This is a genomic window from Xanthomonas hortorum (genome assembly GCF_011305375.1).
Taxonomy (GTDB): Bacteria; Pseudomonadota; Gammaproteobacteria; order Xanthomonadales; family Xanthomonadaceae; genus Xanthomonas; species Xanthomonas hortorum_E.
This window is the reverse complement of the sequence record NZ_VCME01000009.1, coordinates 1-56,037: the sequence shown is the minus strand read 5'-3', so window position 1 is coordinate 56,037 and position 56,037 is coordinate 1. Positions and strand designations below refer to the sequence as shown.

The 56,037-nt window shown below is 64.8% G+C and carries 50 protein-coding genes, 1 rRNA gene and 4 pseudogenes (1 of these 55 only partly in view); 29 read left to right on the top strand and 26 right to left on the bottom strand.

Annotation, left to right across the window (positions count from 1 at the left end; all coding sequences use genetic code 11):
• From recD to FFY45_RS10250, 3 genes are all read left to right on the top strand, one after another.
• Positions 1–1,374 carry the 3' portion of an exodeoxyribonuclease V subunit alpha gene (recD, locus tag FFY45_RS10260; RefSeq protein WP_176340356.1) on the top strand. 840 nt of this gene lie to the left of the window's left edge, so only the last 1,374 of its 2,214 coding nucleotides appear in the window; its start codon lies off the left edge, out of view; the stop codon is at positions 1,372–1,374.
• Between the two features lie 138 nt (positions 1,375–1,512).
• Complete coding sequence (locus FFY45_RS10255) at positions 1,513–2,568, top strand: virulence RhuM family protein (protein WP_176340355.1); 1,056 nt, start codon at positions 1,513–1,515, stop codon at positions 2,566–2,568.
• Positions 2,569–2,919: 351 nt separating this feature from the next.
• A complete protein-coding gene (locus FFY45_RS10250) occupies positions 2,920–3,294 on the top strand; it encodes a hypothetical protein (protein ID WP_233368420.1) in 375 nt (124 codons plus the stop codon).
• On the opposite strand, the gene FFY45_RS22450 is transcribed toward FFY45_RS10250, so the two are convergent.
• Together FFY45_RS22450 and FFY45_RS10240 are read right to left on the bottom strand one after the other, a co-directional pair.
• Entirely contained in the window at positions 3,232–3,402 is a 171-nt protein-coding gene (locus tag FFY45_RS22450) for a type II toxin-antitoxin system RelE/ParE family toxin (protein WP_012439707.1), read from the bottom strand. The genes FFY45_RS10250 and FFY45_RS22450 overlap by 63 nt on opposite strands.
• Positions 3,402–3,656: a type II TA system antitoxin, ParD family gene (locus FFY45_RS10240; protein ID WP_176340353.1), complete on the bottom strand. Its 255-nt coding sequence runs from the start codon at positions 3,654–3,656 to the stop codon at positions 3,402–3,404. Before FFY45_RS10240 ends, FFY45_RS22450 begins: the two co-directional genes overlap by 1 nt.
• Positions 3,657–3,872: 216 nt before the next feature.
• Between FFY45_RS10240 and FFY45_RS10235 the strand changes: the two genes are divergently transcribed.
• Complete coding sequence (locus FFY45_RS10235; RefSeq protein ID WP_176340352.1) at positions 3,873–4,154, top strand: type II toxin-antitoxin system RelE/ParE family toxin; 282 nt, start codon at positions 3,873–3,875, stop codon at positions 4,152–4,154.
• A 17-nt stretch (positions 4,155–4,171) separates the two neighbouring features.
• A complete protein-coding gene (locus FFY45_RS10230; protein WP_176340351.1) occupies positions 4,172–4,462 on the top strand; it encodes a HigA family addiction module antitoxin in 291 nt (96 codons plus the stop codon).
• Between the two features lie 121 nt (positions 4,463–4,583).
• Here FFY45_RS10230 and FFY45_RS10225 read toward each other — a convergent pair whose 3' ends face one another.
• Entirely contained in the window at positions 4,584–5,327 is a 744-nt protein-coding gene (locus FFY45_RS10225; protein WP_176340350.1) for an SDR family NAD(P)-dependent oxidoreductase, read from the bottom strand.
• A gap of 134 nt (positions 5,328–5,461) precedes the next feature.
• Between FFY45_RS10225 and FFY45_RS10220 the strand changes: the two genes are divergently transcribed.
• Positions 5,462–6,364: an AraC family transcriptional regulator gene (locus FFY45_RS10220; RefSeq protein WP_176340349.1), complete on the top strand. Its 903-nt coding sequence runs from the start codon at positions 5,462–5,464 to the stop codon at positions 6,362–6,364.
• Positions 6,365–6,984: 620 nt separating this feature from the next.
• Here FFY45_RS10220 and FFY45_RS10215 read toward each other — a convergent pair.
• From FFY45_RS10215 to FFY45_RS10205, 3 genes are all read right to left on the bottom strand, one after another.
• Positions 6,985–7,317, bottom strand: coding sequence for a hypothetical protein (locus FFY45_RS10215; protein WP_176340348.1), 333 nt, complete (start codon positions 7,315–7,317; stop codon positions 6,985–6,987).
• Between the two features lie 323 nt (positions 7,318–7,640).
• A complete protein-coding gene (locus tag FFY45_RS10210) occupies positions 7,641–9,404 on the bottom strand; it encodes a hypothetical protein (RefSeq protein ID WP_176340347.1) in 1,764 nt (587 codons plus the stop codon).
• Between the two features lie 73 nt (positions 9,405–9,477).
• Positions 9,478–10,299: a restriction endonuclease gene (locus FFY45_RS10205; RefSeq protein ID WP_176340346.1), complete on the bottom strand. Its 822-nt coding sequence runs from the start codon at positions 10,297–10,299 to the stop codon at positions 9,478–9,480.
• Between the two features lie 363 nt (positions 10,300–10,662).
• Here FFY45_RS10205 and FFY45_RS10200 point away from each other — a divergent pair, with 363 nt between their 5' ends.
• The 3 genes from FFY45_RS10200 to FFY45_RS10190 all read left to right on the top strand — a co-directional run bounded on the left by FFY45_RS10200 (position 10,663) and on the right by FFY45_RS10190 (position 12,797).
• A complete protein-coding gene (locus FFY45_RS10200) occupies positions 10,663–11,559 on the top strand; it encodes an RluA family pseudouridine synthase (protein ID WP_176340345.1) in 897 nt (298 codons plus the stop codon).
• 118 nt (positions 11,560–11,677) lie between these two features.
• Entirely contained in the window at positions 11,678–12,007 is a 330-nt protein-coding gene (locus FFY45_RS10195; protein WP_439333524.1) for a hypothetical protein, read from the top strand.
• Positions 12,008–12,122: 115 nt separating this feature from the next.
• Positions 12,123–12,797: a DUF2306 domain-containing protein gene (locus tag FFY45_RS10190; protein ID WP_176340419.1), complete on the top strand. Its 675-nt coding sequence runs from the start codon at positions 12,123–12,125 to the stop codon at positions 12,795–12,797.
• Positions 12,798–12,829: 32 nt separating this feature from the next.
• Here FFY45_RS10190 and FFY45_RS10185 read toward each other — a convergent pair whose 3' ends face one another.
• Together FFY45_RS10185 and FFY45_RS10180 are read right to left on the bottom strand one after the other, a co-directional pair.
• On the bottom strand, positions 12,830–13,612 hold the full coding sequence (locus tag FFY45_RS10185) for a hypothetical protein (RefSeq protein WP_176340418.1): 783 nt from the start codon (positions 13,610–13,612) through the stop codon (positions 12,830–12,832).
• Positions 13,613–13,817: 205 nt separating this feature from the next.
• Positions 13,818–14,273, bottom strand: a complete 456-nt coding sequence (locus FFY45_RS10180) for a hypothetical protein (protein WP_074056314.1) — start codon at positions 14,271–14,273, stop codon at positions 13,818–13,820.
• 306 nt (positions 14,274–14,579) lie between these two features.
• On the opposite strand from FFY45_RS10180, the gene FFY45_RS10175 reads away from it, so the two are divergent.
• On the top strand, positions 14,580–14,981 hold the full coding sequence (locus FFY45_RS10175) for an antitoxin Xre/MbcA/ParS toxin-binding domain-containing protein (protein WP_074058698.1): 402 nt from the start codon (positions 14,580–14,582) through the stop codon (positions 14,979–14,981).
• 82 nt (positions 14,982–15,063) lie between these two features.
• Here the strand turns inward: FFY45_RS10175 and FFY45_RS10170 are convergent.
• Positions 15,064–16,688, bottom strand: a pseudogene (locus FFY45_RS10170) (alpha/beta hydrolase).
• A gap of 417 nt (positions 16,689–17,105) precedes the next feature.
• On the opposite strand from FFY45_RS10170, the gene FFY45_RS10165 reads away from it, so the two are divergent.
• Complete coding sequence (locus FFY45_RS10165) at positions 17,106–17,288, top strand: helix-turn-helix domain-containing protein (RefSeq protein ID WP_006448384.1); 183 nt, start codon at positions 17,106–17,108, stop codon at positions 17,286–17,288.
• 100 nt (positions 17,289–17,388) lie between these two features.
• On the opposite strand, the pseudogene FFY45_RS22295 reads toward FFY45_RS10165, so the two are convergent.
• Positions 17,389–17,721 (bottom strand): annotated as a pseudogene (locus FFY45_RS22295) (XVIPCD domain-containing protein); the annotation flags it as partial.
• Between FFY45_RS22295 and FFY45_RS10160 the strand changes: the two are divergent.
• A pseudogene (locus FFY45_RS10160) lies at positions 17,656–17,841 on the top strand (hypothetical protein). The pseudogenes FFY45_RS22295 and FFY45_RS10160 overlap by 66 nt on opposite strands.
• A gap of 496 nt (positions 17,842–18,337) precedes the next feature.
• Here the strand turns inward: FFY45_RS10160 and FFY45_RS10150 are convergent.
• Positions 18,338–18,775 (bottom strand): DUF6393 family protein, encoded by a 438-nt coding sequence (locus tag FFY45_RS10150; protein ID WP_228996250.1) that lies wholly within the window; start codon positions 18,773–18,775, stop codon positions 18,338–18,340.
• A 110-nt stretch (positions 18,776–18,885) separates the two neighbouring features.
• The gene (locus FFY45_RS10145) at positions 18,886–19,185 is read right to left on the bottom strand and encodes a hypothetical protein (RefSeq protein WP_176340342.1); all 300 of its coding nucleotides are present in this window, start codon (positions 19,183–19,185) and stop codon (positions 18,886–18,888) included.
• Between the two features lie 205 nt (positions 19,186–19,390).
• Between FFY45_RS10145 and FFY45_RS10140 the strand changes: the two genes are divergently transcribed.
• On the top strand, positions 19,391–19,951 hold the full coding sequence (locus FFY45_RS10140; RefSeq protein WP_176340341.1) for a hypothetical protein: 561 nt from the start codon (positions 19,391–19,393) through the stop codon (positions 19,949–19,951).
• A 125-nt stretch (positions 19,952–20,076) separates the two neighbouring features.
• Here FFY45_RS10140 and FFY45_RS10135 read toward each other — a convergent pair whose 3' ends face one another.
• From FFY45_RS10135 to FFY45_RS10120, 4 genes are all read right to left on the bottom strand, one after another.
• On the bottom strand, positions 20,077–20,493 hold the full coding sequence (locus FFY45_RS10135; RefSeq protein WP_176340340.1) for a PIN domain-containing protein: 417 nt from the start codon (positions 20,491–20,493) through the stop codon (positions 20,077–20,079).
• A complete protein-coding gene (locus FFY45_RS10130; RefSeq protein ID WP_023905789.1) occupies positions 20,490–20,744 on the bottom strand; it encodes a FitA-like ribbon-helix-helix domain-containing protein in 255 nt (84 codons plus the stop codon). Before FFY45_RS10130 ends, FFY45_RS10135 begins: the two co-directional genes overlap by 4 nt.
• 139 nt (positions 20,745–20,883) lie before the next feature.
• Positions 20,884–21,996: a type II toxin-antitoxin system RelE/ParE family toxin gene (locus FFY45_RS10125; RefSeq protein ID WP_176340339.1), complete on the bottom strand. Its 1,113-nt coding sequence runs from the start codon at positions 21,994–21,996 to the stop codon at positions 20,884–20,886.
• The gene (locus tag FFY45_RS10120; RefSeq protein ID WP_115041034.1) at positions 21,983–22,189 is read right to left on the bottom strand and encodes a hypothetical protein; all 207 of its coding nucleotides are present in this window, start codon (positions 22,187–22,189) and stop codon (positions 21,983–21,985) included. The genes FFY45_RS10125 and FFY45_RS10120 overlap by 14 nt, the downstream gene beginning before the upstream one ends.
• Before the next feature lie 282 nt (positions 22,190–22,471).
• Here FFY45_RS10120 and FFY45_RS10115 point away from each other — a divergent pair, with 282 nt between their 5' ends.
• Positions 22,472–22,978 carry a CcdC protein domain-containing protein gene (locus FFY45_RS10115; protein WP_176340338.1) on the top strand — a complete coding sequence of 169 codons (507 nt, stop codon included), beginning with the start codon at positions 22,472–22,474 and terminating at the stop codon, positions 22,976–22,978.
• Positions 22,979–23,044: 66 nt separating this feature from the next.
• Here FFY45_RS10115 and FFY45_RS10110 read toward each other — a convergent pair whose 3' ends face one another.
• Both FFY45_RS10110 and FFY45_RS10105 read right to left on the bottom strand, forming a co-directional pair.
• On the bottom strand, positions 23,045–24,310 hold the full coding sequence (locus FFY45_RS10110) for a phospholipase D-like domain-containing protein (protein WP_176340337.1): 1,266 nt from the start codon (positions 24,308–24,310) through the stop codon (positions 23,045–23,047).
• A gap of 148 nt (positions 24,311–24,458) precedes the next feature.
• A complete protein-coding gene (locus FFY45_RS10105) occupies positions 24,459–25,298 on the bottom strand; it encodes an SDR family oxidoreductase (RefSeq protein WP_176340336.1) in 840 nt (279 codons plus the stop codon).
• A 100-nt stretch (positions 25,299–25,398) separates the two neighbouring features.
• Between FFY45_RS10105 and FFY45_RS10100 the strand changes: the two genes are divergently transcribed.
• Together FFY45_RS10100 and FFY45_RS10095 are read left to right on the top strand one after the other, a co-directional pair.
• Positions 25,399–26,292 carry a LysR family transcriptional regulator gene (locus FFY45_RS10100; protein WP_176340335.1) on the top strand — a complete coding sequence of 298 codons (894 nt, stop codon included), beginning with the start codon at positions 25,399–25,401 and terminating at the stop codon, positions 26,290–26,292.
• A 252-nt stretch (positions 26,293–26,544) separates the two neighbouring features.
• Positions 26,545–27,906 (top strand): MFS transporter, encoded by a 1,362-nt coding sequence (locus FFY45_RS10095; RefSeq protein WP_115041031.1) that lies wholly within the window; start codon positions 26,545–26,547, stop codon positions 27,904–27,906.
• Between the two features lie 205 nt (positions 27,907–28,111).
• Here the strand turns inward: FFY45_RS10095 and FFY45_RS10090 are convergent, their stop codons facing one another.
• The 5 genes from FFY45_RS10090 to FFY45_RS10070 form a co-directional block, all read right to left on the bottom strand.
• On the bottom strand, positions 28,112–30,424 hold the full coding sequence (locus FFY45_RS10090; RefSeq protein ID WP_176340334.1) for an FUSC family protein: 2,313 nt from the start codon (positions 30,422–30,424) through the stop codon (positions 28,112–28,114).
• Positions 30,421–31,881: an efflux transporter outer membrane subunit gene (locus FFY45_RS10085; RefSeq protein ID WP_176340333.1), complete on the bottom strand. Its 1,461-nt coding sequence runs from the start codon at positions 31,879–31,881 to the stop codon at positions 30,421–30,423. The genes FFY45_RS10090 and FFY45_RS10085 overlap by 4 nt, the downstream gene beginning before the upstream one ends.
• Entirely contained in the window at positions 31,878–32,819 is a 942-nt protein-coding gene (locus tag FFY45_RS10080; RefSeq protein ID WP_176340332.1) for an efflux RND transporter periplasmic adaptor subunit, read from the bottom strand. Before FFY45_RS10080 ends, FFY45_RS10085 begins: the two co-directional genes overlap by 4 nt.
• Positions 32,816–33,025: a DUF1656 domain-containing protein gene (locus FFY45_RS10075; protein ID WP_005996740.1), complete on the bottom strand. Its 210-nt coding sequence runs from the start codon at positions 33,023–33,025 to the stop codon at positions 32,816–32,818. The genes FFY45_RS10080 and FFY45_RS10075 overlap by 4 nt, the downstream gene beginning before the upstream one ends.
• Before the next feature lie 94 nt (positions 33,026–33,119).
• Positions 33,120–33,575 (bottom strand): MarR family winged helix-turn-helix transcriptional regulator, encoded by a 456-nt coding sequence (locus FFY45_RS10070; protein ID WP_176340331.1) that lies wholly within the window; start codon positions 33,573–33,575, stop codon positions 33,120–33,122.
• A 130-nt stretch (positions 33,576–33,705) separates the two neighbouring features.
• On the opposite strand from FFY45_RS10070, the gene folE reads away from it, so the two are divergent.
• The 5 genes and pseudogenes from folE (at position 33,706) to FFY45_RS10045 (ending at position 42,913) form a co-directional block, all read left to right on the top strand.
• Entirely contained in the window at positions 33,706–34,308 is a 603-nt protein-coding gene (gene folE, locus FFY45_RS10065; RefSeq protein ID WP_043889569.1) for a GTP cyclohydrolase I FolE, read from the top strand.
• A 19-nt stretch (positions 34,309–34,327) separates the two neighbouring features.
• Positions 34,328–35,797, top strand: coding sequence for a DUF3375 domain-containing protein (locus FFY45_RS10060; protein WP_176340330.1), 1,470 nt, complete (start codon positions 34,328–34,330; stop codon positions 35,795–35,797).
• Complete coding sequence (locus tag FFY45_RS10055) at positions 35,784–36,485, top strand: DUF4194 domain-containing protein (RefSeq protein WP_039816153.1); 702 nt, start codon at positions 35,784–35,786, stop codon at positions 36,483–36,485. Before FFY45_RS10060 ends, FFY45_RS10055 begins: the two co-directional genes overlap by 14 nt.
• A gap of 138 nt (positions 36,486–36,623) precedes the next feature.
• A pseudogene (locus FFY45_RS10050) lies at positions 36,624–40,007 on the top strand (ATP-binding protein); the annotation flags it as partial.
• An 845-nt stretch (positions 40,008–40,852) separates the two neighbouring features.
• Positions 40,853–42,913 carry a TonB-dependent siderophore receptor gene (locus FFY45_RS10045; protein ID WP_176340328.1) on the top strand — a complete coding sequence of 687 codons (2,061 nt, stop codon included), beginning with the start codon at positions 40,853–40,855 and terminating at the stop codon, positions 42,911–42,913.
• A 262-nt stretch (positions 42,914–43,175) separates the two neighbouring features.
• On the opposite strand, the gene FFY45_RS10040 is transcribed toward FFY45_RS10045, so the two are convergent.
• Complete coding sequence (locus FFY45_RS10040; RefSeq protein ID WP_183086943.1) at positions 43,176–43,949, bottom strand: sulfite exporter TauE/SafE family protein; 774 nt, start codon at positions 43,947–43,949, stop codon at positions 43,176–43,178.
• 128 nt (positions 43,950–44,077) lie between these two features.
• Between FFY45_RS10040 and FFY45_RS10035 the strand changes: the two genes are divergently transcribed.
• Positions 44,078–44,467: a YchJ family protein gene (locus FFY45_RS10035; RefSeq protein ID WP_176340327.1), complete on the top strand. Its 390-nt coding sequence runs from the start codon at positions 44,078–44,080 to the stop codon at positions 44,465–44,467.
• A gap of 171 nt (positions 44,468–44,638) precedes the next feature.
• Here FFY45_RS10035 and FFY45_RS10030 read toward each other — a convergent pair whose 3' ends face one another.
• Positions 44,639–45,397, bottom strand: a complete 759-nt coding sequence (locus tag FFY45_RS10030; RefSeq protein ID WP_176340326.1) for an SDR family NAD(P)-dependent oxidoreductase — start codon at positions 45,395–45,397, stop codon at positions 44,639–44,641.
• 96 nt (positions 45,398–45,493) lie between these two features.
• Here FFY45_RS10030 and FFY45_RS10025 point away from each other — a divergent pair, with 96 nt between their 5' ends.
• The 6 genes from FFY45_RS10025 to bphP all read left to right on the top strand — a co-directional run bounded on the left by FFY45_RS10025 (position 45,494) and on the right by bphP (position 53,726).
• A complete protein-coding gene (locus FFY45_RS10025) occupies positions 45,494–46,366 on the top strand; it encodes a LysR family transcriptional regulator (RefSeq protein ID WP_176340325.1) in 873 nt (290 codons plus the stop codon).
• A gap of 264 nt (positions 46,367–46,630) precedes the next feature.
• A complete protein-coding gene (locus FFY45_RS10020) occupies positions 46,631–46,837 on the top strand; it encodes a hypothetical protein (RefSeq protein ID WP_006449007.1) in 207 nt (68 codons plus the stop codon).
• Between the two features lie 312 nt (positions 46,838–47,149).
• Positions 47,150–49,312 (top strand): lytic murein transglycosylase, encoded by a 2,163-nt coding sequence (locus FFY45_RS10015; protein WP_176340324.1) that lies wholly within the window; start codon positions 47,150–47,152, stop codon positions 49,310–49,312.
• Between the two features lie 548 nt (positions 49,313–49,860).
• Positions 49,861–51,132, top strand: coding sequence for a TCR/Tet family MFS transporter (locus tag FFY45_RS10010; protein ID WP_176340323.1), 1,272 nt, complete (start codon positions 49,861–49,863; stop codon positions 51,130–51,132).
• A 99-nt stretch (positions 51,133–51,231) separates the two neighbouring features.
• Complete coding sequence (locus FFY45_RS10005; protein ID WP_176340322.1) at positions 51,232–51,825, top strand: biliverdin-producing heme oxygenase; 594 nt, start codon at positions 51,232–51,234, stop codon at positions 51,823–51,825.
• A complete protein-coding gene (gene bphP, locus FFY45_RS10000; protein WP_176340321.1) occupies positions 51,822–53,726 on the top strand; it encodes a bacteriophytochrome BphP in 1,905 nt (634 codons plus the stop codon). Before FFY45_RS10005 ends, bphP begins: the two co-directional genes overlap by 4 nt.
• Positions 53,727–53,865: 139 nt before the next feature.
• Here bphP and FFY45_RS09995 read toward each other — a convergent pair whose 3' ends face one another.
• Complete coding sequence (locus FFY45_RS09995; protein ID WP_176340320.1) at positions 53,866–55,041, bottom strand: benzoate/H(+) symporter BenE family transporter; 1,176 nt, start codon at positions 55,039–55,041, stop codon at positions 53,866–53,868.
• A gap of 768 nt (positions 55,042–55,809) precedes the next feature.
• On the opposite strand from FFY45_RS09995, the gene FFY45_RS21950 reads away from it, so the two are divergent.
• Positions 55,810–56,037: ribosomal RNA gene (locus tag FFY45_RS21950) — 16S ribosomal RNA — on the top strand; the annotation flags it as partial.

Genomic DNA, 56,037 nt, shown 5'->3' with positions numbered 1-56,037 from the left:
GCACGCGCCATCGCCAACGGCATCGACCCGGCCCTGGCCGACGCCCTGCCCACCGGCGCCAGCACCCTGCATCGCCTGCTCGGCGTCATCCCGGATTCCCCGCAGTTCCGCCACACCGCCGACAACCCGTTGCCATTCGACCTGATCGTCGTCGACGAAGCCTCCATGGTCGACCTGCCGCTGATGTGCAAACTGGTCGAAGCGGTGGCCGACGGCACCCAGCTGATCCTGCTCGGCGACGCCGACCAGCTGCCCTCGGTGGAAGCCGGCGACGTGCTCGCCGCCATCCTGCAGGCCGCCGGCCCCGGCGACGCCTTGCAGCCGCACGACGCACAGGCGCTGCAACCGCTGCTCGGCAGCGCGCCCACTGGCAGCACGCCTGCCAGCACCCAGACCGTCAGCCACACCAACACCGGCGGCCTAGCCGGCCATCGCGTGCACCTGCTACGCGGCTACCGCCAAGCAGACAACTTTGCACTCACCCCGTTGGCCGACGCCATCCGCACCGGCGACGCCGACACCGCCCTGGCCCTGCTGCGCAGCGGCGAGCTGGCCGGCGTGCACTTCCACGAAGACGGCGAAGACCCGCTGGCCCTGGGCCGCGACGCATTGCTCGCCCACTGGCGCGCGCTTGCCGACGCGCAAGACCCCGCCGCCGCCCTGCGCGATGCCGCGCGCCTGCGCCTGCTCACCGCCGTGCGCGCCGGCCCGCAAGGCGCGCGCGGCCTCAATGCCCGCATCGAACAACTGCTGGCCGACACCGGCTCCGGCGCCCGCCGCCTCGGCGCCTCCTCGCCCTGGTTCCAGGGCCGCCTGCTGCTGATCACCGAAAACAGCTACCGCCACGGCCTGTTCAACGGCGACGTCGGCATCTGCCTGCGCAGCGAAGCGAGTCCCTTCTCGGGGCGCAGCGACGAAACGCCGTCTTCAGCGCCAGGCCAGTCCGGCGGCACCGCCAACCGCCATGTCCCAAGCACAGACAGCCGTGCCCAAGCCCCGCTGGTCGCCTGGTTCGAAGGCGACGGCGACGGCCAGGTGCGCGGCTTCCACCCCGCCGCACTGCCCGCGCACGAAAGCGCCTTCGCCATGACCGTGCACAAGGCCCAGGGCAGCGAATTCGACACCGTCTGGCTGCAACTGCCCACCCGCGACGCCCGCGTGCTCAGCCGCGAACTGCTCTACACCGGCATCACCCGCGCCCGCCGCGCCCTGCACCTGGCCGGCAGCGAAGCGGTCATCCGCAGCGCGCTCGCCCGGCACGCCGCACGCATCTCGGGCCTGGCGTGGCGGTTGGGTGCGCAGCAGCAGGCGGCACCTGCCAAGCCAGCAACAGGACCATCCACTGCGTTGCCCGTGCAGGGGTCGTTGTTCTGATGGACGCGAGCCGGCGCGATGGCAACATCACTTACGGCAGAACGGCACGTTCGCCTATCACCATCACCGGGCATGCTCGGATAGCATCATGGACGAAGAAAAACTGGTTGTGCGGTATCGCCAGCATGGGAGGCATCAATGGCGAAAAAGCATGAAATTTCGCTCGTCCGCTCGTCGGCGGCCGAATACCTGACATTCGTGGCCGCCGCAGGCGAGGGCGGCGTGCAGGCGGCGTATGCCGACGAAAACGTCTGGCTAACGCAGAAGATGCTGGCCCAGCTCTACGATGTCGAAACCCACACCATCAACTACCACCTGAAAAAGGTGTTCGCTGACAACGAGTTACAGCCAGATGCAGTTATTCGAAATTTTCGAATAACTGCCGCCGACGGCAAGAGCTACGACACCAAGCACTACAACCTCGCGGCCATCATTGCCGTGGGCTACAAGGTCAATTCCGAGCGCGCGGTGCAGTTCCGCAAGTGGGCCACCACCATCATCGAGTCCTTCACGATCAAGGGCTTCGCGATGGACGATGAGCGCCTGAAGAATGACGGCACGGTGCTCGGCAAGCGCTACTTCGAAGAGCAGCTGCAGCGCATCCGCGAGATCCGTCTCTCCGAGCGCAAGTTCTACCAGAAGATCACCGACATCTACGCCACCGCCCTGGACTACGATGCCACCGCGCAGGCAACCCAGCGGTTCTTCGCCACAGTGCAGAACAAGCTGCACTGGGCCATCCACGGGCAAACCGCAGCAGAAGTCGTCTACCACCGCGCCGATGCCGGCAAGCAGCACATGGGCCTGACCACCTGGGCCGATGCACCGCGCGGGAAGATCCAAAAGTTCGATGTGGCGGTTGCCAAGAACTACCTGACCACCGGCGAGATGGCGCAGTTGCAACGCCTCGTATCGGCCTATCTGGACCTGGCCGAGGACATGGCGCTGCGGCAGATCCCGATGACCATGCAGGATTGGGAAACGCGTCTGAATCGTTTCATCGAAGCCACCGACCGGCAGGTGTTGCAGGACGTAGGGCGCGTCACCGCCGAGATCGCCAAAGCGCATGCGGAAAGCGAGTTCGAAAAGTACCGAATCGTGCAGGACCAGCTGTTCATGAGCGATTTCGATCGCGTGTTGCAGCAGCTTGATGCAGGAGACCGGGTGGACGGTGCCGACGAGGACTTGCGCTAGACGGTGATGTGGGAAGCGCCAAAGCGTCAGGTCCCCAACCGCGCGCGATAGTGCACGTTGGATTGAAAGATCGCTCCGAGGATGAATCGCGACTAGCGTCTGCCCAGGAGTCGCCCGCCACGGTTGTTCCGCCCGTCCAGGGCTCGTACCCCAAGCCGGAGAGATGGCATGAGAACTGACGACAAAGAAGCGCTTGCGCGTAAGAGGTGAATGATGAAGGCGATATGGGTTCTTGGGATTCTCGCGCTGTCAGCCTGCTCCAGCGCGACTGCGGCTGGGAGGCTGGAGATCAGACTCCAAAACAGACAGGCAGCGCATACAGCGACAGCTGGAGCATCCGTCTCAGTCACGATGGCCAACGCAGGTGACCAGCCCATCGAGCTACCTGCGGCGTATGTTCCAGACGTAGATAAAAGCGGGAGATTGCAGACCAATCTGTTCAAGGTCATGCAAGAGGACGGCAGCCCCGTCGACTATCGCGGCATCTATGTGCGCAACGTCCGCGGCTCCACACCATCTCTTGTTTTGATACCGGGGCAGTCAATCGTCAAAACGATCGATCTGTCATTGAGTTACCAGATCATGCCGGGGCGCAAGTACTCGGTCGCTGTACACCCGTTTGTGCGTTATCGGGAGCAGCAGGAATCAAAGAGTAAAACCACCTCAGCCGATATGACGTCGCTGAAGACTGCTACATCCAACATCATCGAGATCACGCCTCGATAGGTCTGCGATGTACCGGCGAACCTGCGCCTGGCCCCAGCGTGCCGAGGTGTAGCGGATGATCCCGCGCAGATCGGCTTCGGCTGCGTCGGTGAGAACGTAGCCGTGCATCAGCCGCGACGGCTCTCGGCCAACTCTTCATCCAGGATGGCGCTGACGCTCTTTGTGGAAACCTTGCCGGCAAGGCCTTCCTCGACGCGTCCCCCAAGCAGGTTTTTCAACTGTTGCCATGCCTGATCGGGGTTCTCGTCGTCAGGGAAGAGGCGTTCAAGCGCGTATTGCTTGATGGTCTTGCCCTGCAGAGCGGCCAGCGCCTTCAGGCTCTGGTGCTGCTGATCGTTCAGATCGATGGTCAAGCGGCTCATGACGAACTCCGAAATCCATGCAAACCCACGTTAACGCATCTGCTTCAGCTGGTTGGCTGGTTGGCTGGTTGCAGAGCTTCGGAGCGCTACTGCGAGTTACGTCGTGCGTTGTTTTGATGGGGACTAAGCCGCGTAAGGCTTCAGCAGCCCGGCGCGGGGGCGATCTCGCAGCTATGACGGCTTGCGTCACATAACGGATCACGTTATGGTCAGCACATGATCAGGAGCTTTGTCGACAAGGAAGCCGAAAAGATCTGGTTGGCTGAGCGCTCCCGCCGGTTGCCGGCTGACATCCAGTCGGTCGCGCGCCGCAAGTTGCGCATGCTCAACGCTGCCGCGCACCTCGACGATCTGCGCATTCCACCTGCCAACCGGCTGGAAGCGTTGAAGGGCGAGCGCCGCGGGCAGTACAGCATCCGGATCAACGACCAATGGCGCATCTGCTTCCGATGGATGGAGGGCGATGTCACCGAGGTCGAAATCGTCGATTACCACTGAGCAAGAGGCATCTGTCCATGACAGTCCTACCCAACATCCACCCCGGCGAAATCCTGCTCGAAGAGTTTCTAGAGCCGATGGGCATCAGCCAGAACGCACTGGCGCGGGCCACCGCCGTGCCGCCGCGCCGCATCAACGAGATCGTGCTGGGCAAGCGCGGCATCACCGCCGACACCGCCTTGCGCCTGGCCGCAGCGCTGGGCACGACCGAGCGCTTCTGGCTGGGCCTGCAGGCCGATTACGAGCTGGAACAGGCGCACCGCGCGCTGGGCGATCTGCCGTCACGGATCAAGCGGCTGGCGGCTTGATCCGTACCGTAGCCTGCGGGCACTCGCCGTGCTTCTGCCACGCAACGCTTCCTGCCGCGATCTTGAGAAAGTTGGATGTCGTGCGTGCTATCGGCAAAAGAGCACTGTGATCGGGTAGGGCTTACACGTGATACCCACCCGCAACCTCAATGGACTGGGCGTTGATCCAGGCCGCGTCGTCGGACAGCAGCATGGCGATGACGTTGGCAACCTCTTCGGGTTCTCCAACGCGACCCAGCGCTGTCTGCGCCGCCAGCATGGCTTCGAAGTCCGGCGTCAGCCCGCCGCCGAGTTCGGTGCGAATGGGCCCCGGCGAGACCGCATTGACGCGGATGCCGCGCTCGCCGAACTCCTTGGCCATGTAGCGGCTGAGCACCTCCAACCCGCCCTTGAACGCGGCATACGGCGCAACCCCGGCAAACGCCACGCGCGTGGTGGCACTGGTGAGGTTGACGATCGCCGCGCCGCGGCCCAGCAGCGGCAACAACGCCTGGGTGAGGAAGAAGGGCCCCTTGAGATGCACGTTGAACAGACCGTCGAACTGCGCCTCATCGACGGTTTCGATCGGGTTGAACACCCCGTAGCCGGCGTTGTTCACCAGCCCGGCCAGGGTGTCCTGCTGCCAGACCGTGTGCAGCGTCTCCTGCACGGCCGAAGCGAACCCGGCGAAGCTGCGTGTGTCGCCTACATCCAGCGGTAACGCGATGGCCTTGCCGCCATCGGCCGCAATGTGCGCCACCACCGATTCGGCCGCAAGCGGGTTCTGGTGATAGGTCAGGATGACGCCCATGCCACGGCGGGCACTGGCCAGGGCGGTGGCGGCACCGATACCGCGGCTACCGCCGGTGATGACTGCAATATTCATGGCGTTGCGCTCTTGTCTGAAGGTGTCCTCAGGCTAGAGGGCAGGGCGCCGGGGTGCCTGCCTGAAGCCGGCACGGGCCTGCCTGATCCTGCTTTTGCGGTTGCCGGGCGGGCCGTAACGTAGTCTGATAAAAAATGAACTCAGCACTTATCGAGCTCAAGCGGCTCACCCGGCATGCCCAAAACCGCCGCACCGAGACCGGCATCCCGCGCGTGGCGATGGTGAAGGGCGAGGTGCCAGAGCACGCGCTGGCAGCGGTCTACGACCCGATGATCAACCTGATCCTGCAGGGCGGTAAGTCGATGACGGTGGGAGACCGCACGCTGCATTACGACCCGGCGAGCTATTTCGTCATGACCGTCGACCTTCCCGCCATCGGCAAGGTGCACCCCGCACCGGACGGCGCCGCTTATCTTGCGGTCAGCCTCACGCTCGACCCGGAAACCATCGCCGCCCTGCTGCACGATCTACCCGCGCAAGCCGCCACCTCCGCGGCAGGCGCCGATGCGTTGTCGTTCTGCGTCGCCAGCATGACCGGTGAAATGCTGGACGCCTGGGTACGCCTGCTGGGCCTCATGGAATGCCCCGCCGATATCCCGGCACTGGCGCCTGCCTACGAGCGCGAGATTCTGTACCGCGCACTGCAGGGCCCGCAGGGCGGCGTGTTGCGGGCCGTGGCAACGCCCGATTCCACGCTGGCACGGCTGCGTAAGGCGATCCACTGGATCCGCGCGAACTACGCCCAACCCCTGCGCATCGCCACGCTTGCCGGCCAGGCGGCCATGAGCGAGTCGGCGTTTCATCGCAACTTCAAGGCGGCAACTGCGCTCAGCCCGCTGCAATACCAAAAGCAACTGCGGCTGCTGCAGGCGCGCCAATTGCTCACCGCGCATGGCAAGAGCGTCACCGCCGCCGCCCTGGACGTCGGCTACGAAAGCGCAACGCAGTTCAGCCGGGAATACGCACGCACCTTCGGCCTGCCGCCGTCCCAGGACGCAGCGCGGATCCTGGAGACGTTTCGTGGCATGGCGGTATGAAGCGTCCGAGCTGGGCCATCGCTGTAGCGGAAGCCAGTCGTCGTTGAAGCCCATCCACGCGGATCTTCGTGGCTCAAAACTGCCGGCGTGATCGTCTTGCCCTGCAAAGCAGCCAAGTGCCGCGAGGTGCTGGCGCTGTTGATCGCTCAGATCGATGGCCTAGCGGCTCATGACTAACAGGCGGAACGCGCGTGCTCAACGCCTGGTGTTAGCCCTAAAAACGCGAGGTCAGGCGATCCGCCTGACCCCGTTCGCCGTCTGGCAGGCCGGGCGGCTTACTTGGCCTTCTTTTCCTGCTTGGCCGCGCGCTTTTCCTTCAGCGTCTTGGCCGGCTCTTTCTTCTGGCTCTTTTTCTGGTCCATCCCCTTGCTCATGACACCCTCGTAGTTGCTGGATTGATCGGTCGGGCAGCGCCATGACCCTGGCGTGCCTGCGCACTGTAAGGCTTGCGCGCGCTGGATGGCAGGGGAGAGTGGGCGGTGCGACGGGCGGTGCCTCAGGCTTGGCGTTTCTTTGGGGGCAGGCGCCGGCCGATCGGCGCCGCCGGCAGGGCTACAAACGCAAAACGCCCGCGTGCGACGGTGAAGGTCGGTACGCGGGCGCTGGCGACAGCGGGGGCCTTATTTGGCCGGCACGCGCTGGTACTGCTCGCCACCGGTATTGAGGTGGCCGTTGGTCTCGTCGATGGCGAAGTTCACCGTCTCGCCATCGTTGCTGACCTGCAGCGCCCCGTCCTTGTAGACCGCCGGGTAGCTCTCGGTCTTGGGCTTGCGGCTGAAGAACTTCGGCGTGGTGCTGCGGACCATGAAGGTCTCGCCATTGCGCTCGATGTCCATCGTCTCTTCCTGCGTCTGCAGGTTGACCCAGTGGCCGACGAACTTTTCGCCCTCCACCTTGGCGCAACCGCTCACCAACAGTGCCGCGGCCAGCGCGGTGCCCATCCACTTCATCATCGTGTGTTCTCCAGTTGAGTCTGGAGCCGAGGATGGCGGGTAAGGGATGTATGGGAGGTCAAGGGTTTCTCGCACAGGCGTTCGAATGTGAGCGCCGATGATGAGGTTAGAAAACTCAACCTGACCCCGCTACTTAGACCCCGCTACTTGGGCGAAAAAAGTCAGCCACAGCGCAACCGGCACGGCGACCGCTCTCAGGGCGGTTTGCAGCCGCCTCGTACTCCCTATTAGTAGTTTTTACCGCGCTGGGTTTGAAAGAGCCACGCCGAAAGCAGGCCTAGTTGACCCCAAAGAGTTTTCTTCATCGATGCAGTGGTTCCGATTTACGGTTGACAATAAATTCTTGGGATAACTCCGGTCTCTTTGCATGCATGTGCGAAGGAAGAGACGATCCAAAAAAATTGCGTAATATTTCCTTTCACCCGCTCGTTTCTTTTGATCTTCTTTAATTCTTTAGTCATCTCAGATTTCGAGATAAATGAGCAGGCGAGAACGCAGACCCGTTCGTATCTATAGTTTCCTGCAAGCTTTTTGATGAACGAGGGGAACTGCCCGGACCTTCTGCGCACGCGGTCAATACTGGAGCCGGACATTTTCTTGCCTTGTATAGAGTTTTTATATTTTAAAATCATCTGCTCGCTGGAGCAATACATATTCCCTAAATTTTTCATTGCCTGGCCAACGACGATCTGCATAGCGCTCGCCGAGGAGGTCAGTTTTCCATGTTTGGAATGGATAAAGTAAACGCAATTTTCAGAGCTGCTAAAGGAAATATGATCAGCCCATTCATCTCCGAGATCATCGCAAAATAAAAAATCATCGTGTTTGTGGATTTGCTCGACAACCGAAAAAACAGTGTGCTGGTCAAAATCTGTCTGTGCAGGCTGGAAGCCTCCCTTTTCGGAATGCACATCCGCTGGGAAATTTTTGTCTACAAAAATTCCAAGAAGAAAGTCAATTTCAGATGTTCCTGCCACATCTAGAAAGCATCGTTTGGAAAAATACATATACTTTGGGTCGTCAAAGCATACTGAGTATGCTCCATGCTTGTGAATGAATTTGAGTAGAGTCATTGATTCGGTTCCGTTGACTAACACCTTAACTCGCTGTAGAAGTTTAGAGTGAAAGGTTAAGGTTTTCCTTCCAGGACTTCCTTTTAGCCAGGTGCTGTCTTCGTGGCCGAGGACTAATCCATCGTCATCAAACTCATATACTTGTCCAATTAGATCAAGAAAGCCCGCTCTCGCTTTCCCTCTTATCTCCAAATTCTTTCCATTTCTGGCTTCGATGAAAATCTTGACGGATTCTGATTCCAGTTTATCAATGAGAAGCGAGGTCTCAATTAGTAATGATCGAGGGATAACTGGATTTTCCCCAGACTCTAGCTCTTCTAAATTAACAGCTCGTGCAAAATTTCTTAGGAAACCATCTGCTTGTCCTTGTGCAGAGGAAATACGTTGCAGCTCCGCGCGAGCCCACAGTGCTATACCTTCGATATCTTGCCGATCAGAGATTTCGACGATTCGTCCGGCGGACAATGTGACTGAGCGTGTTCTGGATCCATCTTGCACGCGAAGGTAAGAAGGAATTGATCGTCCCGCTGCATGTAAAGACATTGCACCCTTGAGGTTGATCGCTTCATATGACCTATTTCTAATTGCATGCTCAGATACCGTCATGCTGCGAGCATTAATTTTTCTAAATTCTGCTGTCTGCGTGTCTACAGCCGCTGCCAGCGCCTCATATCCAATTTTTTCAAATTTTTCATCCAGATGGTCGTTAAGATCGTCGCAGTTTCTTTTTAGAACAATAAGGTGTCCATCAACTTCGATAATGACGATATATCCGTACAGCCGATCTTTAAGTTGGGGATCCGAATGAAAGTGCAAGTCGCGCTCAACTATGAAAACTTCCGTCGAATAAATAAAGTCTGCACCATCAACATGCATGCGAAATATCGAATATTCGTCTAGTTTTTCAACAGCACTTTCAGTCGCAGCCTTAAGTATCTCAGCGATATCATCGTCGGCGCAGTCGTTTGCTACATAAAATCTAGCGTTTCTTGAAAGGATAAAATCACCCGGCATACCTTATCTCCAAGCAGAAAGAAGTTTTTCCATGTGCTAAATACAAAAGAGTCTAGAAAGAGGTCAGCCTTAATTACGCAGTTCCTCTGCACTTCGGGAAATGGATGCAGCCGAGAAAGTGTTCGCTGGTGTGCCGGTTCCTTCTCTGTACAAGCCCGCTGCCGCAGCGCGGGCAGCTCGGTGTGGCAACGGCTGCGGAGGCATTAGAAGTAGTAGTAGGTTCGATGCGTGACGGTGTTGGCTGCGCTGTAGCTTCTTGTTGCTCCGCTCGAATCATTCCCAGTAGCTGTTCGCCGCCAATCAATTCAATCGGCTTACCGTCGGCGAAGCGCTCTGCATCTTTCGTGTAGCTACCGATGCAGACGATCTTTACCGCGTGTGCTTGGTGATGGGCGAGCAGGCCGTACATCTCTCGCACGACGCTGACGCCAACCTGCTGGCGCTTCCATTGCTTGCATTGCACCAGTGTGCGGCGGCCGTCCTTGCGCAGGATCAGGTCGATGCCGCCGTCGGCGCCGCCCAAGCCGGTTTCTTCGACGCTGTAGCCCTGGCGGCGAAATGCTTCACCCACCAGTTGTTCGAACTGGCGCCAGCCGCTGGCGGCCAGGCTCTCCAGGCTTGTGCGTGTTTCCAGAAAGCGCCGCCGGCTGCGTGTGCCCAGATAGGAGAACAGCGCGGCGAGCCAGCAGATGCCGAGCAGCATCCACGCCAATGGCGCGAACATTCCACTCGATTGCTGGGCGAAGCCTTGCGACAATATTCCGCCCTGGTGAGAGAACCACCAGCCGATGCCATAGCGCACCATCAGATACGCAGCGATTCCCGCAACGAAGCCAACCGGCCACGGCAATGCGGCTAACGCTTCGAATCCACCCTGTTTTTTTCTGCGTCCCATGCCAGAACCCCCGTTCCCGGTTTGAACATAGCCGTTGAAGCGGGTTTTGTCAGCAGAACACGTGCGCCGTTGCGATCAATGCCTCATCAACACTCGGCACGACGCGTGCGCAGGTAAAGAGGTGTGATCTTCTGGCTAAAGCTTGAGGTCGCTTGCGCGTCCTTTAGTGCAACTGCGTGCCAATCAACGCGATGAAACGGGCTAAGGTAGTGTTCGCTGTGTACGCTTCCCAGTTATGCATTCAATGCGCAGCGCTCAAAAGTCTCTTTCTCGTATTGAAAGCCGCTACATCACTGCGGAGAGAATCGACGCGACAAGGTACGATTCCAGCCCATCTGCTTGAGTACGCTTTTTGCTGTCGCCATGTCTGCTCCTCGCCCGACCCTCGATGGCACTCCTGCCAGCCAGTTCCAGCTCCCGTCCGGCCCGTGGCACACGGTGTGGGAGGCGCTGTGTGCGTGCTTTCCGGTCGTTGGTGCTGACACGTGGCGTGATCGCTTCGTGCGTGGGCGCGTACTGGATGCGCAGCAGCAGGCATTGGATATCGCTGCACCGTATCGGCTTGGTGCGGAGATCTATTACTTCCGCGAAGTAGCGGATGAGCCGATCATCACGGCAACGGAAACGGTGTTGCATGCAGACGCGCATATTGTCGTGGCCTGCAAGCCGCATTTCCTACCCGTGGTCCCAGCCGGAGCGTACGTGCACCAGACGCTGTTGGCCCGTTTGGTGCGCCGCTTCGATAATCCGGCGTTGGTACCGCTGCACCGCATTGATCGCGATACTGCGGGGCTGGTTTTGTTTTCTGCTAAAGCTGCAACACGCGGGATCTACCAAGCGCTATTCCGCGAGCGACGCATCCGCAAACACTATCTGGCGGTCGCACCGCCGCTGCCGGGGCTGACGTTTCCGTATGTGCATCGCAGCCGGCTGGAGCCGGGAGAGCCGTTCTTCCGCATGCGCGAGGGCGTGGGCGAGCCGAACAGCGAGACGGTGATCGATGTGGTCGCACGCGGCGTAGACACGTGGACGTATCGGCTGGAGCCGGTCACCGGGCGCAAGCACCAATTGCGTGTGCACATGGCCGCGCTGGGTGCGCCGATCCTGCACGATCGCTTCTATCCCGACCTCGAAGACCAACGGCCCGATGATCCGGAGCGGCCACTGCAGTTGTTCGCGCATACGCTGGCATTCGATGACCCAATTACTGGTGAGTCCCGACACTTCAGTGCGACGGTCGAACCAATGAAGCCAGCTTGAGACGCGAGCCTCTGATTCGCTAAGAACTCAGACGAAATATCTGGTTTTCAGATATCCGAAAGAGCGCGTTACGGTGGCGTTGCGGACATCTCGTCCGCTAACGTCGAGGACAGACGCCATGACTGCTTCGAAAGCCCTTTCGAGCAACGCTCGGCGACGCGCTACGCCAGCGGCCAAGCTGCAAATGCACGAAGAGCCCTTCACCTTCGGCGTCACCGTCGAGCAGATCGACCGGTTCCACACGCTGTTGCGCACGATCACCGCGCAAAGCGACATGGTGGCGGTGTGTAGCGGCAAGCCGCTGGATGCCACCAGTCTGTCGGTTCTGGGCGAGAGCATCTTCAATGCCGCCCGTGCGGTGCGCGGTGTGGTCGACGAGATTTACGAGCAGCGGCTCGGTGGTGACGGTGTTGCCCCGGTGTCGCACGCAATGCAGCGCCAGGCGTAAGTCTTCCCCCGCGCCGCGCCTACGATCTGCGCCCACGCTCCTGCTGCGTGCCCATGCTAGCGTTGCGCTGCCGAGGGCAGGCTGGCCGAAGGAGCGGGGCATGCGGGTGGATCCAATGCGCGACGGTGTTGCGATTGCTGGTGGCAGGCCGGTGGCCCGCGTGGCGTGGGCGCTGCTGTGGCTTGCGCTGGCTGCGTTGGCTGCCGAGTTTGTGCGCCACGTGTACCTGAAGTACGCCGCGCTGGAGTCGCCGGCATACGCCATGTTCCTGACCCGGCGCGGCTGGCTGTGGTGCCACCTGGGTGGCGGCGCCGCTGGCATCGCACTCGGCACGCTGCAGTTCGCTACGCAAGGCTGGCGCAGGCACGCATGGGTGCACCGCTGGGTTGGGCGTGCCTATTTCGTTGGCATGTTGGTGGCGATGCTTGGCGCCACCGGGTTGATTGCCACCTCGCCTGCGCCGATGGCGATCCGCGTGGCCTTCGCAGCGACGGAAGCGGCGTGGCTGGTGGTGGCGTCCGTGGGCCTGGTGGCCATCCGTCGCGGGCAGGTTGGCCGGCACCGACGCTGGATGGTGCGGGCGTACCTGGTGACCCTGGCGCCGGTGGTATTTCGCATCGCGCTCTATGCGGCGGTGGGGGCCGGCATGGTGCCTTCGCCGGGCTCCATTGCGGCGCTGCTGTGGGCCAGCTGGGCGGTGCCGTTGCTGATCCATATGGCGGGGAGCGCAATCGCCGATGCTGCGCACCGGGACGCGCGACTCGCCGGCCTCGGCATCGACGCCGGCTGAAAAACGGTCCCGGTGCGAAGCGCAGGCAGGGCTTAGAGTACCTTCGCGTCGATGGCTAACGCGCCAGCGTGCGCCGGCATGAAGTCTTTCAATGCACTCCGCGCGCGGTCCTGGATCTTCTTCCAGTCCTTCAATGCAACGCGCACATAGTTGATCTCCACCGCGACCTTCATCTCCGGAATGACGAACACGTGCTCGCAGGTGGGAAGTTCCCGCTCCTTGCTGCGCACAAGCTTGCCCTCGCGGAACTCCACGCCCGACGGCTCGACCTCGCGGGAGGTGCACTTGATGATGGTGTCGATGTTCCCTTTTGCGTCGCGGCTGACATACCAATCCTTGTAGTAGCTTGCCTCCATGATGGAGTTGGACGGTTTCAGCCCTTGCGCTAGATAGTGCTCGCGGTACGCAGCGACGTTGGCGTAGTAAGGCGTGAGCCCATCCTTTTCTTCGCCCTTGATGCGCGTGTTGATGTCCGCTTCGGGAGTGTCCTGCGTTGCGCCGTCCTGCGTGTACTGCCGCCGAAGAAATGCATCGGGGTCCGCGCGGTCGAGGTAGCGATAGCCGATGTTGACGGTGCGGGTGGCCACGTCCAGCTTCAGGTGGGCACGCTCGCCAGGAGCGAACGCGTTCAACTCCGGGTATTCCAGATACAGCCCGAAGCTGCCATCGAAGTTCGGCCCCATCTGGTCGTCGAAATAGTTGGCGGGAATCTGCAACTTGTACGGACCCAGGCACGCCTCCATGACCGGTGGCGGGCTGGTGCCGGGGTCTTGCGGGCCGCCACGTTGCCGGACGCACCCTTGTTCGTTGGTCATGGTGTTGGCGCCTGTTTGCGTTGCGCTGCAGCCCGGAACGGAGAAGCTCAGTGCCATGCATGCAAGCCCGGCCAAGGCCAGTGGGTGTCTCATGCATCCTCCTGCGCAGCATGCTGGAGTTGAGTATAGGCAGAGCCCGGACTGCAAGCGACGCAACTACATTGCGTGCAGCCGGGCGAATCGGTACCGCTATCGCGCGTCAGCCTCAACGCACCTTGTACAACACCGCCGCGCCTGGCCTGGGCTCGAACATCGGCACGGTCTGCTGCTTGAGCGCGGTGCCCTTGGCGTCCCACACCAGCGTCTCGACGGGGTAGTCCTCGTTGCGGGTCATGTTGCCGATCTGCTGGACGATCACCGTCTTGGCGGCGGGCACTTCCGGGTTCCAGGCGAATACGCCCAGGCGGCCGTAGAACACCGCTGGCGCGGCGGCATCCAGGCGCCGGTCGGGGCACATGACCAGGCCGCGTTCCAGCATCACCCGCAGCGCGCCCACGGGCACGGCCTTGACGGTGGGGGAGGTGCGGTCGGTGCTGTGGCCGGGGCAGACATTGGCCGAGCGGGTGAGCATGTCTTCGACCACTTGGCGGTCGGGTTGGGCCAAGGCCGGCAGGGCGGCGGTGGACAGGGCAAGCACGGTGAGAGCGGATTTCCAGGGCATCTGACAACTCCTCATGAGGTGACACTCCAAATACTGCAGCCCTGCAGGCGCGGGCTGCTGCCAGTGACGCGCCCGGATGCTAGCAATCCGGGCGTTAAACACTGCGAACAGTGGCGCCGCCCTTCGGCAGGCGCGCCCCACCAGCAACCGGCTGCCGAAGCCGTCGCCAGGTCAGCAACGGCGCCCATGCCGGCCGGTGCGGAATGTAACGGCTGCTGACGCTCACATCGGCTGTCAGGAGACTCCTGATTGAGCGGCGAGGGCGGGGCAGATAGCGTGCGCGCTATCACATCGTTGGACTGCTTTATGGAACGTGCCGACCTCATTGCATCACTGCTCACCGGCATGCGGCGTGCCGAAGATTTCCGTGCGCAGGCGTCGATCTACAGCACCGCGCACAGCCAGCAGATGGAGGTGGATCACGGCAAGGCCGCCGACGCCGAGCTGGTGCTGTCACTGTTCGCCTTCACGCCGGAGCACCTCAGGCTGCTGGGCAGCGCTGGCATCGAGGCCCTGGGCGAGATCGTCTGCCATGCCTGGGCCTTGAACGGCGGCAACAACGAGGCGCTGATCGGCTGGTTCCGCAAGCCCATGAACGCGCTGGACGGGCAGACGCCGGCCGCCCTGGTGCGCGGCGGCCGCCTGCAGGTGCTGCTGCTGGTGCTCAGGCAGCAGCTGGAGTGGGAGTTGCCCAAGCGCTCGGCCTGAGTACCGACACTGCCGGCCGCCGCGTCTTGGCGTGTGCACGGCCGGCCCGCCGATCGACGGCGCCGGCCGTGCGTGGGCGCGCTTACCGCTTCGGTCGCGCCACGGCGTACATCTCCCAGGCGATCTTCTTCATCAGGGCGCTGCTGTCGTCGCCCTCCTTGTACAGATCGAAGTGGGTGCGGCCTTCCAGGTAGCGGAAGTCGCTCTTGGCGCCCAGGCCGTCCAGCACTTCCTGGAATTTATGCGCGGCCCCATCCAGATAGAACGTGTCTGCGGTGCCGACGATCAGGTGGATCTTGCCGTCCAGATCCGGCTTGAGCGTGGGCCATTGCGCGGCCACGCGCGCAGAAATGTCGTAGTGCGTGCGCCAATAGGCCACCACGGCCGGGTCCACCTTGCCGGTGTCGCGGTCGAACATCGGCACCGGGCGGCCGTCGGGCCCGCGCGGGGAGAACACCCAGTCGAACGAGGTCATCTGGCCGCCGTAAGGGCCCAGCACGCGCTCGAGCTTGGCGAAGGTTTCCAGATCGGCCACCACCTTGCCCTGGTCGCGGATCAACGGGAACTGGCTGCCGTCCGGGCGCCGGTAGACGTTGGCATTGGGCGCGTACAGATCCGGCCCGGTGAAGTCGCGGAAGTCGCTCGAATCGGCGAGGTGGACCAGGTGCCGCCGAACAGCTTGGGGTAGCGCGTCTGCAGCCACAGCGTGGCCCAGCCGCCGGAGGAATGCCCGTTCAAGAACCGGCCGCTGGCCTTGCCGTCCATCTTGTACTGGCGTTCCAGCGCGGGGATCAGCTCTTCGGTCAATGCGGTGCCCCAGGGGCCGTTGTTGACCGAGTCGGCGAACTCGTGGGTGCCGGTGGGCGTGGCCTGGTCCAGGAACACCCAGATCATCGGCGGCATCTGCTTGGCGGCCATCGCGCTCCAGGTCGCGGCGATACTGCCGGCAAAGCGGTTGTAGTTGCCGCCGAAGCCATGGGTGACATACACGGTGGGATAGCGGGCCGCGGCCTTGGGATCGTAGCCGGGCGGGGTCAGCACGCGGGCGCGCAGCGACACCGGCCGGCCCCAGAAGGCGCTCAGCGACGGGCTCACCATCGAGGCATCCGCGCTATGCAGCCTGGCCTCCGGGACGGCGTCGCGGATTGCCTGCGGTGCACGCGGCGACACCTGCCATGGGTCGTCTGACACCGGCACCTGCTTGCTGAGCCTCAGCGTGGGCAACGGTTTGCCCTTGCCCGGGGTCACCGCGGTGACCTCGCTCAACAGATCGCCGCCATCGCGGCCGCCATAGCTGTAACTGTGGTCTGGATCCAGCACGGCCTGGAACAGATACTCGCCGGCCGGCAGCGCGGAAAACGCACTGGGGAAGGCAATGTTGTCCAGGTCGATCTCGACGCTGGCACCGGGCGCGAGCGCGGTGACCTCCTGCGCCGCCACGGCCACCGCCGTCGGGCGGAACGGGCTGACGTCCACCTCTTCCACCTTGCCGGCTTTGCCGTCCTTTCCGTCTTTGGCCGCGGCCTGGGCGTCCTTGGCCAGGGTGGCGAAGACCAGCAGGCGCCCGGACACGGGCTGATCGCTCGCCCCGTCCAGCGTGACGCGCAGCAGACGATGGGCCGCTGCCGGTGCGGCGGCGTGCGCGGCGCAGGCGCATAGCAGGCCAACGGCCAGACCCAGGCGGGGGGCAAGACGATGCAGAGACATGCAGATCCTTTGGAGCGCAGGTGGATGGAGCGGGCGCGTACGGCCCTGCGAAGACTGTAGCCAGTTCCGATTGGTCGCGTGCTGCAATCGCGAGGTCTGGTCACCGTATCCGATCTGCCTGCCGTGGGATCTCCGGCGGGCGGTGCGAGCAGCGCAAGTGATCAACGTGCAGTCGAGGCAGTTCAAGGCATCTCGCGTCGTGTGGCAATTCAACTGAGCAGGTCGCGGGCTGCTTTTCCGCCCTGCACGACAGCAAATGCTTGATAGTCGAAAACTAAAGTCAGCTTTAGTTTCGGCCTGGCGTATACCTGGGAAATAGCCAATCTAATGTCTGCTTTAGATTTGGCCATTCGCTATGCGCGTCCCAATCGACGAAGCATCCAACATCGGCGCCTATGTCCGCGTAGTCCGCAATGCTTGCGGCGGGGCGACCTGGCCACCCTGGCCGGCACCAGCCATGTGGTGCTGGGCAATGTCGAGCGCGGCAAGGACACCGTGCAACTGGGCCGGGTGTTCGAGCTGCTGCGGCAATTGGGCATCCCGGTCCAGCTAGACCTGCCGCTGGAGCTGCCTGCCCCGGTGGACAAGCGACTCAAATGACCAGCGCCGGCGCGTCAAGTAACCTGAAACTGTGGCTGGAACAGCGTCGTGTCAGGGAGCTGCGGGAGCAAGGCGATACGACTGCATTCCCAATTGCTGCTCACCGCATTCCAAGCGCACCATGACTTGGTTGGTCCACTGCGCGTGATGCCTCCTGCGTAGACGCCTGCACGGTCTGTTGATTGGCAACTTCGAGTTTCTGCAGGTTCTCGGCCAAGGGCTGCTTGACGGCCTCGGCCTTATCCACGTGCGTGCGCAACACATCCATGTCATTTCCTGGATTCTTGTACGTCGCGAAAATATTGCCGTTTGTGTGATTGGGAATAACGTCCTGGATCTCAGGCAGCGGCGGGCGATTGAGTTTGGCCTGGACCGCCAGGGCACCGGCAATGCGTTCCTTGTCTTGCTGGTTGGTGTAGACGCCTGCATCCGGGCCTAGCTTGTCTAGCCCGGCCAAGGCTTGCTTGAACAATGGGTCGTCGCGCAGCCGCGCTTCGTGATGCGGATCGAGGGGGGCTCCACCTGCACTGAAGGTACGTCCCGAGTTACCTAATCCTGGCACCGAGGGCTGGATCGATTCGTCGAGCTGTCGTCCCGATGCAGGCGCCCAGTGGCCGAAAACGCCATCGTTCTTCGGTTCTGGAAGACGCACATCCCGCAGAACGCTATCGGCCAATGTATTGGAGTTTTGCAACTGGGGATCGTAGGGATACTTGTCATCCTTGCTCTTGGCATTGGCGACCATGCGTGCCCACGTTCCTGACAAGTCCGCGCCGTGTGTAATCTCTTCGCGATATTGCTTTTGTCCAACCGCATTCGGGTTATCGCGATGATCGGGGTTGGCCCGGTTGTAGGGCAGGTTAGTCTCAACGTGCATCCGGCCATACGGCAATCCAGGTTGCTCATCGCCGGTCCAGCCGCTGATGGTGTGCTGGTTGCCCTCTTTATCTGTGTAGAGAAGGAATTTGTGATGATATTCCTTGCCCAGCGCAGCCCCAATATTGCGATATCCAACTTCAATCTTCTCGTCCATGACATTCTCCGTTGGCTTACTGATTCTTGATGTGGACGGCGTCGACATGTGTCACCTTGCCGTCGGCATCCAAAGAAAAAGTCATCACGACGGAACGTGCATCTGGATCAAGCATTGCCTGCCCCTTATTGTCCCTGACGACCACCTTGCCTGTGGTGTCTTCAACAATCTTTGACGTTGGCGATTTGCCGAACGTCTCCAGCACGGCCACCTTCGGCGTACCCAAAGGAACGTATTTAGAAACGATGCTGCTCACATCGATCTGTTCGAATCGAACAGGTTTTTTGGACGCATAGATCTCGTCAAGCATGGGGCTGGCTCCTGAAGTCATGGGGTCTTCCTGCGTCGAAGCGGTGCGCGCGGTATCTGCATTAGCACAGGACGAAAGCGGGAGCACGGCAAGCCCGGTAAGTACGAGCGTTGCAGCCCAACCGTTTAGCACGATGCGTGGCATGGCGATCTCCTGATACAACCAATCACTTGAATAGAATGTCCGCGAGGTCTTGAGCTTTCCCAGGCAGACTAGGACATCAACACTCTTTCTATGCGGACGATGCCAGCGTACTACAAGCTCTTGATGGTTGATGAATAGGTGAGCTGGATCATCAGTGCTGCCCTGGCAAGAACCATTTTACGCCACATCCAAATGTATGCATTGGGATATTCTTGCAATTCAAGTAGGCGACCAAACTTCGGTGGCATTACCGGAAATTGCAAGCCCCCAAGCACTTCGTATAGTCGCTGCCTCGACCGATGTTTGATGTGAGCGGTGGACATCGCCGTGTTTGCTTCAGAAATCCAGACTGCATCACGCAACGAAGTCGTTGAGACGATTTGCCGGGTTTGCAACGCGTTGGTCTTCAACGATGAACACACCAGCGGCGTGGCCAGCTGGGTGGCGTAGGTGTGGTGCTTCTACACAGACGCATGTCGTCATCGAACGCAATTGATCATCTGCCGCTTGGCGTTATGCACAGGTGCCGTTGCGACTATCCATTCAAGGCGCAAGCCGCCGCCGCGCGAACAGCCGCTGCCGAAACCTTGCATCACACACCAAGGAATGATCGAAATGAAACGTAAAACCAGCTATCGCGGTGCGCTTGCGGCGTGCGGCTTCTCACTCATGATCGGCGCGTTCTGCATGGAAGCGGCCGTTGCCGCGCCCGTCGCCAAAACGGAAAGAGTCACGCTGACGCAGGTCTTTGCCACGCTGCAGAACGGTGAACAAGATCAGAACCCCGAAGACATCGCAGCGTGTCGCAAGCAGGTGTCGGCACCGAGTTCCAAGTATCTGGGAGTGGTGGTCACCTCCAAGTATTCCATCGACGTGTACTCCAAGATCATGTCTGCTTCCTCGTCGCTGCCCTCTCCTGTGGCCACGCAGCCGCTGATGCTCACGGTGCCGCTGGCGCCGTTGGGCTTGTCTGGGGAGTATGGCTTCGGTGCGTTTCGGCCGAGCGCGCTGCCCAACACTTATGTGCTGTTCTCGGTCGGGCTGGATTTCACGAGGCCACAGTCGTCCGTGCTGGTTCTCAACAGCGACAAAAACTACAACTGTCTGGTGACCAGCAATCCGGCGCCGTTCAACGGAGCAATGAGTACAAAGCTGGGAAAAGACCAGGGACGCTGATGCCTGCGACCGCCGCGTAGTCGACGAACGAGCCGAGGACATCTTCGGCTCGTTCGGCTGCTGCTTTCAAAACAGCGCTTTAGAGGTCAGCGTCGAAATGGTGGTTTATCACGGCACGCAACAGATCAATTCCACGGGTTAATGACGTCTAACGCCATCGCCGCGAATGGTGCCGTGTCGCGAGTGGCAACGGCCAAGCCTTGCGCGGCTGCCGTTGCAGCGATGTAGGCATCGGCGCGCCCGAGTGTGAGTCCTGCGGTTCTGGCTCTCGATGCAAGTGTGGCAAATGCGTGCGATGCGTCCAGGTCGAATGCGAGCAGGCGCCCGTCGAACAGTGGCAATACCTCGCCTTCCAACCGAGCATGCAACGTGGATCGCTTGCGGCCCTCGGGCATCACGGCGATGCCGAAACGCAATTCAGCCACCGTCACGACCGACAGGAACAGTGTTTCAACCGCCTGCGCATCGATCCAGGCGACGACCTGCGGGTTGGGCTGAGGCCGCCAAAGCTCGGAGATGACATTGGTATCGAGCAGGATCACGTCAGATCGATCGGCTTGATCGCGGCCTTGTCGCGCAGCTTGTCGAAGGCGTCGGCCTGTTTTGCTGTCAGGCCGGCGTCGCGGCCGATGTCCACCAGCAGGGAGCCGAGTTTGACCCGGTCTGCGGGTTTGGCCGCCGACTCAAGGATTGCGCGGATCTCCGCTTCGGTGCTGCGGCCGTGGAGTGCAGCCCGCGCGCGGATCGCGCGGTGCACGTCGTCTGGGATATTGCGGACGGTGAAAGAAGGCATATGGCCCTCCCGGTGACATCAGGTTGCTTGCACTTTAGAGAAGTGCAAGCACTCAGGCAACGTCACCACGCCCGGTATCGAATGCAGTCATTACCGCATCAGCAGGTAAGTGGAATCCGGGCCCGACCTAGCCCACCACTCACCGATACGGCCCCGGCCCACGCCACACCGGTTCGCCCTGCTTGTAGACCTCCATCATGTTGATGACTTCGCGGGCATCGCCGATGTCTTTCAGCTCGGGGGAGTCCGGCGGCAGCAGGCGGCATTTGCTGGAGCCGCGTTTGAGCGCGACTTCCAGCGGGCAGACCATGCGGTATTGCGTGCCGGGCAGGATGATGGCCACTTCCTTCATGCCCTGGTCGCGCCAGTTGCGTAGCTGGGTTTCGCTGCGCACTTCGTAATACACCTGGTAGCCGCCCACATCCATGCTGGGTTGGGCATTGTTGCGGTCGCGGCGGCGGCCTTCGCTGATGGTGGGCGTGTTGGACATGCCGTCTTCGGCGGCATCGGCTTCTTCTTCGAGCATGCCGGGTGGGCGGCCGGTCCAGGTCTGGGGGCGGCGCTGCGGCGGCGATGAGGGTTCTGCCGGCGGTTGCGGCGGGGCGGGGCGCTGCACCGGTTGCGCCTGGCGTTGCTCGACCAGGCCGCCGCGGCGGGTGTTGCCTGCGGGCGGGATCGGGTTCTTGGCGGTCTTGACCAGGGTGGACTGCACCGGCGAGGCGGCCGGCGGTGGCTGCACGGGCGCCGGCGTTGGCGACGGCGGGGTGGGCGTCGGGGACGGAACCGGCTGGTCGGGCGTGGAGGTGTCGCCGACGAAATCCACCTTGGTGCGGCCACCGCTGGCCGAGCCCTGCGGCGGGGTCATGGTGGGGGTGGAGGCCGACAGCAGGATCAGCAGCATCAGCACGTGCAGCAGGGCGCTGACCAGCGAGGCGATCCACGGGTCCAGGCGTTCGCCTTTCGGCTCGGTACGGGGTAGCCAGTCTTTGCCGTCGACTTGAACGTGCAGCAGCTGCAGCGCGTCGTCGCGCACGCGGTAGACCAGCACGTACGGCGTCTGCTTGACCACCCATTCGCGAGTGCCGGCGACCCTGCCGGCGCGGCCACGGCCCGGTTGCTCGGCTAGGGTGCGGGTGGCTTCCAGCACCTGCCGCGCCATCGCGGCGGCGGCGGTCGGGTTGAGCGCGTGGTAGTGATCCTGGGCGTATGCAAGTTGCTTGGCGGCCGGGACGGTCCAGTCACGCCGCAACATCAACGCCCCATTTGGCGAACAGTGCCGTGACCTGTGCCGGGGCGGCAACCGCGCCCTGATCCGCTGCGGCAATGCCGTCCAGCACCGCGGCCTCGAAGCTGGCGGTGTCCACGACGCGGACCACGTCGTCCCATCCTGCCGTCTCGGGCAGCGTGTCGATCAGCGTGTGGGCTTCTTGCTTGATGGCGGACATGGCACTGCGGTGGGGGAGCTCTGCCGGCAAGTCTACCCGTGCGGCTCAGGTTCGCGTGTGGCAATGGCTGGCGCGCGGGGGCGGGGCGTTCACCGGCCGTGGCAGGGAGCTGCGCCGCGCGTGGAAATCAGCGGTCTGTGGCGATCGTCGCGTGTGGCGGAGGCCGGTCGGGCAACCAGACTGCCCCTGCAGAAAGTGACACTTGGCACCTTGTTCGCGTTGGCAGCTGGTTTCATTCTGCGGCGGTCACCTCACCTGCATCTCACCTGGAAAGGAATCGCCATGCCCGCTGCTGCCATCGCACCGCTGACCCCGTATCTCTCGATGGCGGCCATCGCCTTTCTCTACTACCGGCGCATCCGGCGCAGCTTCGGCCGCCAGCAATGGAAGCCGGTGAGCACGGCGGTGCGGACCGTGGTGCTGGTCATTGCGGTGGCGGCGCTGGCGTACGCGGTCTATGGCTTGCCGCAGGTGCGTCCAGGGATCGCCGTGGGAACGCTGGTGGGCATCGGGCTGGGAGCGCTGTCGCTGCGCTACACGCATGCCGAATGGGTGGAGGGCCGTGGCTGGTACACGCCCAATCCGTGGATCGGCGGTGGGCTCACGCTGGTGCTGCTCGGGCGGCTGGCCTGGCGCTGGGCCGATGGCGCCTTCAGCGCGGGCGCGGCGGCGGCCGGCTCGCAGGCCAGCCCGTTGACGCTGGGGATTGCTGCGGCGCTGGTGCTGTATTCGCTGGTCCACGTTGGCGGGCTGTGGTGGCGGCTGCAGCAGCTTCGCTTGCAGGCGTGACCGCCTGCGCGAGTGTGCGGCGCTGAGCGCGGGTGCGCTCAGTACCAGGCGGGAGGCGGCAGTTGCCTACACCTGCGAGCGGAACGGGACGACCAGCTTCTCGCCCAGCTTCTGCCGCAGCGGCCGCTTGCGCCAGCGTTCCAGCGTGTATAGCTCGGCCCGTTGCAGATCGCGCTCGAACACCTCGGTCATCTGCGCGGCCAGCGCGCGGTCGTAGACATTCAAGCTGGCCTCGTCGTTGAGGCGGAACGAGCGGATGTCGAAGTTGGTGGAGCCCACCGAGACCAGCAGGCCGTCGATGATCAGCAGCTTGGTGTGCAGCATGGTGGGCAGGAATTCGTGGATGGCGATGCCGGCCTGCAGCAGCGGCTCCCAACTGGCCTTGGAGGCCAGCCGCACCGAGATCGCGTCGATATGCTTGCCGGGCAGCAGCACGCGGATGCGCACGCCGCGCGCACGCGCTTCCAGCAGCGAGCGGGTGATCAGCGCATCCGGCACGAAATACGCTGCGGCCAGATCGATCGACGTACGCGCCGCAGCGATGGCGATCAGATACATCAGGTGCATGCTCTCGCTGCCACCCGCTGGCGAGGCCACGAACAGCTGCGCGTCGCTGTCGCCGGCCGGTGCCAACTCGGGGTAGTACTCGGCGCCGTTGAGCACGCGGCCGGTGGTCTTGATCCAGTTGTCGTTGAAGGCAGCCTGCACCTGCGCCACCACCGGGCCTTCGATGCGGTAATGCGAATCGCGCCAGTGCTCCGGGTCCTGCGCATCGCCCATCCACTGGTCGGCCACGCCCACACCACCGGTGAAGCCGATGCGGCCATCGATCACCAGCAGCTTGCGATGGGTGCGGTTGTTGACGCGGTGCAGGTTGTACCAGGTCAGCGGGCGGTAGCGATGCACCTCCACGCCGGCGTCGGTCATGTCCTCGACTAGCGTGTTGTCCATCTTCAAACTGCCGCCCCAGTCGATGGTGACGCGCACCTTCACCCCGGCGCGGGCGCGCTCGGCCAGCGCCTGGCTGAACTCGCGGCCGATCTCGCCCGACCAGTAGATGTAGGTTTCGAAGGTGATGGTGCGCTGCGCGCTGCGAATGGCGGCCAGCATCGCCGGAAAGATCTCATGGCCGTTATGCAGCACCTGGATCTTGTTGCCGGGCAGGATCGCCGGGCCCAGCAACACCGACATCTCGCGTTTGAACTGCGGGTCGGACACGTCGTAGCAATGGCTCGGGATGTGCTCGAGCTTCTTCTCGGGCGTGGCGAAGTTGAGCAATAGCAGCCCCACCACCAGCGTGGTGATGACCGTGGCCACGATGATCCATGTCATGCATCCAACCCCTGTTCCGGACCGTTGCGGCCTTGAGCGGCCGGCATTCTGGCAAGGCTGGACGCATGAGGGCTGTGAAGGGTGGGGCGCTAGCTGCGGATGGGCGCCGGCGATACCGCAGAACGCGCTCGCTGTAGCGTTGTTGCCATCACCCGGCGGCAGCCGGGTTATCGGTGGAAAACGCAATGTCGCGCTGGTTTTCGAGCGCGGCCAGCCGCGTGGTCAACGCATCGCGGATGGCGTGGTACGCGCTGCCGCCCATGACCAGGCGAAACGGCGGTGGCGATTGTTCGGTGCAGGCGATCATCGCCGCGACCATGCGCTCCGGGTCGCCGACGATGACCCAGCTGCCGTCGTCCAGTGCGCGGCTGAGTGCGTCGACCGGCGTGCCGGCGTAGTCGGCGGGGATGTCGGTTCTGACCAGCGAAGCGCCGAAGTTGGTGCGTGCCGGGCCGGGTTCGGCCAGGGTGAAGTGGATCCCGAAGCCGGCCACTTCCTGCGCGACGGCTTCGACAAAGCCTTCGATGCCCCATTTGCTGGCGTGATACAGGCTGAAACCGGGATAGGCGATCTGGCCGCCTTCGGAGGACACCTGCACCACGTGCCCGCCACCTTGACGACGCAGGTGCGGCAGCGCGGCCTGGATCAGCGTGATGGAGCCGATGAGGTTGGTGTCGATGACCGCGCGCACCTGCTCATCGGTGGCGGCCTCGGCCGCACCGAGCGTGCCGTAGCCGGCGTTGCTGATCAGCACGTCGATCCTGCCCAGGGTCTGGAAGGCCTGGGCCACGATGTCGCGCACTGCTGCGCTGTCGCGCAGATCGAGCTGAAACACGTGCAATGCCTCGCCGTGCAATGTCTGCAGATCGGCCAGCGCATCCGCGCGCCGCACCGTGGCCGCGACACGATCGCCGCGTGCCAGCAGTGTTTCGACCAAGCCGCGGCCGAAGCCGGAAGATGCGCCTGTGATAAGCCAGGTCCTGGACATGGGCATTGCCTTTGCGTGGGGAAGGAACACCACCCTAGGCGCGGAGAATTGATGGGTCTATGCCATAGAATTCGAATGCGTTGATGCGTTTTGACCACTAATGCCCAAGCCCACCTTCAATGACCTGGCCGCGTTCACCAGTGTGGCCGTGCACCGCAGCTTCCGGCGTGCGGCCACCGAGCTGGGGCTGGCGCCGTCCTCGCTCAGCCACCTGATCAGCGCGTTGGAACGCAACCTCGGCGTGCGCCTGCTGCACCGGACCACGCGCAGCGTCTCGCTGACCGAAGCGGGCGAGCGCCTGTACGCAAAACTGGTGCCGGCGCTGCAGGATGTGGAGCAGGCGTTGAGTGAACTGGACGCCTTCCGCAGCGGGCCCACCGGCACGGTGCGCATCAACGCGCCCGAAGTGGTGGTGCGGCTGTTGCTGCAGCAGGTGGTGCCGGAGGTGCTGGCGCGGTATCCGGCGCTGTCGGTGGACCTGGTGAGCGAAGGGCGGCTGGTGGATATCGTGGCGGCTGGGTTCGATGCCGGCATTCGCCTGAGCGAGTCGGTGCCGCAGGACATGATTGCGGTGCCGTTCGGCGGGCAGACGCGTTTCATCGCGGTGGCCGCACCTGCATATCTGCAGCGCGCCGGCAGCCCGGGCACGCCGGACGATCTGCATCGTCATGCGTGCATCCGGCATCGCATGCCCAGCGGCAGGCTGTACCGCTGGGAGTTCGAGCGGCGCGGTCAGGAGGTGGCGATCGATGTGCCGGGACGGCTGACGCTGGACCAGATCCTGATGATGAGCGAGGCGGCCGAGGCCGGCCTTGGCATCGCCTATGTGCCCGAGCATGCGGTGATGGCTGCACTGGCGCGCGGCACGCTGGTGCGCGTGCTGGAGCAGTGGTGCCCGGCCATTCCAGGACTGGTGCTGTATTACCCGGGACATCGCCAGATTCCACCGGGCCTGCGTGCGTTTATCGATACGCTCAAGCAGGTGCTGCCCTAGTCATCGATCTGTATCCAAGCGGCAAATCGCTTGCTGCGCCGACTCCGAAAGCGGGCTGAAGCGCTATAAGCGCAACTAGTGGACGTCGTTATGGAACGACACAAGCGCACGCTCCGCGTTGGCTGCCGCCCGCTCGCGAACCGGACGCACTAGCCGCTTGCGTGGCGCCTGCCTATGCGCCGAAATGCTTACATGCGTCACACAAGCGCGCACCTATACTGCCGGGTGTCCCACCCACAAGGTTCTGACTGCATGAGCGCACCCCCAACGTCCCCGATTGCCGCCGGTTCTGGCGCAGCCCCCGGTAGCCTTCGCCGTTCGGTGTCCAACACGCTCAAGGGCTCGGCCGGCAATCTGGTCGAGTGGTACGACGTCTACGTCTACTCGGTGTTTGCGGTCTATTTCGAATCGCAGTTCTTCTCCAAGGAAGACAAGAACGCCACGATGTTCGTGTGGGCGATCTTTGCGATGACCTTCCTGATGCGCCCGATCGGTGCGTGGTACTTCGGCCGCTTTGCCGACCGTTACGGCCGGCGCCTGGCGTTGACGATTTCGGTGTCGATGATGGCGCTTTGCTCGTTCGTCATCGCGATCACTCCGACGGTCTCCACGATCGGTATCGCCGCGCCGATCATCCTGCTACTGGCGCGTCTGCTGCAGGGCTTTGCCACCGGTGGCGAGTACGGCACCAGCGCGACCTATATGTCCGAGGCGGCGATTCCGGGCCGGCGCGGGTTTCTGTCGTCGTTCCATTACGTCACGCTGGTTGGCGGGCATGTATTGGCGCAGACCACGTTGCTGGTGATGCTGCATTTCTTCGATGCGCCGCAGGTGTCCGAGTGGGGCTGGCGCGTGGCGTTCGGCCTGGGCGGCATCGGTGCGTTGGTGGTGTTCTGGCTGCGCCAGAGCATGGACGAGTCGCTGAGCTCCGAATCCATCGCCGATTCGCGCACCGGCAAGGCCAAGGCCTCTGGCTCGATGCGCGAGCTGTTCGTCAATCAGTGGCGTCCGCTGCTGCTGTGCTTCCTGATCACTGCCGGCGGCACCATCGCGTTCTACACCTACTCGGTGACCGGGCCGAAGATGATCCAGACCGCGTTCGCCGGTGGCGACGTGATGGCCGGCACCATCATCAACCTGGTCGCGCTGACGGTGTTGATGCTGATGCAGCCCATTGGCGGTTGGCTGTCCGACATCGTCGGGCGCAAGAGCCTGCTGGTGTTCTTCGGCATCGGCGGGGTGCTCTACACCTGGTTCCTGGTGATGGAGCTGCCCAAGCAGACCGACTGGTTGACCGCGTTCGCGATCCTTACCGTAGGCTTTGTGATCCTGACCGGCTACACCTCGATCAATGCGGTGGTGAAGGCGGAATTGTTCCCGACCCACGTGCGCGCGCTGGGCGTCGGCCTGGGCTATGCGCTGGCGAACTCCGCGTTCGGTGGCACTGCGCCGTTGTTGTACCAGGCCTCGTTGAAGACCGGTCACGTCAGCGAGTTCGTGATCTACGCAACGGCGGTGATTGCGGTGTCGTTGGTGGTCTACATGTTCTTCCTGACCAACAAGGGCAGCAACTGGCTGGATGACGAAGCGGCGATGCATCAGCGCAAGCGGTGATGTGTTGCGTGCGGGCTGAGCCGTTCCCTTCTCCCTGCGGGAGAAGGTGCCCGAAGGGCGGATGAGGGTACGTGCGAAGCCTCGTGTCATGTACCGCGAGTGGCTTCGCCCCGTACCCTCACCCCAACCCCCGCTCCGCGCCCCGGCCCGCGCTTGCGGCGCGGGCGCTCGAAGGAACGCGCGCCAGTGGCGCGCAAGCAGTCCCTTATCGCCCCGAGGGGAGAGGGGCTAAAGCAGATGGCTTCTGTGTGATGTCTTTGGGCTGCTGTACCGTCTTTGCAAACACGCTGTAACGCAGCCCAATCAAACCCAGCAGCGCTTCATCGCGATGCGTGCCTGCTGGCACCTTGCCCACGCGCGCCAGCGACACGTCCAGACGGTCACGCAACGCATCGGGCCCAAGCAGCGGCCGCTTGTGCGCAATCTGCTGCCGATAATGTTTGGCGACATCGACCAGGATCGCGTCCACCGCATCAATACTCGGCTGCGGCAAACCATGCCGCGCGCTGCGCAGCTGCAGGATGTTCAAGCCCACACGCACTTCGTTGAGCATATCCACCGAGGCCAGGTCGCTGCCTTCCGGCGTCAGTGCCAAGCGCGGTGCGAGCAAGCCAAGCAAGTCCAGCATGCGGGAGGCGAACTGTTGGCGGTCTTGTGCACCGTGGCCCTCCGCAGCCTCGGCCAGCGTGCGCCAGCCCTGGCGTACCAGGCGGCGCGCGCTCCATTCCGCACCCACCGAGCGAAACAACCGCGTGAGCACCACTGCGAATCCAATCCCCAACACCATCGCCACCGCCGCGTTGACGAAGCTCTGGATGTTGGCGTTATAGGTGTTCTGCAAACTCAGCAACGCGGTGAGGTTCACCACCAGCGGCAGTGCGATCAACATGCTCTTGGGGCGATGCAGCAATGCGCCGATCGGCAGGAACACCGCCGCCAGCACCAGCACCAGCATCGAGAAATCGTGGATGGCCGGAAAGATGCCGAACAGGTAGATGCCGGCGACCACGCTGGCCACCACCGCCCAGGTCAGGAATGACAGCATGCTCGGCGCAGGGTCGTCCTGTGCGGCGAAGAACGCGGCTGTGACCGCGGCCATCATCGCGCCGTTGCCGCCGCCTTCCCACCCGATGCCGATCCACAGCACGCAGTACGCCATCAATGCAAAGCCCGCGCTCAATGCGGAAAACGCAGCCATGCCGAAATCGATGTGGCGTGCGGTGCTGGCAGGTGCCGGCGCATCGGCTGTATCGCGCGGTGACCCGGTAAGTCGCTGCACTAGTGAGGAGCGCTGACGTGGCTGCCCAGTGTGCCCGAGCAATTCAGCCTCAGATTGCGCTGGTGGAAGTGCGGTTACAGCATCGCGTCGTGACCAGCCCAGGCGCTGCAGCAACGAAGACCGCGTGCGCGAACGCGTAGCCGGTTCGCTTTGCGCAGTGTCATCCTGGTTGAATGATTCCGCCGTTGCGGGTTGTCTCGCGGCACCCGGCATCGCGCGCAGCACCGGCGTCGCTGCGCCTTGCACTAACGCCCGCTTCAGCGCGCGGCAGTCCTGCCACAGGTCTAGCAGCTCCTCCAGGCGCAGCAGCAGGCTCGCCAGCAGTAGATGCGAGATGTCCTGGTCCACCACCGGGCGCAACGTGGCGATGCGTGCGCGCAATGCGTCGATGTCAGTGTCGTCGCGTGTGTCGTCGGTGGGATCCACCCAGGCAGCGACCTCTTCCAACAGCGCTGCGATATCCGGCGACTGCTTAGAACCATCACGTTGCAACGCATCCAGCCGGTCGGCGATCGACGACAGCACCGGCAGCAACAGCAGCATGCGGGCGCGCAAGTGTTCCAGCGTGGGTGCGTCACCGGCATGGCGGGGGTCATCATGGCGCACGAAGGCGATCAAGGCCTCGAACTGCACCAGGTCTGCCGCCAGGCGATTACGCGGCGCCTGCGATGGGCCGCGCTGCAGCACCTGCCGGCACCATTGCGCGGCGTCCTGCATCCAGTTGCCGATGCGCGCGGTGAGCATCGGTCGGACCGAGGCGGGAAACACCAGCGACGCGAACAGCACCGCCATCACCGTGCCCAGGATGATCTCTTCGCTGCGTGCCACCACGGTGTCGAAGATGCCCTCCGGCGCGGTCACCGCCGGGAAGCCGATGAACGCGGTGGTATAGCCGGCAAGCAGAAACGCATAACCGCGCGGACCGCGATTGAGCAGCGCCAGGAACAGGCAGGCCGACAGCCACAACGCCATCGCCGCGCTCAGCAACAGTGGCGTCTCCACCAGGTTCGGCAACATCACCAGGGTGGCCACGCCGGCCAGCAAGGTGCCGAGCACGCGGTACACGCCCTTGGCGCGGGTGGGGCCGAGCAGCGGTTGCGAGACGATGTAGACCGTGGCCATCGCCCAGTACGGCCGCGACAGATTGCCGGCCAGCCCCACATACAACGCCGCGATCGAGGCGGCGAAGGTCTTGGCCGAAAACAGCCAGGCCTGGCGATCGCGCAGCAGCGCCTTCATCGTGCGGCCGTCGTATCGGTGTGGCCGGCGGTGGTTTCCCAACCGCCGCCCAGCGCCAGGAACAGCTGCAGTTGATCCTGCGAGACCTGCGCCTGCGCATTGGCCAGCGTCATATCGGCGGTGGCCAGCGTGCGCTCGGCATCCAGGCTGGACAGATACGGGGTGCGCCCGCCCTGATACAAGCGCCGGTTCTGCGACGAGGCCAGCTCGGCCTGTTGCTGCGCCTGTTCTAGCAGATGCAGGCGGTCAAGATCCTGCGCGTAGCGCGACAGCGTGGTCTGCACCTCGCGCAGGGCCTGCAGCACGGTGTTGTCGAACTGCGCTAGCGCCGCGTCCGCGCCGGCTTCGGTGGCGCGGATGCGGGCTCGCGCACCGCTGGACGGCAGCGTCCAGGAAATCAGCGGGCCAAACGACCAGGCATGTGTGGCCGGTTCGCCGAAGTCGGCCAGCAGGCCGGTGGCGCCGATCGAGCCGCCCAGACGGATATCCGGATACAGCTCGGCAGTGGCCACGCCGATACGCGCAGTGGCCGCCGCCAGCCGGCGCTCGGCCTGGCGCACATCCGGGCGACGCGCCAGCAGCGCGCGGCCGTCGCCAATCGGAATGGGTTGCTGCAAGGCTGGCGCGTCCGCACAGCGGTCCACACCGGCCGGCACCTCGCCGGGCGTCTTGCCGATCAGCGCGGCCAGTTGGTAACCGGCCGTCTGGCGACGCGCGCGCAGCGGCGGCAGCGCCGCTTCCAGCATCGCCACCTGCGCGGTGGCGCGGGCCAGATCGGGCGGTGTGCCACGGCCGGCATCGATCAGGCGTTGGGTGATGTCGCGGCTGCGCTGCTGCAATTGCAGCGAATGCTCGGCCACATGCAGCTCGTGATTGGCGTGGCAGATCTCCACATAACTGCCGGCCACCTGCGCGGCCACGTTGACGCGGGCCAGATCGATCGCGGCCTGGGCGACCTGCGTATCGGCCTGCGCGGCCTCGGCGCCGCGTTGCAGCTTGCCGAACAGATCGAACTGATACGACACCCCGAACTTGCCGTCGGCCAGGTTGAACACCGGCAGCTTTTCTTCCTGCAGGAAGGCCTCGGCCGAGACCTGCGCGCGGCTGACGCCGGCTTCCACTTCGTAATCGAAACCGCCCGCGTCCAGCGCCTGTTCGTACACCGCGGCGGCGCGGCGCAGGTTGGCACCTGCGACCTTCAACTCGACGTTGTCGCGCAGCGCCTGTTCGATCAGGCCATCCAGCATCGGGTCCTGATACAGCGCCCACCAGCGTGCCGGCAGCGGTGCGCCGGGGTGTACCTGGTCGTTGCCGGTGTCGAGAAACGCGGCATTGGCGGTAGGCCGGCTGTAGGCGGAGTCGCTCGGCACCGCGTAGTTCGGGCCAACCGTGGTGCACGCGCTCAGTGCGCTCAGCAGTACAGCCAATCCCAGAGGACGAAACACGGCGTGCTTCATGGCGCGGCCTTCGCCTGCACGCGGGCAGGCGCGGCGACCGGGGCCGGGGGAGTGGCCGGGGCAGGGCGCACGGCGTCCGGCAGGATGGTCACGGTCGCAGTGCGCCCGGCGATCAACTGCAACTGCGCCGGCACCTGATCCAGCACGATGCGTACCGGAATGCGCTGCGCCAGCCGCACCCAGTCGAATGCCGGGGTGACGTTGGGCAACGCGCCAGCGCTGCCGCTGCGGTAACGGTCTTCGATACCGGCAGCGATGCTTTGCACATGCCCATGCAAGGTCACCGGCTCGCCCATCAGGCGCACGTCCACGCGCTGGCCGGCATGCACGCCGTGCAGGCGGGTCTCTTCGAAATAGCCATCGACACGGAACGAGCCGGTGTCCAGCACCGCCACCACCGGGCGGCCGGCGCTGACGTAATCGCCCACACGCACGGTGCGGTCGCTGACATGGCCATCGGCGGGGCTGCGCACCTGCGTGCGGTCCAGATTGAGCTGGGCCAGGTCCACCGCCGATTGCGCGGTGGCGACTGCCGCCTGTGCCTTCTGCACATTGGAGCGGCGCACCTCGGCATCCTCGGCGGCGACCAGGTCCTGCAGGCTGCGGTCGCGCGCAATCTCGCGGCGCAACTGGCTCAACGTGGCCTGGCGCTCGGCCAGCGCGGCGCGGGCCTGTTCCAGCGCGATCGCGTAGCGCGCGCGGTCCACCACGAACAGCAGCTGCCCGCGCGTCACCGCCTGGTTATCGGACACCGCCACCTGCTCCACCAGCCCGGACACATCCGGCGCTACCTGCACCACATCGGCGCCCACGTGCGCATCGCGCGTCCACGGCGCCTCCATGTAGTAACGCCACAGGTGCTGCAGCACCAACGCGGCCACCACCACCATCGCCAGGGTCAGCAGCGCCGGCCCCGCGGTCTTGATCAGCTTTTTCACGATTGCATCCAACGGGTAAGGAAAAACAGGCCACCCAGCAGCGCGATGTACAGCGCCAGGTTGAACAGCGCCGGGTGCCAGACATGGCGATACGCACCGGCGCGGGTCAGCAGCGCGCCGATGGCGCTGTTGAGCAGGTAGGCCAGCGTCATCAACGCCAGCAGGGTGGGTACGAACACACCGTAGAGACTGAATTCGCCGTACATCGCTTACTTCCTGAAGAGAAAAAGACGCCCGGCGGCGTGGTGCGCGCCGTCCATCTGCACTGTCATCGCGCGCCGCACGGGCCGCGCATGGCGCTTAGTCGGACTGGCCCAGTCGCGCATGCGCCTGCGCGATCTGCTCCCACAAGGTCAGCACCGTCTGCACCTGCGCCTCGCTGAGCGTGCCGAACACCTCCGCGCGCAGCGCATCCAGACGGAGTTCGATGCGCCCGACCAGCGCCTGGCCTGCATCGGTGAGCCACAACTGGTTGGCGCGGCGGTCGCTGCTGTCGGCCTCGCGGCGCACCAGCGTCTGCGCGCACAGCTTGTCCAGCAGCCGCACCAGGGAGGGGCCTTCCATGCCCAGTTGCTGCGCCAGCGTCACCTGGCGGATGCCGCCGCCGGAGCGGCCGATCATCAGCAACGGCCCGGTGCAGGCGCTGGACAGGCCAAATTCGCCAAGCGCCTGGTCAGCCAGCCGCTGCCATTGGCGGGCGGCGACCAGCAGCCCGGAACTGAGCTGCGCACGGGAGGACAGAGGGGGATTCGTCATAATCGATAGGATGCTATCAATTTAATAATGAATCAATAGCTGCTGAACCCGGGCAAGCCGGCGCAACCGCCACTGGGGTGGCTGGCCTGTCCTCGGGTACCATGCTCGCCCCCTTTGGGTGCACCTGCGCATGAGCCAGTCCGACCAGCCCGATTCCTCCGTCACCCAGGCCCAGGCCGAAGAAGCCGTGCGCACCTTGTTGCGCTGGGCCGGCGAAGACCCGGCCCGCGAGGGCCTGCTCGACACCCCGCGTCGGGTCGCCGAGGCCTATGGCGACTGGTTCAGCGGCTACCGCGAAGAACCGCGCGCGTACCTGGAGCGCACCTTCGAAGAGGTGGCCGGCTACGACGAGCTGATCGTGCTGCGCGACATCTCCTACGAAAGCCATTGCGAGCACCACATGGCGCCGATCATCGGCAAGGTGCACGTGGGCTACCTGCCGCGCGGCAAGGTGGTGGGCATCAGCAAGCTCGCCCGCGTGGTGGAAAGCTACGCGCGCCGCTTCCAGGTGCAGGAAAAGATGACCGCGCAGATCGCCCAGTGCATCCAGGACGTGCTGCAACCGCGCGGCGTGGGCGTGGTGGTGGAAGGCTCGCACGAGTGCATGACCACCCGCGGCATCCACAAGCGCGGCGTCAGCATGGTGACCTCCAAGATGCTCGGCAGCTTCCGCGAGGACGCCCGCACCCGCGCCGAGTTCCTGCAGTTCATCGAAGTGGGCGGCAAGCGTTGAGGCAGCCGTTGCCGTCGCCATGAAGCACCAGGCACGCATCGCCGGCTATCGCCAATTGCGCGAGCAGCCGGTGTGGAAACTGCTGGCCGCCGACCACGCGCCGGAGCTGATCGGCCTGCTGCAGACGGTATTGATGGACGGCGAACGCCGCCTGCCCTCGGCCGTGCTGCATGAGCGCCTGCAGCGCCAGCTCGATGTGTTGCGCGCCGACGAACTCTCGCGCGAGTTGCCGCGCACTGCGCAGGCCTATCTGGCGCATTGGCTGGCGCAGGGCTGGCTGGAACGCCGCCTGCCCGAAGGCGCGGCCGAAGAAGAATACGAACTGTCGCGTGCGGCCACCCAGGCCATCCGCTTCATCGTCGGTCTGCGCGAGAGCAGCAGCAGCGCCACCGAAAGCCGGCTGTCGCTGGTGATCCAGCAGCTGGTGCAATTGGCTGGCCAGACCGAAGCCGACCCGGAACTGCGTCTGGTCGCCCTGCGCGAAGAACGCGCGCGCATCGATGCCGAGATCGAGCGCGTGGCCTCCGGCCGCGTGGCCGCGCTGGATGGCAAGCGCGCACTGGAGCGCGCCCGCGACCTGATCCATCTCTCCGATGAGCTGGCCGAGGATTTCCATCGCGTTCGCGATGATTTCGAACAGCTCAACCGTCAGTTCCGCGAGCGCATCATCGACGACGAAGGCGCACGCGGCGATGTGCTGGAGCAGCTGTTCAACGGCGTGGACGTGATCGCCGACAGCGAGGCCGGGCGCACCTTCGAGGCGTTCTGGAGCCTGCTCAACGACACCCAGCAAAGCAGCCAGCTCGATCAGGCACTGGATGCGCTGCTGGCACGCGGCTTCGCCCGCAAGCTCGACCGCCGCGAACGCGCCTTCCTGCGCGGGTTGACCGGCACGCTGCTGGAGCGCGGCGGCGAAGTGCACACGGTGATGCAGCACTTCGCCCGCAGCCTGCGCGGTTTCGTGCAGAGCCGCGGCTATCTGGAACAGCGCCGTCTCAATCAATTGCTCAAGCAGGCGCAGGGCGAAGCCTTGCAGCTGCGCGACAGCCTGCACGCCACCACCGCCACCGGCTACACGCAGGCGTTGAGCGCTGCCCGCCTGCGTTCGCTGTCGCAATGGCGCCTGCACGACCCGCGCCTGACCCAGGTCGATGGGCGCGTGCAGGCCGCCGATGCGGCAGACATCTCGCTCGACAGCGTGGGCGATCTGGTCGCGCAATCGGAAATCGACGTGCGCAGCCTGCGCCGCGACCTGCACGAGCTGCTCGGCCAGCGCCCGCGCCTGACCATCGGCGATGCGCTGCAGCAGCGCCCGGCCGCGCAGGGCCTGGGCAGCGTGATCGGTTACCTGTCACTGGGCACGCGCCACGGCGTGGTGATCGACGGACAGATGGAAACGGTGCAATGGGAAGGCGGCGACGGCGCCCTGCGGCGCGCACGCATTCCGCTGGTGTGGTTCACCCGGGAGAAACGCAATGAACTGGACTGAGGACACCCGCCTGGACGCGGACGAGGACAGCGGCGCATCGGCCGATGCCGGCCGCACGCTGCTGACGGAGACATCGCCTGCACAGCCGCGCGGCGAGTTGTTCCTGGGCGACACCGGCACGCTGCCGTTCGACGCGCGGCGCGCGCTGTGCCAGCTGTTGGCCGGCCCCAGCATCGATGCGCAACGCCACGGCGCGTTGTGGCCTGCGCTGTTGCGCAACGAAGCGGCGATCCGCCAGGTGTTGTGCGAGCTGTTCCTGGAGCTGGTGCTGGACCGCGAGGGCGGGGTGGCCTTCACCCGTCAGGCCGACACCGCCGAGCTGGAATCGCCGACCCTGCTGCGCAGCGCGCCGCTGACCTTTATCGAGTCGGTGCTGCTGCTGTTCCTGCGCCAGCAACTGGCCGAAGCCGATACGCGCGGCGAGCGTGCGGTGGTGGACGAAGCGCAGTTGGTGGAAGCCTTGTCGGTCTACGAGAAGAACGTGTCCACCGACCGCGCCGGATTCGCGCGACGGGTGCTGACGGCGATCGGCAAGATGCGCGAGAACCAGTTGCTGTCGCGGCTGCGCGGTAGCGAGGAGCGCTACGAGGTCTCGCCGGTGCTGAAGTTGCTGTTCTCGGCCGAAGACGTGCAGGCCCTGGTGGTGGCGTATCGCGGCTTGCGCGAGGGCGACGTTGCGCTCGACTAAGTACCTTCCCCCGTTGGGAGAAGGTGCCCGAAGGGCGGATGAGGGGACGGCCGATCGCAACACGCCCCTCCTGCTTCAAACATGCGTGATGTGATTCGTCTTCAGCGTTACCCGTCATCCCGTTTTGGTGAGTGAGCCATGAATTCCCAGTCCAACCTGTCGCCGGCGCAGCCGGGCGCGTCCTTGTTCACTGATTCGCTTGCCGAGCAGCGCGCGCAGCAGTTCCGCATGCGGCGGTTGCAGGTGCACAACTGGGGCACGTTCAACGGCTTGACCGAGGTGCCGATCGCGGAGAAAGGCTTCCTGTTCGTCGGCCGGTCCGGGTCCGGCAAGTCGACCTTGCTGGATGCGATGTCGGCATTGCTGACCCCGCCCAGCATTGTCGACTTCAACGCCGCCGCACGCGAGGCCGAGCGCAGTGGGCGCGATCGCAGCCTGGTGTCGTATGTGCGTGGGGCCTGGGCCGATCAGCAGGACAGCGCCTCGGGCGAAATCGCCACCCAATACCTGCGCAAGGGCGCCACTTGGTCTGCGCTGGTGCTGGAATACCGCAACGCGCATGGCGAGACGGTCAGTCTGATTCGTCTGTTCTGGATCGCCGGCAGCGGCAACGCCGCGGCCGATGTGCGCCGCCATTACATGGTCGCGCCGCGCAGCTTCGATGTGGCCAGCGAGCTGGATGGCTTCGATCTGGATCTGCGCAAGCTCAAGGCGCGTCTCGGTGAGGAAGTCGCGCATTTCGACGGCTTTGCCGGCTACGCAGAGCGCTTCCGGCATGTGCTGGGCATAGGCAACGAGATGGCGTTGCGGTTGTTGCACAAAACCCAGTCGGCCAAGAATCTCGGCGATCTCAATGTGTTCCTGCGCGGCTTCATGCTGGACGAGCCGCGCACGTTCGAGGCGGCCGACCGGCTGGTGGAAGACTTCGCCGAACTCGACGGCGCACATCATGCGGTGGTCACCGCACGCCGGCAGGTGGAAACGCTCAGCCCGGCACGCGAGCACCATGCGGCGCTGATGGCCTTGCGCCACAGCGTCGGCGAGTTGCGCGAGCTGCAGCTGGGCGTGGACAGCTACCGCGAACAGCAGCGTCTGGCCTTGCTGGAGACGCGCCTGCACGAACTCGACAGCCAGGACCGCGGGCTGGCCGGCGAAGAAGGCCAGCGGCGTGAGTCGTTGGACAATCACGAACAGAAGCTCGCCGGGCTGGAACGCGAACAACGCGCCGCCGGTGGCGAGCAGATCGAGGAGCTCGAACGCGAGCGCGCCCGGGTCGAGCGCGAGCGCGACGAGCGCCTGCGGCGTCGCGTGCAGATCGAACAGGCCTGCCGCCAGCTCGGCACGGCCCTGGCCGCAGGCGCCAGCGGCTTTGCCGAGCAGATCGCGCACGCCCAGACCGTGCTCGAGAACGGCAAGCACGACGCCAGCGCGCTGGATGAGGCGATCGCCGAGCGCATGGGTGCGCGCCGCGACGATGAGCGGCGCTTTGCCGAGATCCGCGCCGAACTGGATGCGTTGAAGCGCGCTCCGTCGAGCATGCCGGCACCGATGCAGGCCTTGCGTGCGCGCCTGTGCGAGGACACCGGCATTGCCGAAGCCGCGCTGCCATTCGTCGGCGAGCTGGTGCAGGTGCGCGAGGATCAGGCAGCCTGGCGCGGTGCGATCGAGCGCGTGCTGAGCGGTTTTGCGCAGTCGCTGCTGGTGGACGAGCGGCATTACGCGCAGGTCAGCGAATGGGTCAACCGCACCCACATCGGCACGCGGCTGGTGTATTTCCGGGTGCGCCGCAACGACGCGCTGCATGCGCGCACGCCGGATGCGCGCGCATTGCCGGGCAAGCTGCAACTGCGCGAGCATGCCTTCACCGAGTGGCTGCGCAACGAGTTGATGCGTCGCTTCGATTACGAATGCGTCGACAACGCCGCCGCGCTGCGCAATGCCGACCGCGCCATCACTCGCGAAGGGCAGGTCAAGCATCCCGGCGATCGCTATGAAAAAGACGACCGCCATGCGGTCAACGACCGCAAGCGCTGGTTGCTGGGTCACGACAACCGCGACAAGCTCAAGGTGTTCGAGCGCGAGGCGCAGACGCTTGCCCAGCGCATCGCCGGCTGCGATGCCGACGTGGCCGCGCTGCGCAAGCAGCGCGAGCAGGACCAGGAACGGCAGCTGGCCGCGCATACGCTGGTGGAGCGCGACTGGGACGAGATCGATGTCGGCCCCAAGCTGCAGCGCCTGAGCGATATCGACGAACAGCTGCAGCAACTGCGCGAAGGCAACAGCGGCCTGCGCGCGCTCGGCCAGGCGATTGAGACCGCGCGCACCTTGCGCGACCAGGCCAAGCGCACCTACGAGGAAGTGCGGCTGGAGCGCGCGCAGCTGGCGCGCGAGCGTGTCCGGCTCGAACAGCAGCACGCCGCCTGCGCCAGCCGTGCCGGCACCGCCGCGCTCACGCCCACGCAGCTGCAGGGCCTGCGCGAACGCCTGGCGGCGTTGGCACCGCTGTCGCTGGACAATCTGGAAGCGCATTTCCGCATGGTCGAGCGCGGCCTGGCCGAGCAACTGGCCGAGAGCCAGGGCCGCGACAGCCGGCTCAGCGCGCAGCTGCTCGATTGCTTCCGCAAGTACTGCCAGCAGTGGCCGGAAGACAGCGGCGATTTCACCGTGAGCCTGGCCAGTGCCGACGATTTCCTTGCGCGGCTGGATCGCCTGGAAAGCGATGGCCTGCCGCGTCACGAGCACCGCTTCTTCGACCTGCTGCAGACCCAGAGCAAGAACAATCTGCTCGCCCTGCAGCGCCACACTGCCGAGGCCCACAAGGGCATCAAGCAGCGCATGGACGAGGTCAACGCCAGTCTGGAGCAGGTGCCGTTCAATCGCGGCACGCTGCTGACCATCGAGGTCAGCGACCGTCGCCTGAGCGAAGTGCAGGAATTCCAGCAACAGTTGCGTGCGGTGCTGTCGCATCAACAGACCGAAGACCGCGCACTGGCCGAGGCGCAGTTTTCCACCTTGCGCGAGTTGGTGGCACGCCTGGGCGCGCAGGAACCGGAGGCACGCCGCTGGCGCGAGCAGGTGCTGGACGTGCGCCTGCATGTGGAATTCATCGGCGTCGAACTGGATGCGCAGACCCGCGCGCAGGTGGAGATCTACCGCAGCGGCGCCGGCAAATCCGGTGGTCAGCGCCAGAAGCTGGCCACTACCTGCCTGGCCGCTGCATTGCGCTACCAGCTCGGCGGCGAAGACGGCGAGTTGCCGCGTTACTGCGCGGTGGTGCTGGACGAAGCCTTCGACAAGGCCGACAACGAATTCACTGCGCTGGCGATGAACATCTTCGAGAACTTCGGTTTCCAGATGGTGGTGGCCACACCACTGAAATCGGTGATGACGCTGGAGCCGTTCATCGGCGGCGCCTGCTTCGTGGAAATCAGCGGCCGGCACAACTCCGGCGTGCTGCTGATCGAATACGACGAGCAGGCGCAGCGACTCAAGTTGCCCGAGCGCTCGCGCGGGGACGAGGCTGGCGCAGTGGTGACGGAACAGGCGGTGGGTGCTGCGCAGCGCGAGGATGCATCGCGTTCGACGCAGCTCCAGACCCGTATGGACAGCACCGGTCCTGTCTCTGGCGCTGAGGGTGCGGCACTTCAGGACGTCCCTGTACAGGACGACGCGGCGGCCAAGGCTGGCAAGCGCGCCAGCAAGGTCGCGCCGGCATCGACGCCGGCCGTTCAAGCCGCGCCGAAGCCCGCGAAAACAGCCGCTTCCAGCGCACGTGCGGGATCAGGCAAGTCGGCAGCGGCGAAGACCGCAGCGGGCAAGGCCGCGTCCGCCAAGACTGCACCAGCCAAACCTGCATCAGCCAGGCGTGCATCGCCTGCAGCGGGCACAGCGCGCAAGCCGGCAACGCCGACCAAACCCTCCAAGACGCAGGCAGATACCGGGAATGTATCCAGGCGCACGACCGCGTCCGCCAAGCCGACTCCGAAGCCGAACAAAGCCGCGAAAACAGCAGCGCCGAAAAAGCCTGCTGCCAAGTCGACGGTAGCGACCAGGCGCGCCACCGCTTCGCTGGGTGGCGCAACCAAGGCAACCAAGACAACTGCGGCGCGCACTGCGGCCAGGCCCGCGCCAACCAAGCCCGTGCCAACCAAAACCGTGGCCAAGGCGCGTCCTGTGTCCACGCGCGGATCTGCAGGCAAGCCGCGCGGAAAACGCTGAGCGCACCGCCTGGATGCCTGCGTCACCGCGCTGCGGTCGCAGGCGTCGCAGGTCAGCGGCGCAGCAAGGCGGGCGCACGTAGATAAGAATCGTTATCATTAGCGGCCCAGATGTGCCCGCTAGTGTGCATCGTCCCGCTGAAGATCCCGATGACCCCACTGCCTGCGCCTCGCCACCTGTTGTTCGTGTCCCTGTTTGCCGCCATGCCGGCCGCCGCCCAGGAAGCCAGCCTGCTCGACGCCATCGTGGTGAGCGAAAAGCGCGCCCTGTATCGGCCGGAAAAAGCCGCCGGCGCCACCCGCACGCAGACGCCGGTGGAGCGCATTCCGCAGGCGATCCAGGTGGTGCCGCGTTCGGTGATCGACGAACAGCAACTCACCCGGCTGGTGGATGTGGTGGCCAATGTCTCCAACGTGCAGCCCGGCGGTACCCAGGGCAATCGTTCGGAAACCTTCGTCATCCGCGGCTTCGAGGCGTCCTCGTATGCGGTCGACGGCATCCTGCTCAACCCGGCGCAGAACTTCACCGAGACCTTGCGCGATCTGGCCAACGTCGCCCAGGTGGAAGTGCTCAAGGGCCCGGCGGCGGTGCTGTACGGGCGCGGCGAGCCTGGCGGGGTGATCAATCTGGTCACGCTGCGCCCGGATGCGGTGTTCGGCGGCAACGCATCGGTGCAGGTCGCCGAACACGGCCTGCGCCGCGTGCAGTCCAGCGTCACAGGGCCGCTGAGCCCGACGCTGTCGGCACGGCTAAGCGCCGCCGCGCAGGAGACCGGCAGCTTTCGCGCTGCGCAGGCCGATGGCGACCGCGTCTTCGTCTCGCCCTCGCTGGCCTGGCGGCCGAACGATCAACTGCGGGCCGATCTGGATCTGGAATACACCCGCCAGACCAGCCCGGGCGATCGCGGTCTGGTCGCCATCGACGGCGTGGTGCGTGGCCCGGCCGAGCGCAGTTTTGGCGAGCCGTGGTCGCGCAATCACGGCACCTCGCGCACCGCACGCGGGCGCATCGAATACGACGCCAATGACTGGCTGACGCTGCGCCAGATCCTCAACCACCAGGACGGCGACAGCGGCCGCGACGTGGCCGACTTCACCGGCTTCAGCGCCGACCGTGCGTTTCTGCAGCGCCGTGCGGTGCGTCAGGACCAGCAGGTGCGCGCAACGACATCGCAGACCGAAGCGCTGGCGCGTTTCGATACCGGCCCGCTGCGCCATCAGGTGCTGGCCGGCGCCGAATACGTCGATGCGCATCGACAGACAGATGAAGCCCGCGCGCCGCTGGCCCGTATCAGCGTGACGAACCCGGTGCAGGGCGCCTTGCCGGGCACGTATGTGCCGGCGCGCGCCATCGAGGTCGATGCGCGTTACGCCGCGTTGTACGTGCAGGATCAAATCAGCATCGGCGAGCGCTGGGATGTGCTGGCCGGCGTGCGCTGGGATGATGTGCAACAGACCACCATCGACAACGGCGCCCGCACCCGCGAAGACGGCCGGCGTGCATCGCCACGCATTGGCGTGGTGTGGAAGGCGGCGCCGCAGCTCTCGCTGTACGCCAACACCTCCACCGCGTTTCGACCGCGCAGCGCCACCCTGTTTGCCGGCGGCAGCGCACCACCGGAGACCGGCCGCCAGTACGAGATCGGCCTGAAAAGCGCGCTATTCGACAACCGCGTGCTCGCCACCGCTGCCGCGTTCCAGATCACCAAGGACAACGTCGCCACCAGCGATCCGGACAACAGCGGCTTCGTGCTGGTCACCGGCCAGCAGCGCGTGCGCGGGGTGGAGATGGATATCACCGGCGAGCTCACCCAGAACTGGCGGCTGATTCTGGGCGCCGGCTATCTGGACGCACAGGTCACCCGCGACACCGTCATTCCGCAGGGCAATCGCCTGCGCGGCGTGCCGCGCGTCAGCGCCAGTCTGTGGAGCACCTATCACGTTGCCAGCGGTCCGCTGTATGGCCTGACCTTGGGCGCCGGCGCGGTGCATGTGGGCGAGCGCGAAGGCGATCTCGCCAACAGCTATCGCATTCCCGGCTACACGCGCTTCGATGCCTCGGCGGCATACCGCTTCGGCGGCCGTTATCAACTGGCGCTGATGCTGCGTAATGTCGCCAACCGTTTCTACATCGAGCAACCGGTGACGCAGACCACCAATTATCCGGGCGCACCGCGCACCTTGTCGGCAACGTTGATTATGGATTTCTAAGCGACTAAGAGTCGCCAACAAAACTGTACGCAGCCGGCTGATCTGTAGCTTGGCCGCAGGGCGCTTGCCCGCCCACCGACGCCCGCCCACCGACGCGGGACACGCTGCAAGTACGTCCTTGTAAGCTCTTACGCGGCATCCATGCCGCGTAAGGTCCCGCGCTGGTGGGCGGGCAAGGGCCAGTCGAGAGGGTCGGTGTGCATGGTTGCGGGCAGTGCGCGCCGCGTGGCCGTTCGATGCGGTGCGGTCTGGTTCGCGGTCGTCAACGCAGCAGATCCCAGCCCATCTTGCCGATCAGCACGATGACCAACACAAGAAACAACTTGCGGATCAGCGGCGTGCCACCGCGCAACGCCATTCGTGTACCGGCCACTGCACCGGCCACGTTCGCCACCGCCATCGGAATGCCGATCGCCAACATCACCTGGCCGCTGGGCAAAAAGAACGACAGCGCCGCCAGGTTAGTGGCCAGGTTCACCACCTTGGCCGCGGCCGAGGCGCGCAGAAAATCCAGCCCGAAAAAGCGGATGAACAAGAAGATCAGAAAACTGCCGGTGCCAGGACCGAAGAACCCATCGTAGAACCCGATTGCCGCGCCCATCGCCAACGCAGTGATCAACTCACGCCGGCCGATCTCGCGCGGACGATGCAGCGCACCGAAATCCTTCTTGATCAGCGTGTAGATCAACATCGCGACCAGCAGCACCAGAATCAGCGGCCGCACCGCCTGCTTGGGCAGCAGGCTGACCGCCGTCGCGCCCAGAAACGAAAACGTGAACGCCGCCGCAGTGGCATACAGCACCGGCCGCCACGGAAAGCGCACATTGCGCGCATACCGCCACGCCGACGCCCCGGTACCGAACATCGCGCTGAACTTGTTGGTGCCCAGAATCAGCGACGGCGCCTGCTGCGGCAAGGTCGCAAACAATCCCGGCAACTGGATCAACCCACCCCCACCAACCGCCGCATCCACCAATCCGGCAACGAAGGCAATGCACAGCAGCCAAGGCAATTCGGTGGGAATCAGTTCCAGCAAGACGGCGCTCCGTACGACGGGGACGACAGCATAAACGCGTAGAAACCCGCCTCCCGCCTCCCAATCCCCAATTCCCAATTCCCAATCCCCAATCCCCAATCCCCAATCCCATCCCGCACAATCGCCCGATGCCGACCTCCACACCCACCGATCCCTGTCCCTGTGGCCGCGCCGCCACCTACGCGCAGTGCTGCGGGCAATACCACGCCGGCGCCACCGCACCCGACGCCGAAACCCTCATGCGTGCGCGCTACAGCGCCTACGTCCGCCGCGATGTGGCGTACCTGCTCGCCAGCTGGCATCCGTCCACGCGCCCACCCGAGCTGTCGCTGGACGAAGGCGGCCGCACCACCTGGCTCGGCCTGACCGTCCAACGCGCCATCGAGACCGGCACCGACACCGCCGAAGTGGAGTTTCTGGCCCGCTACCGCATCGGCGGCGGCAGCGCGGTGCGCATGACCGAGCACAGCCGCTTCGTGCGCGAAGACGGCCGCTGGTATTACCTCGACGCGCGCTGAGCACGGCCCGGCACTGTCGCTGCCGGGACACCACCGGGACGTGGCAGGGTCTAACGCTCGTCGGCAGCGGCGTGCCGGCACCACGCCGCTGCGCCAGCGGCCTTGGACGCTACGGCCGATATCGGCCTGCCTGGCCTCACCGGTCCTGGGTAACGCCGGTAGCCGGTCGTGCTAGTGGGCGAAGGCGTGCAGGCCGCCGTCCACGGCGATCACCTCACCGGTCAGATAGCGTGCAAGTGGTGAGGCCAGGTAGGCGACCAGATGAGCGATGTCGTCGGGTTCGCCGAAGTAGCCGATCGGCACATGGCGCGTGATGAAGGCCTGGCGCGCTTCCGGCGTGGGATGGAGCTTGTCCAGCACCTGTTCGGAGTTGATGCGTCCCGGTGCGATGGTATTGACCGTGATGCCCTCGGCCGCCAGCTGCGAGGCCATTCCCTTGGCCCAGAACTGCAGCGCTGCCTTCGCCGCGCCGGCGCCGTTGACCTCGCGTGGCTCCATGCTGCCGCTGAAGTTGATGATCCTGCCCCAGCGCCGGTGGCGCATGCCGGGCAGCAGGGCCTGGGTCATGCGCCGGGCACTGCCGAAGTTGAGCGCGAAGGCTTCGTCCCAGTCCGCATCGCTGGCCTCCACCGTAAAAGGGCGTGCGCCACCGGCGGTATTGACCAGGATCTCGATCCGGCCCAGCGCCTGGCTGGCATCCCGGGCGATGCGCGTGATCTCGGTCGCGCTGGTGATGTCGCCGGGGATCACCAGCGGGCGCGGGTGACCCTGTGCCGCGATGTCGCTGGCCAGCTGTTCCAGCCTGTCGGCGCGGCGCGCAGTGATTGCCAGCTGTACTCCCTCGGCCGCCAGCACGCGGGCGATGCCTGCGCCGATGCCGGTGCTGGCGCCGGTCACCAGTGCCTTGTGTTCACGCAATTGCAGATCCATCGACAACGTCCGTCTGAGTGAGGGCCCCAGCCTGATCCGTTATCGAGCCGCGATAAACGCCGTTATCCTGCATTGATTGGCAACCAGGAGTGTTGAATGGATCTGCTGGACAGCATGCAGGTGTTCGTCCGCGTGGTGGACGGCGGCAGCCTCGCCGCGGCGGCGCAAGCGCATGGCATTTCCCCAACCATGGCTGGCAACCACCTGCGCGCCCTGGAGCAACGTCTCGGTCTGCAGTTGCTGGTGCGGACCACGCGACGGCAGCGATTGACCGCTTTTGGCGAGGCCTACTACGGGCGTTGCCGGGAGATTCTTGAGCTGGTCGCCGATACACAGGTGCAGGCCGACGGTCAGCGCCTGGAACCGGCCGGGCCGCTGCGGGTCGCCGCACCGGTGTCGTTCGGAACCTATGGGCTCACGCCGGTGCTTGGCGAGTATCTGCAGCGCCATCCCCAGGTGAGCCTGGATCTGCGGCTCAGCGATCGGGTGCAGGATCTGGTCGACGAGGGCATTGATGTAGCCGTCCGCATCGGGGCGCTGGGCGAGTCCTCGCTGGTGGCGCGCGCGCTGCAGCCTTATCGCCTGTGGTGCTGCGCGACGCCGGCCTATCTGCACCGCAACGGTACCCCGCAACGGCTTGCCGAGCTGGCCGGGCACCAATGCCTGGGGATGGATGCCAAGGCGCTCGGCCAGTGGCAGGACTACACCGGCGAGCGAATCGGCCCGCTGTCGCGCGCGCAGTTGCATCTCACCAGCGGCCCGGCCTTGCATCTGGCGGCCTTGCAGGGCCTGGGCATCGTGCTGCAGCCGGCGTTCCTGTTGCGTGCCGACGTGGAAGCGGGCCGGCTGGTGCGGCTGTTTCAGGACCGGGAGCTGCACCGTCCACTAAGCGTGCTCTATCCCCAAACCCGCTGGCGCTCGGTCACGGTACGCAGCTTCGTCGATTTCCTGCTGGAGCGGTTTGCCTGAAGCCGCCGGGCGTCAGACGGACCCCGTGGCAACGCGCGTTGCCGGAGCCTGGCTGGAGCGGCGAGCGTGCGGGGCGATCAATGCGCCGCGTTGCTGCTGCAATCACGCGGGTTGTCTCCATCGCCCGCGTGATCTAACGCTATAGCCGGCACCTCGTTCGTTCCGACGAACGGCAGGCACGGCCGTGCTTTCTCGACGCCACGTTCGCAGCCGATCCCGGAAGCTTGCCGCCTCGGCGGAGCTCGCCGCGGGGCGGACACGATCATGGCAACCTTCAATCTCTGGCAGTGGGTGCTTGTGGCCATCGCGGTGTTCGCGATCGTGCTGCCGGCGTGTCTGGCCACTGCGATGGTCTGGTTCGGTCCCCGCCACGATGCTCCACGCAGGGCCCGCGCCCGTCGCGTGTCCGACGCCAGCCCCTCCGCACCGGCGCTGTCGCTGCTGACCGGCATCACCGGCGACGGCAGCTAAGCCCGGCGATCAATGCCGCCGCGCTGTGGCTGCGTCTCTGCCAGGCGGACCGGTTCAAGACCTCGGCATCGGCGCGCACTATCCCTATCTGACACGCCTCATAGAGCGTCAGTGCTGTCCTTACCGGTCTCAAAAGCGCGTGTACTACGCCGTCACTCCCGCGTAGCGCCACCCGCTCCCGCAGCTCACGATGCTGCAGCGGTAGCGCCACCTGCACGCCTCGAACCACCCAGGTTGGCTATCCTCGGCGGCTCGACTTGCCGCAGGAGCGCTCCACCGCATGACGTCCGTCTCTACGCCGGCCACCACGCCATGATGCCGATCCGGTGCGTCCTGCCCGCGCTGCTGGCACTGCTGCCGCTAATCGCCTGTGCCGATCCGGCCTTCGACCGCTGCCTGGCCGGCCTGCAGACCCAGGCAGCCGCCAAAGGTGTGGAGGCCGCCAACTTCCAGCGCTTCACCGCCGGCCTGGTGCCGGATCCCAGCGTGTTGCCGCTGCTCGATGCCCAGCCCGAATTCACCACCCCGATCTGGGATTACCTCGCCAGCCTGGTCGATAGCCAACGCGTCACCGACGGCCAGGCCATGCTGGTCACCCACCGCGAGTTGCTCACCCGCCTGTCCGAACAGACCGGCGTCGACCCGGCCACCATCGTGGCGGTGTGGGGCGTGGAGAGCGACTACGGCCGCGTCACCGGCAAGCGCCCGTTGCTGGTCTCATTAGCCACGCTGTCGTGCGCGGGCCGCCGCCAGCCGTTCTTTCGCGGCGAATTCCTCGCCTTGCTCAGCCTGCTGCAGCAAGGCGACTTATCTCCGGACGGGTTGACCGGCTCCTGGGCCGGTGCCTTCGGGCAGACCCAGTTCATGCCCTCGACCTACGCCCGCATCGCGGTGGATGGCGACGGCGACGGCCGCCGCGATCTGGTCGCCAGCATTCCCGACGCGCTGGCCTCCACCGCCAACTATCTGGTCAAGGCCGGCTGGGAGCGCGCCCGCCCCTGGGGGATGGAAGTGCGCCTGCCTGCCGGCTTCGATGCGAGCAAGGCCGGCCGCACCCGTCGCCAACCGCTGCAGGCCTGGCAGACCGCCGGCTTGCTCGGCACCGATGGCAAGGCGTTGGCGCCGACCGGTGTGCCCGCCGATACCCCGGCGGCGCTGCTGCTACCGGCTGGCCCGACCGGGCCGGCGTTTCTGGTCTTCCGCAACTACGACGCGATCTACGCCTACAACGCCGCCGAAAGCTACGCGCTGTCGATCGCGTTGCTCGCCGACCGCCTGCGCGGCGGCCCCGGCCTGGTCGCGGCCTGGCCCACCGACGATCCCGGCCTGGGCCGCCCCGAACGGCGCGAACTGCAGCAATTACTGCTGGCTCGCGGCCACCTGATCGGCGAGGCCGACGGCATGGTCGGCAGCGCCACCCGGCGTGCCATCCAGGTCGAGCAGACCCGCCTGGGCCTGCAACCGGCCGACGGCCGCCCCGGTCAACGCATCCTTACCGCCCTGCGTGCCGCCCCGCCGGTCACTGGCGCCGCCGCCATCCGCGCCACCGCGTTCAAGTTGCCGGCCGCCTATCCCGCATTCGTCCAATCTCCCATCGTCCAGAAGGCACCCCCCATGTCCGACCTCACCGGCCTGCGCACAGGCGATTTCCACGGTTTCCCCTCGCTGTTGATCGACACCCCGTTCTCCACCGCGGCCATCAGCCTGTTTGGCGGCCAGCTGCTGTCGTTCGTGCCCAAGGGCGGGCAGGACGTGATGTGGCTGTCGCCCACCGCCAAGCAGCCGCCCACCCCGATCCGCGGCGGCGCCCCGGTGTGCTGGCCGTACTTCGGCCGCCAGGACCAGACCGGCGAGGTCCCCGCGCACGGCTTCGTGCGCACCGTGCCCTGGCAGCTGACCGACAGCCGCCGCGAAGACGACGGCACCCTGGTGCTCACCCTGACCCCGCCCAGCTTCGACGACCTGGCGCTGCGCCTGCGCATGACCCTGCGCATCGGCCGCACCCTCGAACAAAGCCTGATCACCGACAACACCAGCCAGGCCCCGGTGCGTTTCACCCAGGCGCTGCACAACTATTTCCGTGTCGGCGACGCGCTCAAGGTCAGCGTGCAGGGCCTGGACGGGCTGGACTATCTCGACAAGTACGAGAACTACGCCACCGCCCACCGTCAGCAAGGCGACTGGAGCCTGCGCGACCCACGCGATCCCGGCCGCAGTGACCGCATCTACACCAATGCCGGCGGCCACTACACCCTGACCGACCCGGTCCTGGGCCGCCGCATCGTCATCGCCACCCAGGGCAGCCGCTCGCTGGTGGCCTGGAACCCGGGCCAAGAAGCGGCCGCCAAGATGGCCGACGTAGGCGAGGGCTGGCGCGACTACGTCTGCCTGGAAGCGGCCAACGCCGGCCCGGACGTGATCGAACTCGCCCCCGGCGCCAGCCACACGCTGACCCAGACCATCAGCGTCGAATAACCGCAAGATTCGCCCAAGGCACGCGCAGAACCCGCGCAGCTTCCCGATACAGTAAAGAGGCAGAGATGACTCCCTTCTCCCACCGGGAGAAGGTGCCCCGAAGGGGCGGATGAGGGTACGCGCGAAGCCTGGTGAAGTTTGAGTGCGCGTGTGGCTTCGCCCCATACCCTCACCCCAACCCCTCTCCCGCAGGAGAGGGGCTTTAACTCCATCACGCTGATCTTGCGCCAGACACAGGCCAGGCGCTTCCCTTCGCCCATCGGGAGAAGGTGCCCCGAAGGGGCGGATGAGGGTACGCGCGAAGCCAGGTGGAATTTGAGTGCACGTTTGGCTTCGCCCCGTACCCGCACCCCAACCCCTCTCCCGGCGGGAGGGGGGCTTAAATGACATCCCAATGATCTTGCGCTGGACACAGAGACCAGGCTCTTCTGACGCACAGGCCAAGCGCTTCCCTTCTCCCCTCGGGAGAAGGTGCCCGAAGGGCGGATGAGGGTACGTAAGCCCATCTCCACCGCTACACTCGCCGCTTCGCCCCTGCGTGCCGCGCGATGTCCATCTCTCCCGATTCCGCATCCGCTCCTGCACCGGGCCGGCGCCGCGCCGCGCTGATCTTCATCTTCATCACCGTGCTGATCGACGTGCTGTCCTTCGGCGTGATCATTCCGGTGTTGCCGGATCTGGTGCGTCAATTCACCGGTGGCGACTACGCCGTAGCCGCCGGCTGGATCGGTTGGTTCGGCTTTCTATTCGCCGCCATCCAGTTCGTCTGCTCGCCGCTGCAGGGCGCCTTGTCCGACCGCTACGGCCGCCGCCCGGTGATCCTGCTCTCGTGCCTGGGCCTGGGCCTGGACTTCATCCTGATGGCGGTCGCCCATTCCCTGCCGATGCTGCTGCTGGCGCGGGTGATCTCCGGCGTATGCTCGGCCAGCTTTTCCACTGCCAATGCCTATATCGCCGATGTCACCCCGGCCGACAAGCGCGCTGGCGCGTTCGGCATGCTCGGTGCCGCATTCGGCATTGGTTTTGTCGCCGGTCCGCTGATCGGCGGCTGGCTGGGCAGCATCGGCCTGCGCTGGCCGTTCTGGTTTGCCGCCGGGCTGGCGCTGTTGAACGTGTTGTACGGCTGGTTCGTGCTGCCCGAATCGCTGCCCGCCGAACGCCGCACCGCGCGGCTGGATTGGTCGCATGCCAACCCGCTCGGCGCGCTCAAGCTGCTGCGTCGCTACCCTCAGGTATTCGGCCTGGCCTCGGTGGTGTTCCTGGCCAACCTGGCGCACTACGTCTACCCCAGCATCTTCGTGCTGTTCGCCAGCTACCAGTATCACTGGGGCCCGCGCGAAGTGAGCTGGGTGCTGGCCGGCGTGGGTGTGTGCAGCATCATCGTCAACGCGCTGCTGGTCGGCCGGCTGGTGCGTTGGCTGGGCGAACGTCGCGCGCTGCTGCTGGGCCTGGGCTGTGGGGTCATTGGTTTCGTCATCTATGGGCTGGCCGACAGCGGCACCGCGTTTCTGATCGGCGTGCCGATCAGCGCGTTCTGGGCGATCGCCGCACCGTCCGCGCAGGCCTTGATCACCCGCGAGGTCGGCGCCGATGCGCAAGGCCGCGTGCAGGGCGCGTTGACCAGCCTGATCAGTCTGGCCGGCATCGCCGGTCCGTTGTTGTTTGCCAACGTGTTTGCCTGGTTTATCGGCAGCGGCGCCCCGTTGCATCTGCCCGGCGCGCCCTGGTTGCTGGCCGGTCTCCTGCTTGCCGCAGGCTGGGTCATGGCCTGGAAGCGGGCAGGGCGTGGGCCCGGCATCGCGCACGCAATGCCGCAATAATGCCAACCTATTCACGTTGCACTCGCGCCCGCTTTATCTGATTTGCGCAGGCGCTGCTAGGCTGGTGTCCTTCGTGCCGCGGCACCGCCTCGAGTCCCTATGTCTTCCGACGCCTTGGCAGTTCCGCCCTCGGCCGCGTTCGTGCTGCGCGATGCCACCCAGGGCGTCCATTGCCTGGTCGAAGCGATCCCGCTGATGCAGGCATTGGGGCAGGGACGCGTCGATCGCGACGCCTATGCGCTGATCCTGCGCCGGCACCATGCACTGCTGGCCGGCTTCGAAGCGCAACTGTGCAATTGGCTCAGTACCCTGGCTGGAACCGGCTGGCAGTATCGCCGCCGCGTGCCGGCCTTGCGCGAAGACCTGCGCGCGCTCGGCCAGCAACCAGGCACTGCCATCGCAGCACCCGCCGCCGGCAACGATGCCGCGCGCTGGGGCATGCTCTATGTCATCGAAGGCTCGCAACTGGGCGGCCGGATGATCGCGCGCAGCCTGCGCAAACAGCAGCCCGGTCTCGCCGATGCCTTGCGCTACTTCGAACTGGCCGACGACGATCCGACCGGCTGGCGCCATTTCCAGACCGTGCTCAACCAACGTCTCGACACGCCTTGCGCACGCGCCGCCGCCATCGACGGTGCGCAGGCCATGTTTGCCCACTTCCACACCTGCCTCGCAGCGGAGCCGCGCCCGTGAACCAGCCAACCGAACCCCTGAATATGGATGTCTGCGCCCGCGAGCCGATCCATATTCCCGGCCTGATCCAGCCCTACGGCGTGCTGCTGGTGATCGAGCCGGCCGATGGACGCATCGTGCAGGCCAGCACCACTGCCGCCGAGTTGCTCGGCGTGCCGCTGGCCGAGCTGTTGGGCATGCCCTACACGCAAGTGCTTGAACTGCCCGGCGAGCAGCCGTTCGTGGTCGACGACCAGGCGCAACACCTATTACATGCCGAGGTGCGTTTCCCCAGGCGCGCCGCGCCCACCGATCACCCATGGGTGGCCGCCTGGCATCTGTATCCGGAGCAATGGCTGGTCGAAATCGAACCGCGCGACGCCCGCCTGATGGACGTCACCCTGCGTGAGGCGCTGCCGCTGTTGCGCAGCATCGAGCGTGATCCCGGCATCGACGAAGCGGCGGTGCGTGCGGTCAAGGGCCTGCGCAACATGATTGGTTTTGATCGGGTGATGATTTACCGCTTCGACGAAGAGTGGAACGGCGAAGTCATTGCCGAGGCGCGCAACCCCGAATTGGTGGCCTATCTCGGCCAGCGTTACCCGTCCACCGACATTCCCGCGCAGGCGCGCGCGCTGTACCTGCGCAACCGCGTCCGCCAGATCGCCGACGTCGGCTACCAGTCCGCCGCAATCGAGCCCACCTTGCATCCGCGCCTGGGCACGCCGGTGGATCTGAGCGATGTCAGCCTGCGGAGCGTCTCGCCGGTGCATCTGGAATATCTGGCCAACATGGGCGTGAGTGCCACACTGGTCTCCTCGCTCGTGGTCAACGACGTGCTGTGGGGGCTGATCGCTTGCCACCACTACAGCCCGCACTTCACCAGCCACGCCATGCGCGATGCCACCGATGCGGTCACGCGCGCGCTGGCCGGTCGCATCGGCGCCTTGCAGGCGGTCGAGCGTGCGCGCATGGAATCGGTGTTGCTTACCGTGCGCGAAAAGCTGATCACCGACTTCAACGACGCCGCCCAGATGACGGTGGAGATGCTCGCCGACATGGCGCCTGACCTGATGGACGTGGTCGATGCCGACGGCGTGGCGATCTTCCATGGCAAGGAGATCAGCCGCCATGGCACCACGCCCGATGCCGCCGCGCTGCGGCGCATCCGCGACCATATCGAATCCGCACACCACGCCGCCCTGCGCGAGGATGCCGTCGGCGCCCTGCATGTGGAGGCGATCGGCGAGGTATTTCCCGAGCTGGCCGATCTGGCACCGCTGGCCGCCGGTTTCATTTTCGTGCCGCTGATGCCGCAGTCGCGCAGCGCCTTGCTGTGGACCCGCCGCGAACAGGTGCAGACGGTCAACTGGGCCGGCAACCCGCAGTTGGCCAAGCTGGCGGACATCCCCAACTCACGCCTTTCGCCGCGCAAGAGCTTCGATCTCTGGCAGGAAACCGTGCGTGGCCGCGCGCGTCGCTGGTCGCCGCTGCACCTGGAATCGGCACGCAGCCTGCGTGTGTTGATCGAGCTGATGGAACGCAAGCGCTTCCAGCAGGATTTCACCCTGCTCGAAGCCTCGCTGTCGCGTCTGCGCGACGGCGTTGCCATCATCGAACGTGGCGCAACCACGGCCGCGCACCGGTTGATGTTCGTCAATCCGGCGTTCGCAGAGCTTATCCAGACCGAAGTGGCCGATCTGATCGGTTGCGACATCCTGACCCTGCTGGCCAGCGATGCCGCCCGGTCCAAGGTGGAACTGCTCGAAGAGGCGCTACGGCAAGGCCGCGCCGCCTATGTCACCTTGCCGCTGCGCGCGCCTGGCGGCTCACCTGTGTATCGCCAATTCCATCTCGAACCGCTTCCCAGCCCCAGCGGCGTCACCGCGCACTGGCTGCTGCAGCTACGCGATCCCGAATAAGCGAGCCGGTGCCGCGCCAGGTGCAAGCTCGCAACATGCTGGCTGCGGCCCAGTTGCCTGCATCGCTTGGCGCGGTGGGGCACGGCTTTTCAGTGAGTCCATCCGATAAGACGCCCATCCACTGGATGGTGTGCCGCGGCTAGGCCCGCGGGCGCAACACCAACAAAGTGATCGTTCCGGCCACCAGGCCCCAGAACGAGGCACCGATCCCGCCCAGCGTCAGCCCGGACGCCGTCACCAAGAAGGTGATCAGCGCCGCCTCGCGCTCGCTGTCTTCGCGCAAGGCCGCCGCCAGGCTGTTGCCGATCGTGCCCAACAACGCGATCCCGGCGATCGCCATCACCAGCTCGCGCGGGAAGGCGGCAAACACCGCCGCCACGGTCGCGCCGAACAAACCGATCACCACATAGAACACGCCCGCACTGACCGCAGCCACATAACGCCGCGCCGGATCCTCGTGCGCCTCGCGGCCCATGCAGATCGCCGCGGTGATCGCCGCCAGATTCAAGGCAAAGCCGCCGAATGGCGCCAGCAGCGTATTGACCGCACCGATCCAGCCGATCGTCGGCGAGATCGGCACCGCATAGCCGGAGGCCCGGATCACCGCCACACCCGGCACGTTCTGCGAAGCCATGGTGACCACGAACAAGGGAATCGCAAGCCCGAACAGCGCCGCCCACGACAGCGACGGCACCACCAGCACCGGATGCGCCAGTTCCAACCGCACCGCAGTCCAGTGCAATAGCCCGCCACTGGCCGCAATTGCGATGCCGACCAGCAACGTCGCAATCACCGCATAACGCGCAAACCAGCGCCGCCCGGCCAAGTAGGTCGCCAGCATCGCCAGTGCCAACATCACCTGACTCTGCATCGCCACGAACAGATCCAGCCCAAAGCGCAACAACACCCCGGCCAACATGCCCGAGGCCAGCGAGATCGGAATGCGCCGGATCGCCCGCTCGAACAACCCCGAGAAACCAGCCACCATTCCAAGCACTGCAGCCACCACAAACGCACCGACCGCCTCACGCAACGGCACACCGGCCGCACTGCCGATCAGCATCGCCGCACCCGGCGTGGACCACGCCGTCACCACCGGCACGCGATAACGCAGCGACAATCCAATGCAGGTCACCCCCATGCCGATCCCGAGCGCCCACATCCACGAGGCGATCTGCGCCTGATCCGCCCCCAGATGGCGTGCCGCCTCGAACACGATCACCGCCGAGCTGGCAAAACCCACCAGCACCGTGACAAAGCCTGCAGCAATCGCAGGCAGGGACAGATCGCGGAGCAGGCTGCGGGAGGGAAGCATCGTGAGCTCTCTATCTAGTGCACCCATTCTCACCGAGCACGCCGATGATCGATACCGAAGCACCTGCTCTATGGATAGCCCTGTGTAGACACAGCCCTTTGGCTATATATATAGAGCAGCGCCACCACGTCGCATTCGCACGGGGAATCGGACGTCGCGCATCCGCGCAATGATGCTCGTGTCATATCAGTGTCAAAAAGTGCTTGCACTTCTGCGCAGTCTCGATAAACTGCGCGACCTCGCTCAGGACGGCGGCGCTTCTCGAAGCACCGCAACAACGAACGGGTTCGAAACCTCCAGAAATTGGGTGTTGACGAAGCAGGAAAGTCGGCTATGATGGGCGGCTCGCTACACGGAAAGACGCTACGGCGGATTGAGGTGCAGCGGCGGCAACTTCCTCTTCACGAGGGGTTGACGAAGATGAAAAGCCTGCTAATATGGCCGGCTCGCTTCGCAGAAAGCCTTCGGGTCGAAACGAAGCAGCGTCAACCACCTCGGAAACAAGGTGTTGACGGCAAGAAAAAGTCCGCTATACTAGGCGGCTCGCTTCGACGGAAACGACGAAGCTGACGGGAACGGCGCTGAGGCCACTTCCCCATGTTCTTTGACAGTGTGCGCAGGTAATTTGTGCGGACGCCTGCAGGAAGGATGATTGTCCATCTTGCAGACGTTTAATCAAAAAGCAACATATTAATTGCTTTGCAAGCGATAAGTTGTCAGTGGTTGAACTTCTGCAGCTAAAGTAATTTGTCTTCGGACATGTAATTTTAAGTGAAGAGTTTGATCCTGGCTCAGAGTGAACGCTGGCGGCAGGCCTAACACATGCAAGTCGAACGGCAGCACAGTAAGAGTTTGCTCTTATGGGTGGCGAGTGGCGGACGGGTGAGGAATACATCGGAATCTACTCTTTCGTGGGGGATAACGTAGGGAAACTTACGCTAATACCGCATACGACCTCGCCATTGAGCAGGCCCGGTTGCACGATGGCGCAGCGAT

Bases quoted from the DNA above. Each gene is read 5' to 3' on its own strand.
- FFY45_RS10255 (WP_176340355.1), top strand. From the start codon at position 1,513: ATGGCGAAAAAGCATGAAATTTCGCTCGTCCGCTCGTCGGCGGCCGAA.
- FFY45_RS10250 (WP_233368420.1), top strand. From the start codon at position 2,920: ATGGCCAACGCAGGTGACCAGCCCATCGAGCTACCTGCGGCGTATGTT.
- FFY45_RS22450 (WP_012439707.1), bottom strand. From the start codon at position 3,402: ATGCACGGCTACGTTCTCACCGACGCAGCCGAAGCCGATCTGCGCGGG.
- FFY45_RS10240 (WP_176340353.1), bottom strand. From the start codon at position 3,656: ATGAGCCGCTTGACCATCGATCTGAACGATCAGCAGCACCAGAGCCTG.
- FFY45_RS10235 (WP_176340352.1), top strand. From the start codon at position 3,873: ATGATCAGGAGCTTTGTCGACAAGGAAGCCGAAAAGATCTGGTTGGCT.
- FFY45_RS10230 (WP_176340351.1), top strand. From the start codon at position 4,172: ATGACAGTCCTACCCAACATCCACCCCGGCGAAATCCTGCTCGAAGAG.
- FFY45_RS10225 (WP_176340350.1), bottom strand. From the start codon at position 5,327: ATGAATATTGCAGTCATCACCGGCGGTAGCCGCGGTATCGGTGCCGCC.
- FFY45_RS10220 (WP_176340349.1), top strand. From the start codon at position 5,462: ATGAACTCAGCACTTATCGAGCTCAAGCGGCTCACCCGGCATGCCCAA.
- FFY45_RS10215 (WP_176340348.1), bottom strand. From the start codon at position 7,317: ATGATGAAGTGGATGGGCACCGCGCTGGCCGCGGCACTGTTGGTGAGC.
- FFY45_RS10210 (WP_176340347.1), bottom strand. From the start codon at position 9,404: ATGCCGGGTGATTTTATCCTTTCAAGAAACGCTAGATTTTATGTAGCA.
- FFY45_RS10205 (WP_176340346.1), bottom strand. From the start codon at position 10,299: ATGGGACGCAGAAAAAAACAGGGTGGATTCGAAGCGTTAGCCGCATTG.
- FFY45_RS10200 (WP_176340345.1), top strand. From the start codon at position 10,663: ATGTCTGCTCCTCGCCCGACCCTCGATGGCACTCCTGCCAGCCAGTTC.
- FFY45_RS10195 (WP_439333524.1), top strand. From the start codon at position 11,678: ATGACTGCTTCGAAAGCCCTTTCGAGCAACGCTCGGCGACGCGCTACG.
- FFY45_RS10190 (WP_176340419.1), top strand. From the start codon at position 12,123: ATGCGCGACGGTGTTGCGATTGCTGGTGGCAGGCCGGTGGCCCGCGTG.
- FFY45_RS10185 (WP_176340418.1), bottom strand. From the start codon at position 13,612: ATGACCAACGAACAAGGGTGCGTCCGGCAACGTGGCGGCCCGCAAGAC.
- FFY45_RS10180 (WP_074056314.1), bottom strand. From the start codon at position 14,273: ATGCCCTGGAAATCCGCTCTCACCGTGCTTGCCCTGTCCACCGCCGCC.
- FFY45_RS10175 (WP_074058698.1), top strand. From the start codon at position 14,580: ATGGAACGTGCCGACCTCATTGCATCACTGCTCACCGGCATGCGGCGT.
- FFY45_RS10150 (WP_228996250.1), bottom strand. From the start codon at position 18,775: ATGCCACGCATCGTGCTAAACGGTTGGGCTGCAACGCTCGTACTTACC.
- FFY45_RS10140 (WP_176340341.1), top strand. From the start codon at position 19,391: ATGAAACGTAAAACCAGCTATCGCGGTGCGCTTGCGGCGTGCGGCTTC.
- FFY45_RS10130 (WP_023905789.1), bottom strand. From the start codon at position 20,744: ATGCCTTCTTTCACCGTCCGCAATATCCCAGACGACGTGCACCGCGCG.
- FFY45_RS10125 (WP_176340339.1), bottom strand. From the start codon at position 21,996: ATGTTGCGGCGTGACTGGACCGTCCCGGCCGCCAAGCAACTTGCATAC.
- FFY45_RS10120 (WP_115041034.1), bottom strand. From the start codon at position 22,189: ATGTCCGCCATCAAGCAAGAAGCCCACACGCTGATCGACACGCTGCCC.
- FFY45_RS10115 (WP_176340338.1), top strand. From the start codon at position 22,472: ATGCCCGCTGCTGCCATCGCACCGCTGACCCCGTATCTCTCGATGGCG.
- FFY45_RS10110 (WP_176340337.1), bottom strand. From the start codon at position 24,310: ATGACATGGATCATCGTGGCCACGGTCATCACCACGCTGGTGGTGGGG.
- FFY45_RS10105 (WP_176340336.1), bottom strand. From the start codon at position 25,298: ATGTCCAGGACCTGGCTTATCACAGGCGCATCTTCCGGCTTCGGCCGC.
- FFY45_RS10100 (WP_176340335.1), top strand. From the start codon at position 25,399: ATGCCCAAGCCCACCTTCAATGACCTGGCCGCGTTCACCAGTGTGGCC.
- FFY45_RS10095 (WP_115041031.1), top strand. From the start codon at position 26,545: ATGAGCGCACCCCCAACGTCCCCGATTGCCGCCGGTTCTGGCGCAGCC.
- FFY45_RS10090 (WP_176340334.1), bottom strand. From the start codon at position 30,424: ATGAAGGCGCTGCTGCGCGATCGCCAGGCCTGGCTGTTTTCGGCCAAG.
- FFY45_RS10085 (WP_176340333.1), bottom strand. From the start codon at position 31,881: ATGAAGCACGCCGTGTTTCGTCCTCTGGGATTGGCTGTACTGCTGAGC.
- FFY45_RS10075 (WP_005996740.1), bottom strand. From the start codon at position 33,025: ATGTACGGCGAATTCAGTCTCTACGGTGTGTTCGTACCCACCCTGCTG.
- FFY45_RS10070 (WP_176340331.1), bottom strand. From the start codon at position 33,575: ATGACGAATCCCCCTCTGTCCTCCCGTGCGCAGCTCAGTTCCGGGCTG.
- folE (WP_043889569.1), top strand. From the start codon at position 33,706: ATGAGCCAGTCCGACCAGCCCGATTCCTCCGTCACCCAGGCCCAGGCC.
- FFY45_RS10060 (WP_176340330.1), top strand. From the start codon at position 34,328: ATGAAGCACCAGGCACGCATCGCCGGCTATCGCCAATTGCGCGAGCAG.
- FFY45_RS10055 (WP_039816153.1), top strand. From the start codon at position 35,784: ATGAACTGGACTGAGGACACCCGCCTGGACGCGGACGAGGACAGCGGC.
- FFY45_RS10045 (WP_176340328.1), top strand. From the start codon at position 40,853: ATGACCCCACTGCCTGCGCCTCGCCACCTGTTGTTCGTGTCCCTGTTT.
- FFY45_RS10035 (WP_176340327.1), top strand. From the start codon at position 44,078: ATGCCGACCTCCACACCCACCGATCCCTGTCCCTGTGGCCGCGCCGCC.
- FFY45_RS10030 (WP_176340326.1), bottom strand. From the start codon at position 45,397: ATGGATCTGCAATTGCGTGAACACAAGGCACTGGTGACCGGCGCCAGC.
- FFY45_RS10025 (WP_176340325.1), top strand. From the start codon at position 45,494: ATGGATCTGCTGGACAGCATGCAGGTGTTCGTCCGCGTGGTGGACGGC.
- FFY45_RS10020 (WP_006449007.1), top strand. From the start codon at position 46,631: ATGGCAACCTTCAATCTCTGGCAGTGGGTGCTTGTGGCCATCGCGGTG.
- FFY45_RS10015 (WP_176340324.1), top strand. From the start codon at position 47,150: ATGATGCCGATCCGGTGCGTCCTGCCCGCGCTGCTGGCACTGCTGCCG.
- FFY45_RS10010 (WP_176340323.1), top strand. From the start codon at position 49,861: ATGTCCATCTCTCCCGATTCCGCATCCGCTCCTGCACCGGGCCGGCGC.
- FFY45_RS10005 (WP_176340322.1), top strand. From the start codon at position 51,232: ATGTCTTCCGACGCCTTGGCAGTTCCGCCCTCGGCCGCGTTCGTGCTG.
- FFY45_RS09995 (WP_176340320.1), bottom strand. From the start codon at position 55,041: ATGCTTCCCTCCCGCAGCCTGCTCCGCGATCTGTCCCTGCCTGCGATT.